The sequence below is a fragment of the Ciceribacter ferrooxidans genome, assembly GCF_004137355.1.
In the GTDB taxonomy this organism is placed as follows: Bacteria; Pseudomonadota; Alphaproteobacteria; order Rhizobiales; family Rhizobiaceae; genus Allorhizobium; species Allorhizobium ferrooxidans.
In genome coordinates this window covers 1-55467 of record NZ_SDVB01000311.1, presented here as the reverse complement: position 1 = coordinate 55467, position 55467 = coordinate 1, and the positions used below count along the sequence as shown (strand labels likewise).

Genomic DNA, 55467 nt, shown 5'->3' with positions numbered 1-55467 from the left:
TCAGAGATCAGGCGTTCGTGGAAACGGCTGTGACGCACAACCGGCTCTGGCTGGAGAAGGTGACGGACGCCCTTGCGGAGATCGGCCTCGACGTGACGCCTTCGGTCACCAATTTCGTGCTCATTCATTTCCCGGACGTCGACGGCAAGCGGGCGACAGAGGCAGATGCCTTCCTTACCAGCCGCGGCTACATCCTGCGCGCAGTCCGCGGATATGGTTTTGCCAATTCGCTCAGGATGACGATCGGTAGCGACGAAGCCAATCTCGGCGTGATCAACGCCCTGCGTGAGTTTATGGGGCGCTGCGGATGACGGACGTGCATTTCGAAAAGATCGCGCTTATCGGCATCGGCCTCATCGGTTCCTCTATCGCACGCGACGTGAAGGACCAGGGACTAGCCGGCGAGATCGTGATCTCGACACGTTCGGCGGATACGCTGAAGCGGGCCGAGGAACTGGAACTCGGCGACGGTTACACACTTTCCGCCGCCGAGGCGGTCGAGGGCGCTGACCTCGTGATCATCTCGGTTCCGGTCGGAGCGTCGGAGAGTGTCGCCAGGCAGATTGCGTCGCATCTGAAGCCCGGCGCGATTGTTACCGACGTCGGGTCGACGAAGGCGTCCGTCATCGCACAGATAGCACCCCATATGCCGCCGGGTATCCACTTCGTGCCCGGACACCCGATCGCCGGCACGGAGAAATCCGGCCCGGACGCCGGCTTCTGCGGCCTTTTCAAGGGGCGCTGGTGCATCCTGACACCACTGCCGGGGACCGATGCCGGAGCGCTCACGCGTCTCAGGGCTTTCTGGGAAGCGCTGGGGTCCAGGGTCGACGAGATGGACCCGCAGCACCACGACAAGGTTCTCGCGATCGTTTCCCATCTGCCGCACATTATCGCCTACAACATCGTCGGCACGGCGGATGACCTGGAGACCGTTACGGAATCGGAAGTGATCAAGTATTCCGCGTCGGGTTTCCGCGATTTTACCCGCCTTGCCGCATCCGATCCCACCATGTGGCGCGACGTCTGCCTGCATAACCGCGACGCCATCCTCGAAATGCTGGCGCGATTCTCGGAAGATCTCGCCTACCTGCAGCGCGCGATCCGCTGGGGAGAGGGCGACAAGCTCTTCGAGCTTTTCACCCGCACGCGGGCGATCCGTCGCTCGATCGTGGAGGCAGGTCAGGACGTCGATGCGCCTGACTTCGGCCGCCACGCCCTGGACGAAAAGAAAGGCTGATCGTCAGAGGGGCGGCAGGATACCGATCGGGATGATCCCGACGGAGACGACGCCTTCATGTAAGATGAGCTCGGCGGAGCCGGAATCCTTCCCTCCGAAAAGTGCGGCGAGCACCTTCGCGGCGTTGTCGAAATCCTCGGACGAATTTGGGAAAGCCGTCGTCAGCGCCTCTTTCCAGCCCTCGACCTTCTCGAGCTCGAGGTGAAGCTTGCCGGAGAGATTGCCATCGTCACCGACGGACAATGGGCCGCTGGCCGTCAGGACGCGCCCCTCCCCAAGATCGATCACAAGCCGGCGGATCTCACCCTTGCTCCCGTAGAGTTCGGCGGCGGCAGCGTCATGCGCCGGATCGAGGAGGGCGGCCTTGCCGAGCAGTGTTACGTCAAGGCTGGCGGAGACAGGCGGCAGAGTGAGTGGTGTCGCCTTCGGCATGAGGACGCTTGCGTTCGTCACCAGCGCAGCGGCGTCGAGGTCTTCTCCGTTGCGGCGGATATGGAACTCCCCATGCTCGCTTCGCACCGTGGCGGTGCTGCGGTCTGCCACCGCTGTGGCGTCGATCTTCAAACCCTCGGTTACGAGTGAGGAGCGGGACAGGCCATCGAACCAGGCGCTGGCGCTGGAGTGCAGTTTCTCCCATTGCGCCGAGAAGGAGAACCCGAGCGCCGATCGCACTTCCGCAGGGCTATCCATTTCCCATACGAAGTGACTGGGTGCGTAGACTCGGGCGGCAGAGCGGAACGCGCCGAGCGACGCGGAAATACCGTTGAAACGGTCATCGACAGTGATCGATGAACAGAAGAGGCCAATACGAAAGGGATAGCCGCGGATATCCATATCGTTGCAGCGAACCTCGGCGCCTCCGGCATCGCCGCCGTCGAAGAGTTCTGAAACGCGCTGTCGCATCAGGGTTGCGGCGAGCATCCAGCCTCCGCTATAGACGCCCATCGCCAGGGCGACGAGCGCGCCGAGCAGGACGACTTTCCGCGTCACAGCTGTCTGACCGGATCGGGTTGACGATGCCATCGGGCACTCCATGATGGGACAATTCGAACGCACTGAGATGATGCCGGATATGGACGAATTTTGGGTCTTTGGCTACGGATCGCTGATGTGGAATCCGGGCTTCCCCTTTGAGGAACGGGTGCAAGGCCGAACCTTCGGCTATCGGCGCTCGCTTTGTGTCCATTCATGGGTGCATCGGGGAACCGAAGAGCGTCCAGGTCTGGTGCTGGGCCTCGATCGTGGAGGTTCGTGCCGCGGCGTGGCCTTTCGTGTCGCTCCCTCGGAGTGGGACGCTACCCTCGACTATCTGCGCGAACGCGAACTCGTTACCCATGTTTACCGCGAACGCTCGATGCCGATAGCGCTCAATGATGGCCGCACGGTTTCGGCGGTCACTTACGTGGTGGATCGTAGTCATCGGCAATATGCCGGCGCCATGACGATTACCGAGGCCGCAGGCATTGTGAGCCAGGCGGTCGGGCAGTCCGGTCCCAATCAGGCATATGTCGCGAATACCGTCGCACATTTGCAGGAGATGGGCATCCGGGATCACTGGCTGGAACAGGTACTGGCGGCAATCGGTTGAGCAATCGGTTTATAGGCCGCCGGCTCGTCCGCGCGCAACCCGGACGACGGTCAGCGGTCCTCGTTTGACGCCGCTTCTTTTGCCAGTTCGTTGAGACGACGCTTTGCCGTCTGCGGAAGCGGCACGTGCGGGTTCTCTCTCGCGGTCTCGATCAGCAATTCGTCGCTTGCCGCTTCGAGGACATGCATGAGTCTCTCGAAGAATGCGTCCGGATCGAGGCCGGGTTCGATCGGGGGCAGGATACGCACTTTGAAGTGGCCCGGGAAACGAAGGAATTTGCGGCGCGGCCAGAAGAGACCCGGATGCATCGCCACCGGTACGACCGGCACCTGGAGATCGCGGTAAAGCCGGGCGATGCCGTATTTGTATTCCGGGTGAGCGCCGGGCGCGCGGCGCGTTCCTTCTGGATAAATGATGAGCTGGCGGCCGTTGCGCATCTCCTCGGCCGTTCGCGCCATGACTGCGGCCATGACCTTGCCGCGTGCGCCGCGGTTCACCGGGATCATCCGCTGCTTCTTCGCATACCAGCCGAAGAGAGGAATCCAGAGAAGCTCGCGCTTCAGGATGTAGACCGGGTCGTCGAGCCAGGGCAGCAAGGCGAAGGTGTCCCAGAACGACTGGTGTTTCGGCGCCAGGATGTATCCCCCGTTGGGGATATTCTCAAGCCCTTCGATCGTGAATGTCGTGCCGACGATCGTCTTCATCAGCCAGTGGCAGGAGAGCGCCCAGTTCTTCGGAATCGAGAATGCCTTCTTGCGCGGCATCACGAAATAGATCGGTGAAAGCACGATCATCCGCAGGATGAGATTCAGATAGAAGGCAGTGTTGAAGAGAATGGAACGCAAGGCGATCATGAAAGGCTTCCCGCGGCGTGGTTGCGACGTGCCTATACGAAATCAGGTCCGAGAGAAAGCGCCCGGCACCGTTATCACTGGACTGATTTGGCGAGTGTCGCGCTCGAGCGCAAGCCGTCTCCCATGCTCCAGCCCACCAGACCGCGTGCGAAGGCGACCAGGGTCTTCCCGTACTCTGCAAGCAGCGTGCGTAGAACGCTGGGGTTCGCAAACCAGTTGGTGGTCTTGAGGTCGGAATTCACGACCGGATAGGCGATGAATTCCGTCGCGCGGTCGACACGCCGGAGCTCCATGAGGCTGCGTGGCATATGGTAGTTGTTGGTCACAACCAAAACCCGGGAATAGCCGCGGTCATGGATCCAGCGAGATATTTCGTTGGCGTTGCCGATAGTGTCGAGCGCCTGGTAGCCAATGTCGACGCAGCAGTCGAAGAGATCGTTGGGACTTTGTGTCATCCGCCGGATCTGGGATGGCGTCGTCGTCGGATGAACACCGGAGATAAGCAAGCGTTTGCCCGAGCCGCGGCGGAGGAGGTCGACCGCTTGGTCGATCCGTTGATATCCGCCGGTCAGGACGACGATCGCATCGGCGCGGGGGTCCGCGGGCGGTTTCAGTGTCGTCACATGATCGGCAAAGCGCAGGAAGCCGGCAACGACGAGGGCGCAGGCGAATATGGCGACGATGCCGCCATAGCGCAGAACGCGACGCAACGGTCCACGCCGCGCGAAGAGGCCGTGCGCGGGACGCTGCCGCGGCATCTTCGGACTTGCTGTGATCCGTGACATCCGACCCATCGTCATATGTTGTGCATACCGCCCTTTTGACACGGCGAACAGGCGGCTTTGTGGCAAGTCAACAGGCTTTCCTCAGTCGCTGATCAGACCATCCGTGCGAGCGGGATCCGAACGGATCAGATCGATCTCGTAGATGGTCCTGATGACGGTGAATCGGGCGGTAAGTGTGGTCAGCAGCGCAATGACGATCATCGTCGCGAAGATGCCAAGGTAGCCCATGAAGCCAATACTGAAGGTACCGAAGAGCGCTGCTGTCTGATCGCTTTCGGGTGTCGCCAGCGACCGGCTCTGCCAATAGCTTGCCAGTGCGAAGAGCGTCGCCGCCGCGAGGCCCCCCGCGGCCGCGCCCTTGAGGCTGATCTTCAGGAAGTGTTTCTGGAACTCCTGCGCCACAAAAGAGCCTTCGGCACCCACGAAATGCAGGACCTCGATGATGTGGCGGTTACCGGAGAGCGCCCCGCGCGTTGCGAAGACGACGGTCAGCACCATGGCGACGAAGACCAGCAGCAGGATGCCGGAGCCGACGAGAACAGTGGTCCGCGCCATAGAGACGAGGCGATCCACCCAGGTACGGTGATCGTCCAGGAAGGCCTGCGGTACTTCCTCCTTCAGCAGCGCACGCATCGCTGTGAAGTCCGGCGGATGCGTCTCATCGATGGTGATGATGACGAGGCGCGGTACCGGAAGATCATTGATGTCCAGCCCGGTGCCGAGCCACGGTTCCAGGAGACGGGCGGTTGCATCGTCGTCCATGATTGTGCCGTCCCTGGTGCCGACGAAGGTCAAGGCAAGGTCGCGGGCGCGAACCAGTGCCTTGTTCATGTCGAGACCGTCCTCGGGCTTGATCTGGATGGTGATCTCGCGCGAGATTTGGCTCTGCCAGCCGGCGGCCGTCGCACGCACCATGCTGACGGCGCCGAGTGTCAGGCAGGCGAGAAAGGCCATGATGGCGATCACCACCATCAGGGCATTGCCCTGTATGTTGGAGGCCGGCAGGATCGGGGCCGTGGGGCGAACGTGCATTTCCGTCCGGCGCGGCGGCTGCTTGCTGCGGGGAAGCCGGCGTTGCAGATCAGTCATAGATTTCCAGCCGTCCGTCGGTGAGGATCATGCGGCGTGCGTCGATCTGATCCATCAAGGCAAAATCATGCGTGGCGATGACGACCGCAGTGCCGAGGCGATTGAGCTCGAGAAAGAGGCTCAGCAGACGCCGCGCCATCGGCGGATCGACATTCCCCGTGGGTTCGTCGGCAAGCAGGATTTCGGGGCGGTCGATCAGTGCCCGTGCGATCGCCACGCGCTGCTTCTCGCCGCCCGAAAGGACGGGCGGCAGTACATTGATGCGTTCACCGAGGCCGACCCATTTCAGGAGCTCGATGACATCGTTGCGATATGCAGCTTCGTCCTTGCCCCGAACTCTCAAGGGCAGAGCGACATTCTCGTAGGTCGTGAGATGGTCGAGAAGCTGGAAATCCTGAAAGACGATTCCGACGCGTCGCCGCAACATCGGCAACTCGCTGCGCGGAATCTGCGTTACATCGCGACCGAAGCTGCGGATGAGCCCGCGGGTTGGTTGCAGCGACATGAAGAGCAGACGCAATAGCGTCGTCTTGCCGGCGCCCGAGGGACCGGTCAGGAACTGGAAGGAGCGCTTCGGGATGTCGAAGGTGAGATCCCTCAGGATCTCCGGTCCCATTCCATAGCGCAGGCCGACGTTTTCGAAATGAATCAACGGACAGGTCCGGTCTGACAGTGCTCGAGTTCTGGCGACTTGTTAACGCACTCGGTTAACAGACGGTAAACTGGCGTCGAAAGACGGCCTTCCAGGCAGATCTTTGCGAAGCATTAACCATTCAAATTTACGACTGGAGAGGATTCGTTTCAATGGCCTGTTTTGCGGCGCCTTGATGGGCCGCGCAGCGAGGGCAAGATGAGCGCATTCCGCAATCACAGACGGACGGCCGAGGCAATCATCGACCTGCTGCCGCCGGAGCGTCCCGCCCGGGGCGGGCGCACCTCGCCGGGCCGCAGGTCCGTGGCAGACGTCGCCGATGCACAATTCGTCACAGTCGCGAAGAACATTCGCACGGCAGGCGCCAAAAGCTGGTGCAACGACAATCACGACAACCGGCCTGTAAGCCCCGCTTCTCGAAAGCGGTCCTTTCTTTCCATCTTGACCAGTAGCGTCATCGGCGGTTTCGAAGGAGGACTCGGACGTCTGTCCGACAGAAACTTTGCGTTTCTGGTCGCGCTTGTGTTCGGCGCGGTCTTTACAGCCGCAGGTCTGTTTGCTTCTCCGGGGCGGGACTCGCCGATTCGCGCCGCCGCGCTCGACATCACGCATGTCACGCTGACGCCGCAGGACGCAAACGGCATGCAGGTGCTGCTCGTCAATGCGATCATCGAAAATCATGGCCCAGGACAGCGGTCGATGCCGAGAGTTCGAGCGGATCTGCTTTCCGGCGGGCAGGTCGTGGCCAGTACGTTCATCGATACTCCCATCGGATCGATCGGTGCTGGAGAGAGCCGGGGTCTTGCTGCACGTCTCCGGCATCCCGGTGGAAAATTGCCGGAACTGCGGCTTTCTTTCGCGGACGAGGATGCCCGCAGCATCTGATTGTGTTATCGCGGGTCGGCAAGCATGTCGGCACGCCCATGTCGCCGACGGTCTTTCATCTCATGGAGTGAAGTATGCCCGTCGTCCGCGGAAAGAAAATCGAGCCCCTTTACACGGCCGAGCAGATTGCCGAGCGAAACCGTCAGCTCGCTGCGGAGATTGCCAGCGGACCTTGTGAGGACCTTCTGGTCATCTCCGTTCTCAAGGGCTCCTTCATCTTCGCGGCCGATCTCATTCGTTCACTGCATGATGCCGGACTTGCACCTGAGGTCGAGTTCATTACGCTGTCCAGCTATGGCACAGGCACCGTGTCCCAGGGGGTGCGTATCATCAAGGACATCGACAGCGACGTTCATGGTCGCAACGTCCTGCTGATCGACGACATTCTGGAATCGGGGCGCACGCTGCTGTTTGCCAAGACGCTGATGTACGAGCGCGGTGCTCGCAACGTCTCGATCGCGGTTCTCCTGGACAAGAAGGTGAAGCGCAAGGAGGTGTTCGAGGCTGACTACGTCGGGTTCGAGTGCCCGGATTACTTTGTTGTCGGCTACGGCATGGACGTGGCCTATGCGTTCCGCGAGTTACCCTTCGTCGGTGTCGTGACCGGCGATGCGGAAGGCGACGCCTAGCACGCCTCTGCAAAGTTCCTGTTAACCATCTCGCCGTCACCGGCCGTTTCCGTTTACCGATCGCAAAGGAAACTCTGGTGACTTGCAGCGATATGAATGGATGACGGGAGCATGCCCATGGCAAGGATTCTGATAACGGAAGACGAGGATTCGCTGCGCTCGTTCGTCGCCCGTGCACTGAGACTCGACGGGCATGACACGGCAGAGGCCGCCGACGGCGCCGAAGGATTGGAAAGACTCGGCGACGGCGCTTTCGATCTCCTGCTATCCGATATCCGCATGCCGGTCATGGACGGCATCGAACTTGCGCACCGTGCCTCGTCGGCATTTCCGGACCTGAAGATATTGCTGATGACCGGCTATGCCGAGCAGCGCGAGCGTGCTGACGACCTGATGACGAAGGTGGTCGACGTGGTCGACAAACCGTTCTCGCTTCTCGACATCCGGAAGGCAGTGGCCCAGGCCCTTGCAATCTGAGGCAAGGACGACTTCCGCCGCCTACTGGATGTCCAGCAATCGTTCCAGATAGCGCCGTTCCAACTCGGGACTGAGATTGTCGCCGAGTTTCTCTCGGATCGCCTCGAGGATCTCCCTGGCTCTCTGGACGTCGATCTCGTCGGGGACCTTCACATCATCGCCGAATTCCGGCCCGTCGGTCGGACGGGGACGCCCGAGCGGATCGCGGCCGGTCTGGTCACCCTGCTGTGTGCCCTGGCCCTGGTTGCGCATCGCCTGCATCATCTGTCCCATCATGTCGCGCGCACCCTGGCGTAGAGCTTCGAGCGCCTTGCCCTGTCCTTCCACCGCCCGTTCGCCTTGGCCCTGGCCCAGAGCTTCGCCGGCACCGCGCATTTCACGTTCCGCCTGGGCAAAGCCTTCGCCCGGCTTCACGCCCAGATCGCTCAGGCCTTTCTGCAGGTCTCCGAGCTTGCGCCCGAGCGCATCCTGTTGTGCCCGCAGATTCTTCAGGGCCTCGCGTAGCTGCTCCGCAGTCATGTTGTCGGTCGGCGAGGGTTGGCCGCCCGGCTGCTGCCCTGGCTCCTCGGTGAGTTCGCCGTCCTCACCGTCGTTGGGGTCGCCACGCTGCATGCGATCCTTCAGGGCCTGGTCGAGCTTGAAGGTCTGCTCCATGAGCTTCTGCTGTTCCCGCATCAGTTCGCCGAGCTTGTCGATCTGCTGCTGTACTTCGCTGTTCTGTTGCTGGTTGCCCTGTTGCGGCCGTGCGGTCTGGAGATTGTTCATCATCCGCTGCAATTGAGACAACATGTCCCGCGCAGCATCACGGTTGCCCGAGCGGGCAAGATTCTCGATCTGGTTCAGCATGTTCTCCAGGTCGCGCTGGCGCAGGACATTTTGCGCCGACTGCTCACGGTTCTCCGAGCCCGCATTGGGCTGGCGCTCGGCCATCGCTTTCATGAAGTCCTGCATCGCGGCGCGAAGCTCGTCCATGAGTTTCTTGATCTCGTCGTCGGGAGCGTTGCGCTCGAGCGCGTCCTGCAGTGCTTGCTGCGCCACCCGCAGTTTCCGTTCGGCCAGCGAAAGGTCGCCGTCGTCAATTCCGAGAGCGATCTCCCAGAGATAATCGGCGGTGCCCTTCAGGTCTTCCGATGTGCGTGCGAGCTTCATCCGCGCCTGAGCCGACTGGATCAACAGGAAATGCGTGAGGTTCGGGATCGTCTCGTCCGCCCTGATGGACAAGGCTTCGTTGAGCGCGATCGCCTTCGGAAGATCGCGGGTATCCAGTGCGAAGACTTGCCGCTCCTCGGCGACGGCTGCAGCAAGCGGCTGCGCGAACTCCCGCGATGGCAATGTCGTCTCGAAAGGAGCGCTGCGCCCCGTCTGACCGGCCCCGTCCCGGGCGACCAGCGTGATCTTTACCTTTCGTCCGGCCAACGGGTGCTCCGTCAGGTTCCTGCTCGACGTGCCCTTCGGGTCGCGCGGGCTCCGGCGCGGCAGATTGAGCTTGTATTCGGGCGCCGGGTAGAGCGGGGTCGCGTCGGGTTTGGCGGCGGTCGGCTCGATTTCGGCGTGTGCCTCGACGAGACCGTAGTCATCGTGCCCCTTGAAGGCGATCTCGAGAGCGCCGTTGACGCTGCGCCGCGGTGTGCCGTCGAAGGCTATCTGCGGCGGCTGGTCAGGCGTCACGTCGATGGTCCATCGGCCCGGACCGACGGCCAGCACACCGCTCTCGGTGAGTTCCGCCTCGTAGGTCTGTCCGGTGGCTTGGACAGCTTCGGATGCCGATTCTCCGGCAGGGTTATCGGTCTTTGCTGCTCCAAGTGGTACAGCCTCCACCGCCTTCACGGGCTGAAAGCTGACCTGTTCCTCGCCGCTGCCTCCGCTCACGCGGATCGTCATTCTGGAGTGTTGGGGGACGCTGACCGCAGAAGGTGCCCCGCCGTCCTCTCCAGAGTCTTGGCGCGTCAGGAAGACCGGTGCCCTGCCGGTGTAGGCAGGCGGCGTGATCCAGGCATCGACGCGCAGGTCCGGTGCCGCCGCGCCGGATGTCGACCAGCGGAAAGCGTCGGCAACCGTGCCGGCTCCGTTGGAGCCGGAGTAAGCGAAAGCCGTCACCAGGAGCAAGGCAGGGATGGTCCGCAGCGCAAACCTGTCGTGACGCGCGATGTCGGGACGTGGGGTGCCGGCGTCGAGAGAAGCGATTGTCTCGGCCATGCGTCTCTGGTGTTCGCTCCAGAGCGCGCGGGCGAATGGCGTTTCGAAGGCCGGGACGTCATCCTGGGCGGCGACCGGCTGGTGTGGGAGATGATTTCGCTCCTCCAGCAGTCGGTCAGCCTCATCGGCTCGGGGCCAGCGCAGTTTCGCGAAAGGCAACAAGGATGCCAGGAAACCGAATGTGAGAATGAAGACCGTCGCGAGACGCAGCCAATCGGGAAAGATGCGGTAGAGGCCGAGCCAGGCAAAAGAGACGAACAGTGCCGCGAAGCCGAGCACCGGGAGGAAAAGCGGTATGAGACGCTCGATGAAGAGGACGAGGCGCGCGACCGCGCGCTTCGCACGCACACGGCGCACAAGCCTGAGATCGGTTCCAGGAAGGGTCGTGCTCTCTCTTTCAGACGGAGCAGCGTTCATCCGTAAGGTTCTCACTCGGCGTCGATCGTCCTGCCGACAATTCTGCAGCCTCGGACTTGGCGAGGTCCAAGGATAGCATTCTTTGTGGCGAAGACGAGGGCAAAGCGCTGCCGCCCGTCATTTTCGCATTCTCGTGGCGTCAGTCGAGCCAGGCAGGAAGCGAATCGAGTTGGATCAGGTCTTCGAAGCTCGGGCGCGGGCGTATGACATGGAATTCATCGCCCCTGACAAGCACCTCGGGGATGAGACGCCGGCTGTTGTAGGTGCCCGCCTGCACAGCGCCATAGGCGCCGGCCGAGCCGACTGCCAGCAGATCGCCAGTGCGTGGCATCGCCATTTCACGATCGAGTGCGAGATAGTCCCCGGTTTCGCAGACAGGGCCGACCACGTCGGCGCGGATCCTCGGCGCGCTGGCGGCGGAGAGCACGACGGGGCGTATTTCGTGGTGTGCGTCATACAGCGTCGGGCGGATGAGATCGTTCATCGCAGCGTCGACGATAACGAAGGTCTTGTCGCCGCCATCTTTTACGTAGACGACTTCGGTCACGAGGATGCCTGCGTTGCCGACGATCAGGCGTCCGGGCTCGGTGACGATGCGGCAGCCGAGGCCGCTCAGCTGTTCCTTGACGATCCGCGCATAAGCGTCCGGCTCCGGCGGCGGATTGTTATCGTCGTGATAGGGAATGCCAAGGCCGCCACCGATGTCCACGTGGTCGATCGCGTGTCCGTCGGCACGCAGCGTCGCCACCAGTTCCTTCAGCAGGCGGAAGGCATCCTCGAACGGCTGCAGCTCGGTAATCTGGCTGCCGATATGCATGTCGATGCCGGTGACCTTGATGCCGGGCAGCGTGGCGGCATGGGCGTAGACCGCCTGCGCACGCTCGTAGGAAATGCCGAACTTGTTTTCCTTCTTGCCGGTCGAAATCTTGGCATGCGTGCGCGCGTCGACATCCGGATTGATGCGGAACGAGACGTGGGCCACCTTGCCGGCCTTCAGCGCACGCTGGTTCAGCACCTCGAGCTCGGGTTCGGATTCGACGTTGAAGCAGTAGATCCCCGCTTCCAGCGCGAGATCCATCTCGTGCACCGTCTTGCCGACGCCGGAGAACATGATGCGCTCGCCAGGAATGCCGGCCGCCAGCGCACGCCTCAACTCGCCTTCCGAGACCACGTCCACACCGGCGCCGAGACGTCCCAGCGTCTTGAGTACGGCCTGGTTCGAATTCGCCTTCATGGCGTAGCAGACCATCGCGTCGGTGCCCTCGAACGCCTTGGAGAAGACGCGGTAATGACGCTCCAAGGTCGCCGTCGAGTAGCAGTAGAAGGGCGTGCCGACTGCTGCGGCAATTGCCGGAACGGAGACGTTCTCGGCGTATAGAACGCCCTCACGATATTCGAAGTGATTCACGACGGGGACCTGTCAGAGAAGAGGATCGAGGACAAAGGGGTCGTCCGGAACAGTGGCTTCCTGTTTGGTCGACTGCTTGTTCTGTTCGGCTGCCGGCATGTTCGGCGGGTCGAGGTCCGCCTTGCGGCCGCAGCCGGAAAGCACCACGGATACCGCAGCCATAACACCCATCGTCACGAACAAGCTTCGAAGCGCCCTAGCCATTACTTTGCCCAACCGGAGGAACCAATATCTAGCCTCTATCGAAAAAGCGGGGTCTTGTGCACCCTCAATCTCGTGATGGCAACGCAAAGGAAGGTGATCAGTTGCGCTGGCGCCACCAGGCAATCTGCGTGCGCACCTCGCTCGGGGCCGTGCCACCATAGCTCTTACGGCTCGCGACCGAGGCCTCGACCGTCAGCACGTCGAAAACGCCCGCGGTGATCGCCGGGTTGATCGCCTGCAATTCACCGAGCGAAAGTTCGGCCAGATCGCAGCCCTTGCCTTCGGCAAGCGCCACGGCGCGGCCGGTCACGTGATGGGCCTCGCGGAACGGCAGCCCGGCTTCCCGCACCAGCCAGTCGGCGAGATCCGTCGCGGTCGAGTAACCGGCGCCGGCGGCCGCCTTCATCCGGTCCGTCCGAACGGTCATGTCGCGCACCATACCGGTCATCGCCGCAAGAGCGAGCTCCAGGCTCTCGGCCGCATCGAAGACCTGCTCCTTGTCTTCCTGCATGTCCTTCGAATAGGCGAGAGGCAGACCCTTCATCACGGTAAGGAGTGCGACGAGCGATCCGTTGATACGCCCTGTCTTGGCGCGCACGAGCTCGGCGGCATCCGGATTCTTCTTCTGCGGCATAATCGACGAGCCCGTCGAGAAGGCATCCGAAAGCCGGACGAAGCCGAATTGCGGCGTGGACCAGATGACGATTTCCTCGGCCAGACGCGAGAGATGGGTGGCCGCGATCGAAGCCATGGCGAGGAATTCGAGCGCGAAGTCACGATCGGATACGGTGTCGATCGAATTGCGGGTCGGTTCGCGGAACCCCAGCGCTTTGGCGGTCATGTGCCGGTCGATGTTGTAACCGGTGCCGGCGAGTGCTGCCGCGCCAATGGGGCTTTCGTCGAGGTGCTCGATCGCGTGCCGCACGCGTTGCCGGTCACGGCCGAACATTTCGACATAGGCCATGCAGTGGTGGCCGAAGGTGACGGGCTGGGCTGTCTGCAGGTGGGTGAAGCCGGGCATCACTGTCTCGGCGTGCTCTTCCGCCCGGTCGAGGAAGGCGTTGATGAGGGAGGTCAACGCGATCTCGGTCTTCTGCAGTTCTTCCTTCACCCAGAGGCGGAAATCGAGGGCAACCTGGTCGTTGCGCGAACGGGCCGTGTGAAGGCGTCCCGCTGCGGGACCGATCAGGTCGGCAAGCCGCGCCTCGACGTTCATGTGGATGTCTTCGAGGCGACGGGAGAATTCGAAACGGCCGCTTTCGATCTCTGACAGGATCGTGTTCAGACCGTGAACGATCTTGTCTTTGTCTTCTGCGGCGATGATGCCCTGATGGGCAAGCATGGTCGCATGCGCTATTGAGCCGCGGATGTCTTGGGCATAAAGCTTCTTGTCGAAGTCGATGGAGGCATTTATCTCCTCCATGATGGCTGCGGGGCCGGAGGCGAAACGTCCGCCCCACATCTGGTTGGAGGTCAGCGTGTCCTTGGTGTCCTCGGCCATTTGATGCCCATCCCGGAGATGTTGATGACAGAAAAAAGACCCCTCGGACTTCCTTCCGCCAAGCTGGTTGCGATTGCGGCAGTCGCCGGGATTTTGGCCGGCGCGGCAGCGGTATACGTGAAGCAGACCGTGTCTGGCAATGGCGAGGTTGCTGCGGAGGCGGGCCAGTGCGAAGGAGCAGTCAGCAAGGCAGCGGGCCTGGACTCCGTCACGAAGGGCGAGGTCGCCGCCATGACCGCGGTCACGGAACCGCGCTCGATTGCCGGCCTGACGTTCAAGGATGCCGCGGAGAAGGACGTGGCAATCGAGGCCTTTGCCGGAAAGACGGTTCTCCTCAACGTCTGGGCGACATGGTGTGTGCCTTGCCGCGAGGAGATGCCGGCGCTCAACGGTCTTCAGGGGAAGATGGGTGGCAAGGACTTCGAGGTTGTGGCGATCAACATCGATACGGGTGACGCAGAGAAGCCGAAGGCCTTTCTTGCCGAGACCGGCGTCGACAAGCTCGGGCTTTATCGTGACAACACGATGGGAGTCTTCAATGCCCTGAAGAAGCAGGGCCTTGCCTTCGGGCTTCCCGTGACGCTCCTGATCGATGAAAACGGCTGCCTTCTCGGCTCCATGAACGGCCCCGCGGCCTGGGACAGCGGCGACGCGCAGGCGCTGATCACGGCCGCCGTGAAGCTCTGAGAACTCTTCGGCCGGCTGGTGATCTCACCGCGTCGGGACCGGCGTCTCGCCGCGATAGTCATAGAAACCGCGCCCCGACTTGCGGCCGAGCCAACCGGCTTCGACGTATTTCACCAGCAGCGGGCAGGGGCGGTACTTGCTGTCGGCCAAGCCGTCGTGCAGCACCTGCATGATGGAAAGACAGGTATCCAGGCCGATGAAGTCCGCAAGCTGCAGCGGGCCCATCGGATGATTGGCGCCGAGCCGCATGGCGGTATCTATCGCTTCCACCGAACCGACACCTTCGTAAAGCGTATAGATCGCCTCGTTGATCATCGGCAGCAGGATGCGGTTGACGATGAATGCGGGAAAATCTTCGGCGACCGTGATCGTCTTGTCGAGCGACTGGGCGAAAGCCTTCGCCGTCGCGAACGTCGTTTCGTCGGTGGCAATGCCGCGCACGAGTTCCACCAGCTTCATCACCGGAACCGGGTTCATGAAGTGGATGCCCATGAAACGCTCGGGGCGATCGGTGGCTGCGGCGAGCCTGGTAATGGAGAGTGATGAGGTGTTGGTGGCGAGCAGGGCTTCGGGTTTGAGAACCGGGCAGATTTGAGCGAATATCTTGCGCTTGACCGTCTCGTCCTCGGTCGCAGCTTCGATGACCATGTCCGTCGGTGCGAGGTCGTTTATGTCGGTCGTACCGGAGATGCGCGTCATCGCGGCCTTGCGATCCTCTTCGGAAAGCTTGCCGTTGTTGACCTGGCGGGCGAGATTGCCGTTGACGGTCGCAAGACCCGCTTCGATCCTTTCCTTGGAAAGGTCGTAGACAGTGACCTTATAGCCGGCGAGTGCACTGACCTGAACGATCCCGCAGCCCATCTGGCCTGCACCTACGACGCCCAAGCTCTTGATTGCCGTTCCCATCGCGCTCTCCTCGCCGCACTCGGTCCCTCAAAAAAGATCTGCCGGGCCGACAGTATCGGCCCGGCAAAACTGATAGACTTGCTTGCTCGATTTTTCCAGCCCTTTCGCAAGTGCGAAGGGACTGGTTTCGGTTAAAGCGCCTTTTCGAGTTCGGGAAGAATTTCGAAGAGGTCTCCGACGAGGCCGTAATCGGCGACCTGGAAGATCGGCGCTTCCTCATCCTTGTTGATGGCGACGATGACCTTCGAGTCCTTCATGCCGGCGAGATGCTGGATGGCGCCGGAGATGCCGCAGGCAATGTAGAGTTCCGGGGCGACGACCTTGCCGGTCTGGCCGACCTGCCAGTCGTTCGGTGCGTAACCGGCGTCGACGGCCGCGCGCGAGGCACCGACGGCGGCACCGAGCTTGTCGGCCACCGGAAGGATCACTTCCTTGAACTTCTCCGAGGAGCCGAGCGCACGACCGCCGGAGATGATGATCTTCGCGGAGGTGAGTTCGGGACGGTCAGAAGAGGAAAGCGCGTCGCCAACGAAGGTCGAGATGCCGGGGTTCGCGGCAGCCGCGACCGTTTCCACGGAAGCCGATCCACCCTCGCCGGTAGCCGTGAAGGAGGCGGTACGCACGGTGATGACCTTCTTGGCGTCGGAAGACTGGACCGTCTGAATGGCGTTGCCCGCATAGATCGGACGCTTGAAGGTGTCAGACGACACGACCTCGACGATTTCCGAGACCTGCATTACGTCGAGCAGTGCGGCGACGCGCGGCATGACGTTCTTGCCGATCGAGGTCGCGGGCGCGACGACGGCATCGTAGCCGCCGGCCAGGGAAACAATGAGAGCCGCAAGCGGTTCCGCAAGATTGTTCGCAAGTGAGGCATCGTCGGCGAGCAGGACCTTGGCGACGCCGGAGAGCCTGGCTGCCGCATCGGCGGCGCCCTTCGCGCCGGAACCGGCGACGAGCACGTGGACGTCACCGCCGATCTTGGCGGCGGCGGTCAGAGCCTTGGCGGTCTGGTCGGACAGGGTTGCGTTGTCGTGTTCTGCCAGAAGAAGAATGGCCATGTTATAAATCTCCTCTCCGGATCCGTTAGAGCACGCCGGCTTCGTTTTTGAGCTTGTCGACCAGTTCGGCGACTGTCTTGACCTTTACGCCGGCCTTGCGTCCGCCGGGCTCTTCGGTCTTCAGGACCTTGAGGCGCGGGGTGGTGTCGACGCCGAAATCTGCCGGGGTCTTCTTGTCGAGCGGCTTCTTCTTCGCCTTCATGATGTTCGGCAGCGAGGCGTAGCGCGGCTCGTTCAGGCGCAGGTCCGTCGTGACGACAGCCGGCAGCTTGACCTCGATCGTCTGAAGGCCACCGTCGACCTCGCGGGTCACCTTGGCGGAGCCATCACCGATCTCGACCTTGGAGGCGAAGGTTGCCTGGGCCCAGCCGAGGAGGGCCGACAGCATCTGTCCGGTCTGGTTGGAATCATCGTCGATCGCCTGCTTGCCGGTAATGACGAGGCCGGGCTGTTCCGCTTCGATCACGCCCTTCAGGATCTTCGCTACGGCAAGCGGCTCGACGGCATCGTCGGTCTCAACCAGCACGGCGCGATCAGCGCCCATGGCGAGTCCGGTGCGGAGCGTTTCTTCCGCCTTGGCCGGACCGATGGAGACGACGACGATTTCCGAAGCCTTGCCGGCTTCCTTCAGGCGCAGGGCTTCTTCCACCGCGATTTCGTCGAAGGGATTCATCGACATCTTCACGTTGGCAAGCTCGACGCCCGATCCATCGGGCTTCACACGGATCTTGACGTTGTAGTCGACGACCCGCTTGACGGTCACGAGTATCTTCATGGGTTCCTTCCTTCGCTGCTTTCCGCCGAAAAATGCGCCTGAAAGCGGTCCTCCGATTGTCGGTTGGCGACATCGATACGCATTTTTTCTCCAAACACAACGTCCCACGGCCGGTTCGTCGCATCTGTGGGCATGAATATGTTACGTTTACGTCTACGTCAATGTTGATGACGCGAGCGCAGCTACGGCTTCCACCCGCCGGAGTCGTGCATCTCTCGCTCCGCAGGCCCTGTGCTGATGGGGTGCTGCTCCACTGCTTTCGGCGTGACGATCGCGCGATCGAACAGGGGCACTCCTGGGCGCCGCATGAAGATCACCAGCAGTGCGCCGGCGGCGATGCCTCCGACATGAGCGCCCCAGGACACGTTGTCTTCCTGGCTGAGGCCGAGCATCCAGAACTGCTGACCTATCCAAAAGAGGAGCGGTATGAAAGCAGGAAGGGGGAGGGGAAAACGGAAAAGGACGAGAACCCAGATTCGGACCCGTGGATGCAGCAGGACGTAGGCGGAAACCACGCCGGCGATCGCGCCGGAGGCGCCGATCAACGGGCTTTGCGATGTCGGTACGAGAGCGCCGTGGGCGAAAGCGCCGGCGACGGCGCAGAGAAGATAGAAGAGCAGGAAACGGACATGGCCGAGCGCATCCTCGACATTGTCGCCGAACACCCAGAGGAACAGCATGTTGCTGGCAAGATGCACGACGTTGCCATGCAGGAAGGCGTAGGTGATCGAGGTGAGCTGGCTTGGAACAAGTACGAGGGACGGATCGAGTATGGCATTGCCGAAGACCACCGCCGGAATAAAACCGAGGCCGAGGACGCTCGCCTGAACGACGTCTTGCGTGGCCAACGGACCCGTCAGGAGCCAGATCGCGACGTTGAGAACGATCAGCCCGTGAGTGACGTATTGCCGCTTTATGTGCTTCAGGCCGTTGCGATCATGCAGGGGAACGAACATCGACGGCCCCTATCGCGTCAGCGGTGCTTGCCCGGCACCCAAAGAATGTCGTTCCTGCCGCCTGCATTTGCGAACCGCGCGGCGACGAAGAGAAAATCCGAAAGGCGGTTGATGTATTTGAGCGCCGGAGCACCGACCGTCTCCCCTTCGCATCGCGAGAGCTCGACCATGATCCGTTCGGCGCGGCGTGCGACGGTGCGAGCGAGATGAAGATGAGCGGCTGCGGGTGTCCCGCCCGGCAGAATAAAGGATTTCAGCGGGTCGAGCCCGGCATTCAGCTGATCGATCTCATGCTCGAGACGGACAACCTGTTGCTCGATCACCCGCAGGGGCTCGTAGGGCAGCGCTTCGCCGGTTTCAGGTGCCGCAAGATCTGCACCGAGATCGAAAAGGTCGTTCTGGACCCGCAGGAGCATGGTGTCGAGATCGGGCGTTGCCATCGTATGAAGTCGTGCGACACCGATCGTCGAATTCGTTTCGTCGATCGTGCCGTAGGCCTCGACCCGCAGATCATGTTTGTGACGGCGCGGGCCACTGACCAGGGCGGTGGTACCGTCATCGCCGGTGCGGGTATAGATCTTGTTCAGCCTGACCATGTTTCAAGTTCCCGTCAGCGTCCGCCACCCGTCAGCCAGAGGGTGACCATGATGAGCACGATCGCCACCGCCTGCAACAGAATTCGCATGCGCATCAGTTGGTTCGAACGGTTACCGCTGCCGCCTTTCATCATGTTCACCAGACCTCGGATGAGCACGAGGACGACGAGGCCCATGACGATCAACGTCAGCGTTGTTGTGAAGGCGGACATCTTGCTTCTTTGGCCTTTTGCAGGTTTCAGCTGAGCGATCGCATCAGCTTGTAGAAAAGATCGGCGGGTAGCAGCCGTTTGAGCATAGCGCCCTGCCGGGCGGGTGTCGTGACGAGATAATGCGGGCGCGGTCGCCCGGCGGTCAAGGCGTGCTTGAGGACCGCGTAGACGGCATCCGGGCCAAGCTTGTGTCGATTGACCGGTCCTGTGCCTTCGAGGCGTGCAAGCTGCCGCTTGTAATCTTCGGCATGGACGGATCCATCGAGATCGATGTTCTCGCGAATATGGGTGAGTGCGTTGGCGGTGAATCGCGATTCGATCGGACCGGGTTCGATCAAGCTGACATGGATGCCGCTTCCTTCCACCTCCATCCGCAGCGTGAGGCTGAGGCCTTCGAGGGCGTATTTCGAGGCGGTATAAGCGCCACGGAAACGATAGGGCAGGAGCCCGAGGATGGAAGAGCACTGTACGATCCGGCCATGTCCTTGCCGGCGCATGAGCGGAACGATCCGGCGCGTGAGTTCATGCCAGCCGAAGACGTTCGTCTCGAACTGTCGTCGTAGGGCCTCGGTCGGCAGGTCCTCCACGGCGCCGGGCTGGCCGTATGCGCCATTGTTGAAGAGCGCGTCTACGCGTCCGTCGGTCCTTCTCTCGACCTCTTGCACCAAGGCTTCGATGCTCGGGCCGTCGGTGTAGTCCATCAACAGGGCTTCGATCCCCGCCTTTTCGAGAGGGAGCAGATCCGCCGGCTTTCGGACGGTCGCGAAGACCCGCCATCCGTCGTCGCGCAGTGCTCTGGCGCAGTAAGCACCTATGCCTGAAGAACAGCCGGTAACGATGATCGAGCGGCGGTCCGCCATGGATTGTTTCCTGTACAACGCCGCGGAGGTTTCCCATATTCGCTTCCGGGTGACAACCGGCACTGACGATCGGGAGGCGAGATGCCAGCATTCCTGCGCATGCTCTACAAGGTGAGCTTTGATGCGCTGAAGCATTTTTCCGAGGATGACGGCTGGGCGATGGCAAGTCATGTGGCGCTCTCGGCCTTGCTCGCAGTCTTTCCCTTCCTGATCTTCGGGACTGCGGTTGCCGGCTTTTTCGGCGCAGATACGTTCGCCGACACGGCGATCCACCTGATTTTCGACACCTGGCCCGAAGCGATTGCCAGACCGCTTGCCGAACAGGTTCTGCAGGTTCTCACCGTGCCGCGCGGCCTTCTCACGATTTCGGTGTTGGCGGCGGCCTACTTCGCATCCAACGGGGTCGAGGCGTTGAGGGTGTCGCTCAATCGCGCCTACCGGGTGACGGAGGACCGCTCGTGGTACATCACGCGCCTCGTCAGCTTCGCCTACGTGATCGGTGGGGTCGTTGTCCTGGCGATTGTCAGCGCACTTCTCGTCGCCGTCCCGATTGCGCTCGCCTTCGCGAGCAAGTGGTTCCCGCTGCTCGAAGATTTCCTCGTGACCGTGGCCAACTGGAGGGTTTATGGAACCCTGTTCCTGCTTGCCACCGGCCTCATGATCTTTCACCTCGGGTTGCCAGCCGGTCACCGACGGCTGAGGGATGTCGCACCCGGCGTCCTGCTCACTCTGGTCCTCTGGCTCGTCGGAGCACTGGCTTTTGCGTCCTATCTCGCCACCTTTGCCAATTACGCCGCAACCTATGCCGGGTTGGCGTCGGTCATGGTGGTGCTCGTCTTCCTCTACATGGTCGGCGCAATCTTCATCATCGGCGCGGAATTCAACGCTGCGCTCCTGAAGTACGACGTGCTCTCCGGCCGACGCATGGCGAATGCCCGCCGCCGCTCACGCAAGGCCGACCAGCCGTCGGACGTCGGCTGATGTCAAGCCCCGGGCCCTCAGGGCTGCGAGAGCGGTGTCGCCTGCACTCTTGGAGAGCTTGCGGCCGTCGGCGCCGAGGATCAGCCGGTGATGATGGTAGACAGGGGCGGGCAGTCCAAGCAGTTCCTGCAGAAGCCTGTGCACGGCGGTCGCATGGAAAAGATCGAATCCACGGACCACATGGGTGACACCCTGCAGCGCATCGTCGACGGTCACAGACAGGTGGTAGCTCGACGGCGCGTCCGATCGCCAAAGCACGATATCGCCCCAGTCCTCCGGACGCGCAGCGATGTGGCCCTTCGGCCCATGGCCCGTCTCCGTCCAGGTCAGCCTTCTTCCGAGTTCTGCCGTCGCTTTCGCTATGTCGAGACGCCAGGCATGCCGACGACCGTCGGAGAGAAGACGCTCGCTGTCGGTCGCGAGCCGTTCCCTGTCGGTTGGTGGGTAAAGTGGAGCGCCGTCAGGATCGCGCGGCCAGGGCCGGCCATGCTGTTCGACCTCAGAGACATAGGCCTTCACCTCGCCGCGCGTCATGAAGGCCGGATAGGCCAAGCCGAGATCGATCAATCTCTGCAGCGCCTGTCGATACTCGTCGAGATGCTCGGACTGGCGCCGCACCGGTTCTTCCCAAGAGATCCGCAGCCAGGTCAGGTCATCGAGGATTGCTGTCTCGAATTCCGGTGTGCAGCGGGAAAGGTCGATGTCCTCGATCCTCAGCAGGAGCCGCCCCCCGGAAGCCTTTGCCATATCCTGATTGAGCAGGGCCGAAAGTGCGTGGCCGAGATGGAGGCGCCCGTTGGGGCTCGGCGCAAAGCGAAAAACGGACCTTTGATTGTCGAAGGCGGTCATGCTCTCTTCTGGCACGAACGGAGCGCTGCCGCCAAGAGGAGGAAGATGGGCGAATGAGGATCATCCGGACTGCGGAAGACGTCGAATACGGCGTTGCGGAATTGTGCCGCATCGATCCTCGCCTCCGCGTGCTTCACAGTGCCGTCGGTCGCTTGCCGCTCCGCCTCATGGAGCCGGGGTTTGCAGGTCTCGCACAGATAATTGTTTCGCAGATGGTGTCGAGAGCGAGTGCCGACGCGATATGGGGACGACTCGTCGCGGCGACAGGCGATCCGACGGCACGGAGCTATCTGTCGCTCGATCCGGGCGTCGTCGATGGTCTCGGCCTGTCGCGGGCGAAGGCCGAGACGTTGCGTGGGGTTGCAGAGGCGATCACGGCCGGGGAACTCAATTTAGCCTCCTTCGACGGCCGGGAGGCGGAGGACCTGGTTGGCGTCCTGACGTCCTATCGCGGCATCGGCCCCTGGACGGCCGAGGTCTACCTCATGTTCTGCTGCGGACATCCCGATGTCTTTCCCGCGGGAGACGTCGCGCTCAGAACCGCCGTGGGCAAGGCGCTCGGACATGCTGAACGCCCGCCGCCTTCCACGGTGACCTCTATCGCAGAGGCCTGGCGGCCATGGCGCTCTGTCGCCGCCCGGCTTTTCTGGGCATATTATGCGGGAGACTCCGCGCCTCTTCCCGGCATCACGCCGTCTGTTTGACGGCGGCTGCAACCCGGTTTGCTTGCTGTTTGGGCGAAACGCCGCATTCTGTAGCGGGTGCGTTATTCCGCTTCACAATCCTGTAACAACGGACCTAATATACAAGGGTGGATGCCGAATCGCTCAGGAGACGCCCTTGACGATTGCAGTCTCGCCCCAGTCCTTGCCGGCGCTCGTGCTGAATGCCGACTACAGGCCGCTGAGTTACTATCCCTTGTCGCTATGGTCCTGGCAGGACGCGATCAAGGCAGTCTTCCTTGACCGCGTCAATATCATAGCGGAATACGAACACTCGGTTTCTTCCCCCAGCTTTTCGATGCGGGTGCCGAGCGTCGTCAGCCTCAAGACCTATGTCCAGCCGTCCCGCAACCCGGCATTTACCCGCTTCAACGTCTTCCTGCGTGATCGTTTCGAGTGTCAGTACTGTGGTTCGACCGACGACCTGACCTTCGATCATGTCATCCCGCGCGCCCACGGCGGCGAGACGACATGGGAGAACGTCGTCGCGGCCTGCTCGCCGTGCAATCTCCGGAAGGGCAGCAAGCTGCCGAAGCAGGCGCAGATGTTCCCGGCACAAAGGCCTTACCGTCCCACGGTGCAGGACCTGCACAACAACGGGCGGCTCTTCCCGCCGAACTATCTGCATGAAAGCTGGGTCGACTACCTCTACTGGGACTCCGAATTGCAGCCCTGAACCGCGTCAGGAGCGCTTGCCGAAGACGCCCCAGGCCGCGATCGCGGCGAGTATCACGCTCCCGATCACGTTCCACCCTGCAAAGGAGAGCCCGAGTACGCGGAGCGTAGCTTCGGTGCAGGACGGACCCTTCACGCTGTTGAGCTGGTCGAGGATGTCGCCGGACCCGGCGGCGGGGGTTGCGCCGCCGACCGAGCAGCTCGCCGGTCCTTCCCAGAAGCCCCACTCGACGCCGGAATGATAGACGCCGAGGCCCCCACCGACGGTCATCAGGATCATGACGACCGCGAGCAGGCCGCGCGTGATCCAGGACGGCAGGTTCAGGACGCCTGCCAGTATCGCCAGAATTCCGACGGGGATGCCGATGTAGTAGGGATTTCGCTGGAGAAGGCAGAGCGCACACGGAATGTAGCCGCCGATATGCTCGAACGCGAGCGCGGAGCCGACGACGAAAGCCATGCCGAGCGTGGAGAGCACTGCCGCGACGGTCGTCTTGTTTTTGACGAGGGATGTAGAAAGACTCATGGCCAGTTTCCGTTTCAGTGCGCGACGTAGCGATAGCCTACGTAAAGCGCGATCAAGACTGCCGCGCCGGCCGCCGCAATATGGCCGAGCCGCTTTTCGATGAAGTCGCGGATCGGTTCGCCATAGCGCCGCAGCAGCCAGGCGAGCAGGAGGAACCGTCCGCCGCGCGCGGCGATGGCCGAGACGATGAACAGCCCCAGATTGATGTGCGCGACGCCGGAAAGGATGGTGACGACCTTGATCGGCGGCAGGTGGGCAAGACCCGAGGTGACCAGCAGCAGGAGCACGGTCTGGTAGTCGACACCTGTCCGCAGCCGCTCAAAGGCGTCGAGTTTGCCGTAGAATTCCAGGATCGGTCTGGCGATGGCCTCGAAGGCGTAATAACCGAGAAACCAACCCGCAATCCCTCCGAGAACGGAAGCAACCGTTGCGATAATCGCGTACCGCCACGCTCTCTCCGGTCTTGCGAGCGCCATGGGCAGGTAGAGGACGTCCGCCGGAATGAGGAAGATCGAGCTCTCGATAAAGGCGATGACGGCGAGCCAGGCCTCCGCAGACTTGCGAGCCGCCAGCGACATGGTCCAATCATAGAGGCGACGCAGCATTCGCGGTTTCCTGATCCTCGGGTCGAGCGGTTTTATGCAAGTGCGCCCCACCTGTAAATGCCCTGCCTTGCGGCGCATCATCCTGCCCGCAAACATTCGCGTGAACGGCTTTGACGAAAAAGGCGTTGACCGCCTCGGCCCGCTTCGTATAGTCCGGCGCTGTTCTACTGACGTATGACGCTTCTGTGCCCCATTGGCGGAACTGGTAGACGCGCTCGACTCAAAATCGAGTTCCGAAAGGAGTGCTGGTTCGATTCCGGCATGGGGCACCATTCACTTTGGGCAGGACTGACCATTGAATTGGGTCATGCTTGTGTCGACTACGCGAAATTCGGCAACAATTCTGCCAGAAGGTCTGCAAGGTCGGTCGCCGGACCCACAGCGTCGTGCCGTAATCGAAGTGAAAATTCGGCCGTCGGGAGCTCAGGTAGTCCGGCACTTTCCAGAACCGGCAAACTCTCTCCGAGCATTCGCGACGTCCTTGCCGTCACGGCTATCCCACTGCGCACGGCCGTGGAGAGTCCCGAAAGACTCGCACTTGTGGCGGCGATGCGATAGCGCCGACCCGCGGCATCCAATGCGGAAATCATGGCGCTTCGAAACCCGCACGGGGGATCGAGGAGCGCGAGGGGAACCTCGCCACCTTCTCTCTGAAGACATGTCGGGAACCCCAACCAGAGCATAGGTTCGCGAAGAACCGTCCGCTCACCCTCCTGGGCACCATGCCGCATGGTGATTGCAATGTCGAGTTCGCCGCGCTCGAACGCATCCGCCAACTCGGCCGAGCGTCCGATCCGCAGGTCAAGGCGCAGCCGTGGGTGACTGCGCGCAAAGAGACGCAGTATGTCAGGCAGACCTTTTTCCGCAAAGTCCTGCGTGCTTCCCAGCGCCAGACGACCGTCGGCGTGTATTCCCTTCAGGCTCAGCAGGGCTTCTCGATGCGTCGCCAGAATTCGGCGTGCATGACCGACGAGGGCCTCGCCTGCGAGAGTCAAGGTCCGCCCCCGCCCGGCCTGCTCCAGGAGCGGCTCGCCGACGGATGTCTCCAGGCGTTGCATTTGCGCCGTGACGGCGGAGGGAGAACGGCCGACGATCTCCGAAGCGCGCGACAGAGAGCCGCTGTCCACGAAAGCGAGAAAGGTTCGGAGCAGTTCCGGGTCGAGAGTGTACATAATTCGATCTTATCGAAGTTTTTGCCTAATAAAATCCAATTTTATTGATGTTTGAAAACTGTCATCACTGCTGGCCGACAACGTGAATTCAACTGTGGGAGCCAGCCGATGCCGATCATCAACATTACCCTGTCCACTCGTCCCGACGCCGCACGCTCAAAGCGGATTGCGCACGAGGTTACCGAGCTTACGCAACGCCATCTTCGCAAGGACCCGACGGTTACCGCGGTCGCTATCGCGCATATCGAGCCTGAGCACTGGTTTGCAGGAGGTCCGTCGCTCGCAGACCAGCAGCGGGAGAGCTTCTGGCTCGATATCAAGGTGGTCGACGGCACCAACACCAAGGATGAACTCGCTGCCTATATTGCCGCCATCTACGAAGGCGTCGGGAATATTCTCGGCGAGCTGCATCCAGAGAGTTACGCGTTCGTCCACGAGGTTTCGGCGGCCGCCTACGGATTCGGTGGCAGGACCCAGGAGTATCGCTACATCAAAGGCCGCTTGGCGGCGGTATAGGTGATCGGCGGTCCGGCGCGACGGCTGCCTTTCTCGTTGTGCACCTGCGAAACGAATGCTAGCAGTTCCCGATATGAGACGGGATACCGGCATGTTTCTGCCAGCAAGCAGTTCTTACGAAAGCATCCTCCGCGACTTCTCGTGGAAGATACCCGAGGACTTCAATATCGGACGCGCCGTCAGCGATGAGTGGGCGGCGCGCGATCCTGAGCGGGTCTGCCTAGAACACTTTAGCCCCGACGGCAATCATCAGTCGATGACCTATCGAGGGCTTTCCGAGCGTTCTGCAGCGTTTGCGCATGCCCTGCATTCGCTGGGGGTCGTCGCCGGCGACCGTGTGGCCCTGCTGCTGCCGCAGTCCTTCGAGACGGTCATCGCGCATGTTTCGATTTACAAGATCGGGGGCATCGCACTGCCGCTTGCTCTTCTTTTCGGGGAAGAAGCGCTCGAATTTCGCCTTCGGGTGTCCGGCGCCAAGGTGGTGGTTACCAACGACTTCGGCCTTTTGCGTCTTGCGCCGATCCGCGGGCGCCTGCCCGAACTCAAGCACGTGATCTCGATCGACGAGGGCGGTGCCCCGGTCCTATCCTTTGCCCGATTGATCGACGATCATCCCTCCGTCTTCGAAGTGGTAGAGGGTGGCCCCGACAAGCCTGCGCTGATGATCTTCACCTCGGGGACGACCGGGCCGCCAAAGGGCGCCCTGCACGGGCACCGCGTTCTTCCCGGGCATATGCCGGGTTTCCAGATGGCACATGCCCTTCCGCCGATGCCGGGAGACAAGATGTGGACGCCGGCGGACTGGGCTTGGGCCGGAGGCCTGCTCAACGCGCTCCTTCCGGCGCTGCTGCTCGGAATTCCGGTCGTCTCGTCGCCCGCCCAGAAATTCGATCCGCTTATGGCGTTCCGTATCATGGCTGAAATGAAGGTCCGCAACGCCTTCATCCCGCCGACGGCCCTGCGGCTGATGAAGATCGTGGAGCATCCGCGAGACAGATACGATCTTGTTCTGCGCAGCATAGGCAGTGCCGGCGAAGCTCTCGGACGAGAGACCTACGAGTGGGTAAAGTCGGCGCTCGGGATCGTGCCCAACGAATTCTACGGCCAAACGGAGTGCAATTTCGTTCTCTCGTCGGCGGCTCATCTCGGCGTCACCAAGGCCGGCGCGATCGGACGGCCGGTGCCTGGCCATGATGTCGCGATCATCGATCCGGATGGAAATGTCCTTCCGGCAGGCGCTGCCGGACAGATCGCGATCCGTCGCCCGGATCCGGTGATGTTCCTTGAGTACTGGCAGAAGCCGGAAGCGACCGCCGCCAAGTTCATCGGCGATTGGATGACGACGGGTGACGTGGGCCGGAGGGACGAAGAGGGCTATTTCTTCTTTCTCGGTCGCGACGACGACGTCATCACCTCATCCGGTTACCGGATCGGACCGACCGAGATCGAGGATTGCCTCCTTGGCCATCCGGCGGTGCATCTCGCGGCGGTGATCGGAAAGCCGGATCCGCTCCGCACGGAAATCGTCAAGGCCTTCGTCGTTCTCAGGCCCGGCCATGTCCCGGGTCCCGAGTTGGCGGACGATCTTCGTTTGTGGGTCAAGCAGCGGTTGTCGATGCACGAATATCCTCGCGAGGTTACCTTCGTGGACGAGCTGCCGTTGACGACGTCGGGCAAAGTGATCCGTCGGCTTCTGCGCGAGCAGGAGACAGCGGGTTTCGCTGCGGAGTAAAACGCCCTCAGCGATCACCAAACCGGCGCGACAGGATCTTGTCGCGCAGCATCCGTGCGAGATTGCGGGTATTTCTGTAAAGATGAAGTTGCGTCGCAACCTGCCGGACATCACGGTCGGCGTTGCGGTTGAGACCAATGACCACCGTCGCCATCTCCTCGCGTTCCCGCCACATGCGGTGCAGCATGGTCTGTTCGGCCTCGGTGGACGAGTCCGTGCGCACGATGTTGGCGTCTTCGAGGTGCCAGACGGTCAGGTCCGCGGCAAGCAGCTTGCCGGGTGAGAAGCGGGCATAATCCTCGTCGAACGTGGTTTTCCAAGTGTAGGCCTCGCCGGCCATGATGAAGACGATCATCGAGGCGACCGCTTTACCGTCGAGGTCGAGCGTGTGAACGCGCACCGCGTCGACCTCGGCAAGGTTGCTGACGGCTTCACGGGCGAAAGCTGAACGGTAACGGTCGTTGAGGAGCGCGGTCCGCTTTTTCCCCTTCCAACCCCTTGCCTCGAGCGAGAGGAACTCCTCCATACGCAGCCGGATCTCCTCGGGCTGTCGGGCGACGCCGTAGACAAGTTCGCCCTCCTGGGCGAGCAACCGGCGCTGCCGGCGGATATCCTTCAGGTGCCCCCTGGAGATGGCGTTTTTGAGGTAGGTGTTGCCGTCCTCATAGCTCTCGAGCATCGGGCGCTGGGAAGGATTGGTGATCGTCACGGGCAGGTCCCGGCTGAGGGCCAGCGCTCTCGCGAGCTTGGCGAACGGGCCGTTGACACGAAGGCTGGGCAGGACGAGGACAGCGGGGAGTTTTGCCTCCGGTGCGGCGAGCGCCTCGAAGAGGTTGTCGATCGTCTCCGCCGCATCCTCAGCGTCGACGAGCGGCGTTCCGAGCGGACCGAAGTCGTTGGCCCAAACCCTGATGATCGAAGGGCCGACGGAGAAGCCCGGCTTCTCGATGGAGAACGGCATCAACAGGCGCATGCGGCTGCGCGTGCCGACCTCATCGCGAATGATGGCGATGCGGATCTGCCGGTCCTCGAGTCGTGGCATAGCCGGCGCGAGGAAACGGGCAGCGAAGAAGATGTTGGGCTCCATTGCCCGATAAGTCAGGAAGTCGAGTTCCTCCTGCAGATCGTACCCCATGCGTCCGGGATAGAGCGCAAGGTGACGCCCCGGACGCCCGACGGCGATGCGCACGTCGGCGACGACACCTGGACGTCCGTCGACCGAAAGTGCCCCGGGAGGGAGGCTGTCGGGACCATTCTTGCTGTCGTTGAAGATCGGCGGCTGCATCATGATCTGGATGGCCTTGTTCTGTCCAGGATTGCCAGCGGATTGGCGAATGCGAAAAGTACGATACCGAGCGAAGCGCGCACGGCGAGGTGGAGGAGAAGCGCTTCGACCATCATGGCTGCGGCGGTGGCTGAAGCCGCGCCCACCAAGCCGAAGTGCGGGATCAGAATAACATTCAAAGCAATGTTTGTCGCGAGCGCGACGACGTAAAGCCACACGCAAAGTCCTTGCCGGCCGGCCATGGTCAGCAGCACTTCGCCAGGCCCGACCACCGCCTTCGAGAGAATGCCTGCAAGCAGGATCGCCATGAGGATATAGCCTGACGTGAAGGCCTCGCCGAACAGCATCAGAAGAAACCTTCCGAAGAGCAATACGGCGAAACCCATCAGGAGCGACGGCCAGAAGCTCCAGCGAACGGTGTTGCCGGCGAAGACCGCGAGTTGCCGCACGTCCGACTGCGCCATCATGGCCGAGAACCGGGGCGCGACGACCGTCTTTATGGCGAAATAGACGAACTGCACGAGCGCCATGGTCTTGGACGCTGCGAAATAGACGGCAACCTGTTCGGGATCGAGGTAGAGGCCGACGATGACCACATCCGAGTTGGTGAGCAGAAAGGAAAATCCCTCGATCAGGAAGATCGGAATTGCGACCTTGAACCAAACGAGGAAATCGACCTTTCCCGTATTGAAGGAGAAGCGTTTCCGCAATCTCCACTCGATGACCGCGAACTGGCTGAGGGAGGTGACATAGGTGGCAAGCAACGCCGCCTGCATGGCCGTCGTCGCCGTATGCGGCGCGCCGAAAAGAACGGCAACGACCATGAAGAGCAGGATCAGCGTCGGACGGATGAGATAGGTCGGGCTGAGGGCCCCGATGGTCCAGTGGTTGGCGCGGGCGGTGCCCTCGAGGACATCCCCCAGAGCAATCATCGGCAGCGTGGCAAGGCCGAAGATCAGCGGCATGACATAATAGGCTTCGATCCGGTCGCCCGCAAACTGCAGGAGGAGGATGCCCGCGATGGCGAGCAGGCTTGCCATCAACATCGAGAAGCGTCGTGCGGTGTGGGTCAGGCCGCGGATGCTGTCATATTCTCCCAGGGCCTGGTATTGCGGCAGGAAACGGATGATCGTGGCATGAAAGCCGAGGCAGGAGAGGTTCCCGGCGAGCACGACCAGGACCCATACGAAGACGAATATGCCGTATTCGAACTCGCCCATGATCCGGGCCTGGATGATCTGGGAAACAAGGGCGATGGCGGCGCTGACGACACGGATTGCAAAGGCGATGAGCGCCTTGCGCCGGGACTGGGCATTGTCGTCGTCGCTCAGCAGCACGCTCTCCAGCCGCCTGAACGCCGGATGCAGGCTGCTCGGCAGTAACTTTTCCGCAAACTGGATCACTGCCGGGATCGACACGCTATACTCACCGATGACGCAATACTGATCGGTGTACTGTGCCCATTCAGGGTTAAAAAACGGTTCCTCTACCGCGCATGCGGTGTGTCACCAGAATGCAAAAAGGCGGCCCGTAAGCCGCCTTCCAGAGTTCCGTTCTTGCCTCTTACGCCTGTTCGAAGGCGCCGTGGCAATGCTTGTACTTCTTGCCGGAGCCGCAAGGGCAGGTCTCGTTGCGGCCGACCTTGCCCCACGTGGACGGATCCTCGGGGTTGCGGTTTTCCGGAGCGACGTAGTCGGGGGCCAGCAGGGCGCCTGCGGCCCCACCCTCATTGAAGTCGTCCTCGCCGGTCGTCGCATCGATATGATGGCCTTCCATCTCGGGAACCGACGGCGGCGGCGCTTCACGTACAAGTTCGACCCGCATCATCTGCGTCGTCACGGCTTCACGGAGATTTGCAAGCAGTGCCTGGAAAAGCTCGAAGGCTTCGGCCTTGTACTCCTGCAGCGGATCGCGCTGGGCGTAGCCGCGGAAACCGACCACCGAACGCAGGTGGTCGAGATTGACGATATGTTCCCGCCAGAGCTGGTCGATCGTCTGGAGCACGACGGAGCGTTCGACATAATGCATGATTTCCGGACCGAAACGTTCGGCCTTGTCGGCAACAGCCTTGTCCGTGGCTTCCGTGATGCGCGCGAGGATATCATCGTCGGCGATGCCTTCCTCTCTCCCCCATTCCTCGATCGGAAGGTCGAGATTGAGGATCCGTGCGACGGCCGCCCTGAGGCCCACCGTGTCCCATTGCTCGGCGTAGGCACGCTCAGGAATGTGGAGACCCACAAGCGACTCGATGACGTCATTGCGCATGTCGGCGATTGTTGCCGAAACATCTGGAGAATCCATGAGTTCGAGACGCTGCTCGAAGATGACCTTGCGCTGGTCGTTGAGAACGTCGTCGTATTTCAGAAGATTCTTGCGGATGTCGAAGTTTCGCGCCTCGACCTTCTTCTGAGCACGTTCGAGTGCCTTGTTGATCCAGGGGTGGACGATCGCCTCACCTTCCTTCAGGCCCAGCTTCTGCAGCATCCCGTCCATCCGGTCGGAACCGAAGATGCGCATCAGATCGTCCTGGAGCGACAGGTAGAACTTGGAACGGCCGGGGTCACCCTGACGGCCGGAACGACCGCGCAGCTGGTTGTCGATACGGCGGCTTTCGTGCCGCTCGCTGGCGATGACATAGAGGCCGCCCGCTTCGAGCGCCTTCTGCTTGAGCCGAGCAACCTCGTCCTTGATTGCCGCAATCCTGGCGTCGCGTTCCGCGCCGTCCTCCATCTCGGCCGTTTCCCGCTCGATCCGCATTTCGAGGTTGCCGCCGAGCTGGATGTCGGTACCGCGGCCGGCCATGTTGGTGGCGATGGTCACCGCACCCGGCACGCCAGCCTGGCCGACGATATAGGCCTCTTGCTCATGATAGCGTGCGTTGAGCACGGAGAAATCCTGGAAGCCGGATTGCTTAAGCAAAGCTGCAAGGAGTTCCGACTTCTCGATCGAGGTGGTTCCGACGAGTACCGGCTGGCCGCGTCCGTTGGCCGTCTTGATTTCTTCAATGATTGCCCGGAACTTCTCTTCGGCGGTCCGGTAAACCTCGTCGTCCTCGTCGATGCGCTGGATCGGGAGGTTCGTCGGAACCTCGACCACGTCGAGGCCATAGATGTTGGCGAATTCTTCCGCTTCGGTCGCCGCGGTGCCGGTCATGCCGGCAAGCTTGTCGTACATGCGGAAGTAGTTCTGGAAGGTGATAGAGGCCAGCGTCTGGTTTTCAGGCTGGATCTGCACCTTTTCCTTGGCTTCAAGCGCCTGGTGCTGCCCTTCCGAATAGCGTCGGCCCGGCATCATACGGCCGGTGAACTCGTCGATGATGACGACCTCGCCGTTGCGAACGATGTAGTCCTTGTCGCGGGTGAAGAGCTTATGCGCCTTCAGTGCATTGTTGATGTGGTGGACGATGGCGACGTTTTCGACGTCGTACAGCGAAGCACCCTTCAGAAGGTTGGCTTCCCGCAGCAGGTTCTCGAGCTTCTCTGTGCCGACCTCGGAGAAGTTTGCCGAGCGCTGCTTTTCGTCGATCTCGTAGTCTTCTTCCGACAGAAGCGGAATGAAGGCATCGATCGTCGTGTAGAGGTCGGAACGGTCGTCGAGCGGGCCGGAGATGATGAGCGGCGTGCGGGCCTCGTCGACCAGGATCGAGTCCACTTCGTCGACGATCGCATAGTTGTGGTCGCGCTGCACCATCTGCGAGCGCTCGTACTTCATGTTGTCGCGTAGGTAATCGAAACCGAGTTCGTTATTCGTCGCGTAGGTAATGTCGCAGGCATAGGCGGCCCGGCGCTCTTCGTCCGACAGGCCGTGGACGATCACGCCCGTAGTCATGCCGAGGAAGCCGTAGAGCTTGCCCATGGTCGTAGAGTCGCGCTTGGCAAGGTAATCGTTGACGGTCACGACGTGGACGCCCTTGCCGGCGAGCGCGTTCAGGTAGACGGCAAGCGTCGCGACGAGGGTCTTGCCTTCGCCCGTCTTCATTTCGGCGATCGAATTATCGTTCAGGATCATCGCGCCAACGAGCTGAACGTCGAAAGGCCGCAGCCCAAGTGTCCGGCGGGCCGCCTCGCGGGCAACGGCGAAGGCGGGGACGAGAAGGTCGTCGAGGGTCTTGCCGGCGGCAAGCTGTTCGCGGAACTCCACCGTCTTTGCGGCGAGTGCTCCGTCGTCCAGAGCCTTCATGCTGTCTTCGAGAGCATTGATTGCCGCGACCTTCGGCTGGTAGGAGCGGATACGGCGATCGTTTGCCGAGCCGAACAGTTTGCGGGCGAGCCCACCAAGACTGACCATCAGCATGGTCCTTTCTGACACTTCGTCACATATTGCGCGCGCTCGCCGGCAGCCGATCACGGACGAAATGGAGTGCCGCCACCGGAAACATCTCTGGACGCGAGGTTGCGTGACAGATAAGAGGGGGGTCGAATGATGTCAACGGGACAGGTTGATGCGGAGGCGTTGGTTTCCGGCGTATCCGACAACTTTTCGCCCGATTCAATCGGTTTGAAGCGGTTTCCTATTCGAAAGGTCTCTCATGTCTCGCTATCATAAACTTGCCCTTGCTGCATGCGTGGCGCTCGTGGGCCTTAAGGTACCTGCTTTTGCCGAAGACGCCCTGGTGGCGAAGGTCGGCAACCTCGAGATCCGTCAGTCCGAGCTCGATATCGCGCTCGCAAATCTCGATCCGCAGCTGTCGCAGCTTCCCGATGAGCAGAAGAAGGTTGCCGCTCTTTCGAGCGCCATCGATGTGAAGCTCCTGGCAGGCAACGCGACGGCTGAGGGACTGAAGGATGACCCGGCCTACCAGCAGCGCATGCAGTTCATCGCTGAACGGGAACTTCATAACCTGTATTTCAAGAAGCACGTGGTCGACGCCGTGACGGACGACGAGGTCAAGGCACGTTACGACAAGGAAATCGCCGGCCTGCCGAAGCAGGAGGAGGTTCGTGCGCGGCACATCCTCGTGAAGACCGAAGACGAGGCGAAGGCTGTCATTGCCGAACTCGACAAGGGCAAGGATTTCGTCGAGCTTGCGAAAGAGAAATCTACCGATCCGAACAAATCGGAAGGTGGGGATCTCGGCTACTTCACCAAGGGGCGGATGGTGCCGGAATTCGAACAGGCCGCTTTCGCAATGGAGAAGGGCACCTACTCGAAGACCCCGGTCAAGACCCAGTTCGGATTCCACGTCATCAAGGTCGAAGACAAGCGCGATGCGCCGCCGCCGGCCTACGACGACGTCTCGCAGCAGGTCCGCCAGCTCGTCATGCGTGACAAGTATCTCGAGCTGATTGCCAAGGCGAAGGCCGACCAGAAGGTCGAGATCGTCGATGAAGCCCTGCGTAAGGGTTATGAGGACGTGAACAAGCAGCCGCAATAACGGCGGCAGCCTTTCGGCCCGCGCTGCCGGCGCGGGCCTTCCCTCTCGTGCTTCGCATCATTTCAGGCTGCAAAGAAATGTCCTCGACCGTTTCCCCGCTTGCTCCCAAGTCCTATCCCACCATGCCGCCGGTCCGCGGCGTGCGCATGGCGACCGCAGCAGCCGGCATAAAGTACAAGAACCGCACTGACGTCCTGCTGATGGCCTTCGACAAGCCCGCGGCCGTTGCCGGTGTGTTCACCCGTTCCAAATGTCCGTCGGCGCCGGTTGATTTCTGCCGCGAGAATCTTCCCCACGGCGTTGCGCGCGGTGTGGTTGTCAATTCGGGCAACGCCAATGCGTTCACCGGCATGAAGGGCAAGGCGGCGACCGCACTGACGGCGAAATCGGCGGCCGCGGCACTTGGCTGTGTGGAGAAAGAGATCTATCTCGCCTCCACCGGCGTCATCGGCGAGCCGCTCGATGCGACCAAGTTCTCCGGCGTTCTAGGCGAGATGGCCAAGAGCGCGACCGGCGACTTCTGGCTGGAAGCAGCCAAGGCGATCATGACGACCGACACCTATCCAAAGGTGGCGACCCGAACGGCAAAGATCGACGGTGTCAACGTGACGATCAACGGCATTGCCAAGGGCGCGGGTATGATCGCGCCGGACATGGCGACGATGCTGTCTTTCGTGGTCACCGACGCGGACATTGCGGCTCCAGCGCTTCAGGCGCTTCTTTCTGCCGGCGTCGGCCCGAGCTTCAATTCCGTAACGGTCGACAGTGACACCTCCACTTCCGACACGCTGATGCTGTTTGCGACCGGCGCTGCCGCCGCGGACGGTCAGGTACGTGTCGAATCTGCAGACGATGTCCGCCTTGATGGCTTCAGGGCCGCGCTCGATGATCTTCTCAAGGACTTGGCATTGCAGGTGGTCCGTGACGGCGAAGGTGCGCGAAAGATGATCGCGATTACCGTCACTGGCGCCGAAAATGACGGAGCTGCGAAGCGCATTGGCCTGTCGATCGCCAACTCCCCGCTCGTCAAGACGGCGGTTGCCGGTGAAGATGCGAACTGGGGCCGTGTGGTCATGGCCGTCGGAAAGTCCGGCGAAGTGGCCGATCGTGACCGGCTTGCCATCTGGTTTGGCGATGTCCGCGTGGCGGTCAACGGTGAGCGGGATCCCGGTTACTCCGAAGCCGCTGCGAGTGCAGTGATGAAGGAGGATGATGTCGCAATCCGGGTTGATGTCGGCCTCGGCAACGGTCAGGCGACCGTCTGGACTTGCGATCTCACCAAGGAATATGTCGCGATCAACGGCGATTATCGGAGTTGATGGCGCGGATGCAGGCAGAGCGACAGCAGGCGAATCTCCCGCTCGTGCGGCGGCTCGAGGCGGTCAGTTTCCGAGCCTGGCCCGCCGCTTCCGTGCAGTATGACGGCAGTTGGCAGGTCCGGCTGACCGGCGGACATCCGTCGAAGCGGCTGAACTGCGTGGTCGCGCTCGATCCGTCCGACAGTCGCGACATCGCCCTTCGGCTCGAGCGAGCCGCGCGGAAGTTCGATGCCTATGGCCGCCCGCTGGTGGTGCGGGAAACGCCACTGACGCCGAAGCCGCTGGTGGGATACCTGGTCGCCGAGGGCTGGACCTGTTTCGAAGAGGTCGTCACTCAGACGGCCGACCTCACCGCTCTGGAGATTCCCGATACGCTCGATCACCTGCCGACCCAGGACGTCGGACGCTTCGTGGATGCAAGTCTTGCCCTTCAGGGGCAGGACACGACCCTGAAACCGGTGCTGGCCGAGATCATCAATTCCATCAAGCCGGCCGTCGGCATGTTCCTGATTGAAGACCCGAATGCCGGTCCGGTCGCATCGCTCCTCTGCGTGCAGGACAACGACCTTGCCGGCATCCTGCTCTTTGCCGTGTCGGAAAAGCATCGCCGGCGCGGCGTCGGCATGGAGGTCCTTTCGTCCGCACTGCGCTGGGCGCGAATGCGCGGCGCACGCACCGCCTGGCTTCAGGTTTCCACGGACAACGAGGCGGCCCTGTCGCTCTACGCCAACCTCGGCTTCGTCGACGCTTACCGCTACCGCTACTGGTCGAAGGACGGTTCGCAATGAATGGCGGACCCAAACCGATCCTTCTGGTCGCCGCCTGTGCGCTCGTCGATACGGACGGGCGAATCTTGCTGGCCCAGCGGCCCGAGGGAAAAACGCTCGCGGGTCTCTGGGAATTTCCCGGTGGCAAGGTCGAAGCAGGGGAAACGCCCGAGGAGACGCTCGTGCGCGAACTCGATGAGGAACTCGGGATCACCACGCGCATTCCGTGCCTGGCGCCACTCACGTTCGCAAGCCACAGCTATGACAGTTTTCACCTGCTGATGCCGCTTTTCATCTGCCGCCGCTACGACGGTATTGCCCATGGCAGGGAGGGTCAGGCGGTCAAATGGGTCCGTCCGCAGGCGTTGCGCGACTATCCGATGCCGCCGGCCGACGAGCCGCTTATCCCCTTTCTACAGGACTTGCTGTAGTCCTTCGAAGTTCTTTCAGTTGTTCTTAACGAAAAGTTTATAACCCTCAGGCATGGATAGAGCTGTTCATGCGGTAAAGTGTGCGTGGGGCATATCATGGCAAACGAGGATTTCTGGAAGACCGTCGGGTCTGGAGAACGGTCTTCGCAAAAAGCCAAGAAAACGGGTGTTTTGAACATCGCGCTGCTGTTTGGAACAGCGGCGATCGCGCTGTCGCTCATCCTCACACCTATGCTTGCGGGGAACTCGGAAAGAAGGAGTCTGGCGTTCACGCCGGATGAATACGACAACATAACGACGGGCTCGATCGGCAAGACAGGGCCGGGCAGGCGATACACGATACGCAGGAGCGTCCTGCAAGAGACGCCGGGCTCCGTCTGCATCATCGACCGTTATGGTGCGGGGGACGGCTGCTGAGCGAACTCCGATCCGGGGTCGTTTGGCAAGAAGGGGGAAGCATGCGCCTGCTGAGAAGCCTGATCGACGACGACGCCGGCGCGACGGCGATTGAATACGGACTGATCGCAGCAATAATCTCCGTGGCGTTGCTCACCGGCTACGGTGCGTTCACGGGCGCCTTGATGAACGTTTTCGAAACCATCACCACGGCCATCACTACGGCCGGGGCCTGACGGTGGTCAGTCCCGCCTGGGGACTGCGAGCGCGTCGGCGAGCCTCATCTTAGCCGAACCGGGCTTCAGCGGCTTTTGCTGGCTTTCATGTGGAGCCCAGCCAGAGACATAGATGAAGACGAAGGTTGCACGGATACGCCCGTCTGGATCGGCATAGCGTTCCGCGTATTTCTCCGCGGCGCGCAGGAAGAAAGCCCTGCCAAGCGGTCTACGGCTACGGTCGACGAGCGGATTTGCCATCCCCATGGCCTTGAGGTCCCGCATAAGCCCGAAGATCGAATCGTATCGAACCGTGTATGTCTGGGTATCGATCACCGGAAGCGCGAAACCCGCCCGTTGCATCAGCGCGCCGATGTCGCGGATATCGGCAAAGGGTATGACTCGCGGACTGGCCCCACCCGAAAGCTCAATCTCCGTCGCCAGCAGGACATCCCGCAGTTCGGCCAGCGTGCCGGCACCGGGAATGGCCGCCAGAAACAGCCCGTCGGGTTTCAACGCCTTGCGGATCTGAATGAGAACGCCGGGCGTATCGTTGGTGATGTGAAGTGCAAGCGGGGACAATACGAGATTGACCGACTGCTCTTCGAGCGGCACCTGTTCCAGGGGCGCTTTGGTCAAGACTTCGTCCGCCTCAGCGAAACTCGAATGTGTTTCAACGCGCCTGAGGTCGCCGATCTTGCCCGTTGCCATGCACTTCCTGGCGGTCGTACCGCTTGCGCCGTGCAGTTCGACCGCTTGCGCGAAATGTCGTTCGACCAGAGAAAGTCTCTCGGCGAGTTCGCCCGCTGCGACCTGCAGCAGGAAATCCGCCCCGTCGGCACGCCGCAAATGAGCGCGGCGGCGATTTTCGGTCACCAGGTCGAGATCGAAGAGTTTGTCCATGGCGTCGTCCGGCTTAAACTGTGCGTGGTAAAGGCGCCCGCAAGAGCCTAATGTCAACCTATGGACGGTCGTATAGCGCAATCGCCGGGTCGATTAAGAGCCTCGCCTCTGGTGACGCTGGCGACCATCGTTCGCGATCTCGTCTATCCGCCATCCTGTGCCCATTGTGGCATTCGTGTCCTCGGCCACGGTGCACTTTGTCCGGAATGCTGGACCTCGATACGGTTCATTGAACGACCCTTCTGCGAAATCTTGGGTACGCCGTTTCCCTTCGATCATGGAACGGGAGCGCTCTCGCCGGAAGCGATCGCCGACCCTCCCGTCTTCGACCGGTTGCGTTCCGTTGCGATCCATGACGGCATCGTCCGTGAGCTCGTGCACAGCCTCAAGTACCGGGACCGCCTCGATCTCGCGCCTGTTATAGCTCGCTGGATGGTGCGCGCCGGCGCAGCGGAGCTTGCCGCGTGCGACGCCGTTCTTGCTGTCCCGTTGCATCGGACGCGGCTCTTCGGGCGAAAGTTCAACCAGTCCGCAGAATTGGCTCGGCACATAGCCCGGTCGATCGATAGACCGTTTCTCGCATCCGCCGTCTTGCGCGTGAAGCGTACCGCTCGGCAGGTCGGGCTCAGTGCGAACGCGCGTGCCGACAACGTCCGCGGTGCCTTTGCAATCGGATCCGGCCGCGAGACGGACGTCTTCGGGCGCCGGCTGGTCCTGGTCGACGACGTTTTCACGACCGGGGCGACCGTGTCGGCCGTTGCCAGAGTTCTGAAACGAGCCGGCGCGGCCGACGTCACAGTTTTAACCTTTGCAAGGGCATTGTCCGATCCTATATGACGCTACCACGACACCCCGTTCGGCCCCGGCGGCATCGGAGAGACGCATGACATCTGTGACAATCTACACACGCCAGTTCTGTGGCTACTGCGCCCGCGCGAAGGCGCTGCTGGAGGCGAAAGGCGTCGCCTATGTCGAGCATGACGCGACGGGCAGGCCCGAGGTGCGGGAGGAGATGATCGAGCGGTCGAACGGCGGCATGACCTTCCCGCAGATCTTTATCGGCGACAGGCATGTGGGTGGCTGTGACGATCTTCACGCGCTTGATCGGGCCGGCAGGCTCGATGAAATGCTGGCAAACTAGGAGCGTGAGGCAATGACATTCAAGGCGGCTGCAGTCCAGATGTGCTCCGGGGTGAACCCGGACAAGAATGCCGATGCCATGGCTCGTCTCGTACGCGAAGCTGCCGGGCACGGCGCGACTTATGTGCAGACGCCTGAAATGACCGGCGCGGTGCAACGCGATCGCCAGGGACTTATGTCCGTGCTCCGGGACGAGGATACCGACGTCATCGTCAGGACGGCGGCCGGCCTCGCGAAAGAGCTCGAGATTCATCTCCACGTCGGCTCGACCGCCATTGCGCTTCCTGACGGAAAGATTGCCAATCGCGCCTTCCTGTTCGGGCCGGACGGCCGCAAGATCTGCTCCTACGACAAGATACACATGTTCGACGTCGATCTCGACAACGGCGAGAGCTGGCGTGAGAGCTCGGTCTATCGTCCTGGATCGGAAGCCCGATTGGCCGAGTTGCCGTTTGCCAGGCTCGGCTTTGCAATTTGCTACGACCTGCGTTTTCCGGCACTCTTCCGCACCGAGGCGGTGGCCGGAGCCGAGGTGCTGACCGTTCCGGCGGCCTTTACGCGCCAGACGGGCGAGGCTCACTGGGAAGTCCTGCTGCGCGCTCGTGCCATCGAGAACGGTGCCTTCGTGATCGCCGCCGCGCAAGCAGGACTCCACGAGGACGGGCGCGAGACGTTCGGTCATTCCATGATCGTCGATCCGTGGGGCAAGGTGCTGGCATCTGCCGCAGGAACGGGCGAGGCGATCGTGTTCGCCGACGTCGATGTGGCGGCGGTCAAGGCCGCGCGCGCGAAGATTCCAAACCTCAAGAACGCTCGGGAGTTCACGCTCGAAACGTTACCTTTGTCCGCCGGGGAGGACGTGACTGCTTGATCCGCTACTCGCTTCAATGTGATAACGCCCACGAGTTTGAAGGGTGGTTCTCGGAGAGCGCCGACTATGAAAGACAGCAGGCGCTCGGTCTCGTGACTTGCCCTGCCTGCGGCTCAGCGACCGTTTCCAAGCTGTTGATGGCGCCTTCGGTGTCGACCGCACGCAAGAAGGAAGCAGCTCACGCGCTCGCGGCGACCGTCGAACAGCAAGAGGCCCTTCAGAAATTGAAGGAGGCGGTCGCGGCCATTCGCGCCAACAGCGAGGATGTCGGTGAGCGGTTCCCTGAGGAAGCGCGCAAGATTCACTATGGAGAAGCCGACGCCCGCGGCATCATGGGCCAGGCATCGCCCGCGGATGTCAGGGCACTGGTCGAAGAGGGGATCGAGGTCGCTCCGATCCCTGTCCTTCCCGACGATGTGAACTGACCGCGACGCACCCGCAATTCTTCCGCGGCATGCTGATTTGCTTCGAGCATTCTCGTTGACGACTTACGTCAACCTTTGAAGCCGCCACCGTCCAGATAGTCCTGCTCTTTGGGCGTTGTCTCGCGGCCGAGCGCGGCGTTACGATGAGGAAACCGCCCGAAACGCGCGATGATATCGCGGTGTTCAATGGCATACGGGAGCGTGCGCTCGTCACCGCTTCGGTCTCGATGTTCCGTGAAGAGCCGGACGCTGAGTTCCTGGTCCGTCGGGTCTTCCGAATGCTCGAACGGAAGGTAGAAGAAGATCGCCAGCGTCGCTTCCACCTGCCGGTCAAAGCCGGCAGCAAGGGCTCGGCGCGCGACGGCACGCGCGAGACCGTCTGTCGCGAAGGCATGTCCCGTGCCACGGTAGAGATTGCGCGGGAACTGGTCGAGAAGCAGAAGCAGCGCGAGGGAACCTTCTGCGCTTTCCTCCCAGGCGGACAACTCACCTCGCGCGGCCTGCATGTGCAACTCGGCATAGTGAAGCATGATCGCAGCGTCCAGAGCGGCGTCGCGGGCAAACCACTTGTTGTAACCCTGACCGTTCCAGAACGCCACGACGTCGGCCGGCGACATCATGGTCGGGACTCCTGTACCGCAGGCCGAGCCGCGAGCAGCATGTAGTTGACGTCGGTGTCCGGCGAAAGACGCCACTGGTTCTGCAAGGGATTGAAGAAGACTCCCGTGCGCTCGAGAAGGTTCATCCCGCTCTGCAGAAGGGGAGCTTCCAGTTCTTCCGGGCGTACCAGCTTCTCATATTGATGCGTCCCGCGCGGCAGCCAGCCGAGCACGTATTCCGCGCCGACGATGGCGAGTGCGGCGGCTTTGAGCGTACGATTGATCGTCGAAATCAACATCAGGCCGCCGGGTTTCACCATGGATGCGCAGGTGGTGATGAAGAAATCGACGTCGGCGACGTGTTCGACGACTTCCATGTTCAGAACCACATCGAAACGCTCGCCGGCCGCAGCCAGCGCTTCTGCCGTCACGGCGCGATAGTCGACGATGGTACCCGTCTGCTCGGCATGGGTGCGGGCGATACCGATGTTCCTTTCCGAGGCGTCGGCGCCCAGCACCGTCGCGCCCATCCGCGCGACCGGCTCCGAGAGCAGGCCGCCGCCGCAACCGATGTCGAGAATTCTCAGACCTTGTAGCGGATGGTGGCTTTTCGGATCACGTCCGAAATGCTCTGCGACCTTGTCGCGAATGTAGGTGAGCCGGACTGGATTGATTTTGTGCAGCGGCTTGAACTTGCCGGTGGGGTCCCACCATTCCGCAGCCATTGCTGAAAAACGGTCGACCTCGACCTGATCAATGGTGGTGCGTGCCTGTTCGGTCATTTGCCGATCTCCATGAATTCCCGACGAAACCAAGTCGGACGATCGACTGCGGATGTCAAGTCCACGGATACCTGCCGGCCATGGCGCGGTCGGAGCTTGCCTCAATACAGCCGGAAAGTCGGAACATCCAGAATGCCGAAACGTTACCGTTTCGATACGCATAGGCCCCATTTCGGGGCTCAGGAGACGATCATGAAGAAACTATCGCTATTTGTGGCGGCCGCCTTGGGGGCATTCGGCATCCCTGCGCTTGCGCAAGCTGCGCCGGCCTACTCGACGGCGGACGTCAATATGCGCTCGGGTCCGAGCACCCAATACCCGCCCGTGCTTGTGATCCCGTACGGCAGTCGCGTGGACATCCGCGGGTGTCTGAGCTCACAGGCCTGGTGCGACGTCGACTATCGCGGCATCCGTGGCTGGGTCTCGGGGAGCTACCTGCAGGCGAGCTATGAGCAGCGCCGCGTCTATGTCGGTCCGAGCTACTACGAACCGCTCGGCATTCCGACTGTGATGTTCAGCATCGACAGTTATTGGGATCGTCACTACCGGGATCGGGACTTCTATCGTCAGCGGGACGAATGGCGAGACGGCTACTATCGCCCGACGGTTCGCCGTGATGATTATCGCCGTCCTCCGCCGCCGCGGTGGAACGACGACGAGGATGAGGATTATGGTTGGCGCGAGCCGCCCCGGCGCGTTCGCGAACAACGGCGCGACCCGCCGCCTCCGCCATTCGTGCGTGACGAGGAGCGTGCGCGGGCGGTGTACGAACGCCATAAGAAGAACAAGCGGTCCGATGGCGAGCAGCGCGTCATCCGCTGCAACTGGGGAATGCTTGCCTGCCAGTCGCACGACTGACGACAGCACCTGCGCGATCGCCATGAAGATCGCGCAGGTCTCTCTTTCAAGCGAATGCCGCGACGAAGCCGTCTGTGGACCCAAGTTGCCCCGTGCCTCGATTTTCCAGCGAGGTCGCGCTGTCTCTTGCGCCGGGCTATCTCGGCTTGCGGCTTGCCCGTTCTTTCCACCTTCACGAACGCCTGTCTCCTTGTCTCGATCCCGAACGATGCGCCGCTCTCTCCACGTAGCCGTGCATGGTCGGTACGAAACCCCTTGACCCGCGGGCATTTCCGGCCCCGGGGCCATTGAACTTCCGAGGGGATTTGGCTATGAGACCGCAACTCGCCCGTGCCTTGCGTCCGGGCGCATCTTCCGCGGTGCCGGTCGGTACCCAACATTCGTGACGGTAGTTTAGGCAATGGCTCGCATCGTGATGAAATTCGGCGGAACATCCGTCGCCAATCTCGAACGTATTCACAATGTCGCACGGCATGTGAAACGTGAGGTCGATGCCGGTCACGAAGTCGCGGTTGTCGTCTCGGCCATGTCGGGCAAGACGAACGAACTGGTCGACTGGGTGCACAACGTGCCAAAAGTCGCCGGCGCCGACTCGCCCTTCTATGACGCGCGCGAATACGACGCGGTCGTCGCCTCGGGCGAGCAGGTGACTTCCGGTCTGCTGGCGATCGCTCTGCAGTCGATGGATATCAACGCGCGCTCCTGGCAGGGCTGGCAGATTCCGATCAAGACGGACAATGCCCACGGCGCCGCCCGCATTCAGGAGATTGATGGTTCGGACATCATTCGCCGGATGGGCGAGGGGCAGGTGGCCGTCGTGGCAGGTTTCCAGGGCATCGGCCCCGACAACCGCATCTCGACGCTTGGCCGCGGCGGTTCCGATACGTCGGCGGTGGCGATCGCCGCCGCGGTGAAAGCCGATCGTTGCGACATCTACACGGATGTCGACGGCGTCTATACGACGGACCCTCGTGTCGAGCCGAAAGCACGCCGACTGAAGAAGATCGCCTTCGAAGAAATGCTCGAGATGGCGTCGCTGGGTGCGAAGGTGCTGCAGGTGCGTTCAGTCGAACTCGCCATGGTGCACAAGGTTCGGACCTTCGTGCGTTCGAGTTTCGAGGACCCGGATGCTCCGGGGATGGGCGACCTTCTCAATCCGCCCGGTACGTTGATTTGCGATGAGGAAGAGATCGTGGAACAGGAAGTTGTCACCGGCATTGCATATGCCAAGGATGAAGCGCAAATCTCGCTGCGCCGCGTCGCAGACCGGCCGGGCGTTTCCGCCGCGATCTTCGGCCCACTTGCCGAGGCGCACATCAACGTCGACATGATCGTCCAGAATATTTCCGAGGACGGCACCCGGACGGATATGACCTTTACGGTTCCCTCGGGCGACGTCGACAAGGCGCTCGCCGTCCTCGGCGACAACAAGGAGCAGATCGGCTACGACGTCGTCCAGAGCGAGTCGGGACTGGTCAAGGTCTCGGTCATCGGTATCGGCATGCGCAGCCATGCCGGCGTGGCGGCTACCGCTTTCAAGGCGCTCGCTGAAAAGGGTATCAACATCAAGGCGATCACCACGTCGGAGATCAAGATTTCCATCCTGATCGACGGTCCCTATGCCGAACTCGCGGTCCGGACTTTGCATTCCTGCTACGGCCTCGATAAGAATTGATTCCGCTGAGGCGGTTTGCCACTCTCGACGATTGACGCGGGTGGTGGACCGCCCCGTCCATAGACCGTTTTCGGGAGCATGCGCGCGATGAGAGACCTGTCTGCCGGTCCACGCGTTCTTCTCAAACGGCTCCGCGAACTGATGGCGGAGCCGCTTGAGCCACAGGAGCGCCTTGACCGGATTGTTCGTCAGATCGCGAGCAATATGGTGGCGGAAGTGTGCTCCGTCTACGTCCTGCGCTCAGACGGTGTTCTCGAACTCTACGCGACCGAAGGTCTGAACAAGGACGCGGTGCACCTTGCCCAGCTGAAAATGGGGCAAGGGCTTGTCGGGACCATCGCGGCGAGCGCCCAATCGCTCAATCTTTCCGATGCACAGGCCCACCCGGCGTTCCGCTACCTGCCTGAAACGGGCGAAGAGATCTATCACTCCTTTCTCGGTGTGCCGATTCTGAGGGCCGGCCGCAGTCTTGGCGTCCTCGTGGTTCAGAACAAGGCGCAACGGAACTACCGGGAGGATGAACTTGAAGCGCTCGAGACGACAGCTATGGTGCTGGCCGAAATGATCGCGACGGGCGAGTTGAAGAAGATCACTAGGCCGGGTCTCGAACTCGACCTGACGCGGGCAGTCACCATCGAGGGCGACAGCTACGGCGAGGGGATCGGACTCGGTTATGTCGTGCTGCATGAGCCGCGCATCGTGGTGACCAATCTCCTCAACGAAGACAGCGAGAAGGAAATGCGACGGCTCGCGGATGCGCTCGGCTCGCTGCGCATCTCCATCGACGACATGCTGTCACGGCGCGAAGTCGCGATGGAAGGAGAGCACCGCGAAGTGCTTGAGACCTACCGCATGTTTGCCCACGATCAGGGCTGGGTCCGCCGCATGGAAGAGGCGATCCACAACGGCCTGACTGCGGAGGCGGCGGTCGAGAAGGTGCAGAGCGACACTAAGGCGCGCATGATCCGCCTGACGGATCCCTATCTTCGGGAGCGGATGCACGACTTCGATGATCTGGCCAACCGCCTGCTGCGGCAGCTGACCGGTTTTTCCTCGCGAAGCGCATCGGAAGGTTTTCCGGCTGACGCGGTTATTCTCGCGCGCGCGATGGGCGCTGCGGAGCTGCTCGACTATCCGCGCAGCCATATTCGCGGGCTGGTCCTCGAGGAGGGGGCCGTGACGAGCCACGTGGTGATCGTCGCCCGCGCGATGGGCATTCCGGTCGTCGGTCAGGCGGCGGGTGCGGTGGCGCTCGCGGAGAACGGCGATCCGGTCATCATCGATGGCGACGACGGCAAGATCCATGTCCGGCCGATGGCCGATCTGCAGAAGGCGTATGAGGAGAAGGTGAGGCTGCGCGCCCGTCGGCAGGAGCAGTTCCGGGCGCTTCGCGACGTCGAGCCCCTGACGAAGGACGGCAAGCGTATCCTCCTCCAGATGAATGCCGGTCTTCTCGTCGACCTGCCGCAACTGACGGCTTCGGGTGCCGAAGGCATCGGGCTGTTCCGCACCGAGCTCCAGTTCATGATCTCTTCCACGATGCCGAAAGCGGAAGAACAGGAGAATTTTTACCGCAGCGTCCTGCGTCAGGCGGACGGGAGGCCCGTGACTTTCCGCACGCTGGACATCGGCGGCGACAAGGTGGTTCCCTATTTCCGGTCGCAGGAGGAAGAAAATCCGGCACTCGGCTGGCGCGCGATACGCCTCTCGCTCGACCGGCCCGGGCTGTTGCGCACCCAGCTCAGGGCGCTCCTGAAGGCTTCTTCCGGTGCGGAGCTCAAGATGATGCTGCCGATGGTGACCGAGGTCTCCGAAATCCGCGCGGTTCGTGAACTGATGCAGAAGGAGGTCCAGCACCTCTCCAAGTTCGGCCATCAGCTGCCGAAGCGCCTGCAGTTCGGTGTCATGCTCGAAGTTCCGGCGCTGCTGTGGCAACTGGAGGAATTGATGGAGGAGGTGGATTTCGTTTCCGTCGGCTCCAACGACCTCTTCCAGTTTTCGATGGCGGTCGATCGTGGCAACGCCCGGGTGGCGGATCGTTTCGACGTGCTCGGCCGGCCCTTCCTGCGCATTCTTCGCGACATTGTACGCGCTGCCGACAAGGCGGGAACGCCGCTGACGCTGTGCGGCGAGATGGCGGGCAAGCCACTGAGCGCGATGGCCCTGCTCGGACTCGGCTTCCGGTCGATCTCGATGTCGGCGACATCGATCGGCCCGATCAAGGCGATGCTTTTGGCGCTCGACGTCGACCGTCTGAGCAAGCTGCTCGATGCGGCGCTCGACGATCATCGCACGCACCTGCCTGTACGCGACATCCTCACCGGATTCGCGGAAGACAACAACATTCCCCTTTGAATGACCTGCCTGGAGTAGAGAGTGGCAAAGCTACCTGTCGATAAGATGCGTGAGCTCGAACGCCGATTCGGCGAGATCGAGGCTCGCATGTCGGCCGGGCCGGCGGCGGACGTCTACGTCAAGCTTGCCTCGGAATATGCCGAGTTGCAGCCCGTCGTCAGCAAAATCCGCGAATATGAAGCGGCGCTCGCCGAACTCGCGGGGCTCAGATCGATGCTGGCCGACAAATCGACTGATCGCGAGATGCGCTCCTTGGCGGAGATCGAACTGCCCGAGGTCGAGGAGCGCATCACAGGGCTCGAGACGGATATCCAGATTCTCCTGCTGCCGAAGGATGCCGCGGACGAAAAGAGCGCCATTCTCGAGATTCGAGCCGGTACCGGCGGTTCGGAGGCGGCGCTTTTTGCGGGCGACCTTTTCCGGATGTATGAGCGGTTTGCCAGTTCGAAGGGCTGGAAGGTCGAGGTCCTGTCGGCCAGCGAAGGCGAGGCGGGCGGTTACAAGGAAATCGTCGCGTCGATCACTGGTCGCGGCGCGTTCTCCAAACTCAAGTTCGAATCCGGTGTCCACCGCGTACAGCGCGTTCCGGAAACAGAGGCGAGCGGACGCATTCATACTTCCGCAGCAACGGTTGCGGTGCTGCCGGAGGCCGAGGAGATCGACGTCGAGATTCGGCCGGAGGACATCCGGATTGACACGATGCGCTCGTCCGGAGCCGGGGGGCAGCACGTCAACACCACCGACTCGGCGGTTCGTATAACCCACCTGCCGACCGGGCTGGTGGTCACGAGTTCGGAGAAATCGCAGCACCAGAACCGCGCGAAGGCGATGCAGGTCCTGCGTTCCAGGCTTTATGATATGGAACGTCAGCGGAGCGAGAGCGAACGTTCGGCGGACCGCAGGAGCCAGGTAGGGTCAGGTGACCGGTCCGAGCGCATTCGCACCTACAACTTTCCTCAGGGCCGGGTCACCGATCACCGCATCAACCTCACCCTCTACAAGCTGGACCGGATGATGGAGGGAGACATCGACGAGATCGTCGACGCCTTGATCTCCGACTATCAGGCCGGCCAGCTTGCGCAGCTCGGCGAGCAGTCGTGATCGGGGACCGCGACACGGCGACTGCGTTGATCGCCGAAGCAAGGCGACGTTTTGCCGAGGCGAGCCTCGCCGATCCGGCGACTGACGCGCGTGTTCTCGTTGCAGGCGTTCTCGGCCTGTCGCTCTCTGACGTTCTGATGCGCGGCGATGTCGCCGTCTCCCGCAAGGAGGCAGAGCAGGTGCGTGAAGCGATCTCCCGCCGCTGCAAACGTGAGCCCGTTCACCGTATCCTGGGGCGCCGTGCGTTTTACGGACTGGACCTGCAGCTCTCTCCGGCAACGCTCGAGCCGCGACCGGATACCGAAATTCTGGTCGACAGCGTGTTGCCTCACCTGAAGCGGACGATTGCCGAAAAAGGCAGCGCGCGGCTACTCGATCTCGGCGTTGGAACAGGCGCTATCGCGCTCGCCCTTCTCAAGGAATGTCCGCAGGCTCGCGCCGTCGGGAGTGATATTTCCGAAGAGGCTCTTTCAACGGCGGAACGCAATGCCCACATCAATGGTGTAGCCGAGCGGTTTGAGACCGTGCGTAGCGCATGGTTCGCTTGCATCGAGGGAAGGTTCGACATTATCGTGTCAAATCCACCCTATATTCCGACGGGCGTGGTCGCGGAGCTGGATCCGGAGGTCCGGGACTACGATCCGTTGGCGGCGTTGGACGGCGGTCAAGACGGCCTTGATGCCTACAGGGCGCTCTCCGCGGGAGCGGGCAACTTCCTTGAGCCGGGTGGTTTGGTGGCGGTCGAGATCGGCTATGACCAGAAGAACAGCGTCACCGCGCTCTTCGAAGCAGCGGGTTTTTGCCTCATTGAGGCGCGTCGCGACTATGGTGGTAACGACCGGGTTCTTCTGTTCACGACGCGAAATTGCTGCGCGTGCTAAGTTGTTTCCTGTCTGCGAAGAAAACGCTTGGTTTTCCGGAGGAAGCGGGCTAGGTTGCGGGCACGCAGCGGGCAGCGGGGAATGAACAGAGATTCGTTCGGGTCTGGGGCGGCTTCGATTTCGGCTCCTTTGGAGTTTCGCGAAGCGAGCATTCCCGTTGCGTGATCAGTTAATTTGGCTTTCACCAGCGGCAGATGAAGCAATGGCGCACCATGCCCGCGGCACGCGGAGCTTTGATCCGGTCTAACCAGATGCGGCAGCGTAGCCAATCTATCAGCAATCTAGAGAATTCAGGTGAATAATCGATGAGGCCAGGACAGCAGAACAAGCGTGGTCGCGGGCGTGGCGGCAACGGCGGTGGCGGCAACTTCAATCGCAAGGGCGCCAATCCGCTGACGCGGACCTATGACAGCTCCGGTCCTGATGTGAAGATTCGTGGTACCGCCCAGCACATCGCCGAAAAGTATGCCGCGCTTGCTCGTGACGCTCAGAGCTCCGGCGACCGTGTCATGGCAGAAAATTACCTGCAGCACGCCGAGCACTACAATCGCATCATCGCTGCCGCTCAGGCGCAGATGCAGGAGCGTTTCCAGCGCGACGACCGTGGGGATTACGGCGACCGTGATGTCGATGATATGGACATCCTCGACGAACCGGCCGTTCATCATGCGGCTCCGGCTCAGGCTGCTCCGCGTCCGGTCGAGATTGCCGGAAGTGGTCCGCAACCCGTGATCGAAGGAACCCCGGTTGAGGTGAGTGCTGCCGAAGAGGCGGCGGAGGAAGGCGGCGAGCAACGGCAGTCTCGTCGTCGCAACTCAGGCTCGCGTCCGCGCCGGCAGCGTCGCGGGGGTGGTGCCGGAACGCAAGGCGAGGATGCCGGCGACGCAGGATCGGCCGGCGCCGAGTCGAGCTCGGAAAAGCCGGAACTGGCCGCGGCCGCCTCCGAATAGACGGCCTCCGTCGCTGAGCATGAGGTATCGTGGAACTCCGGCCCAGGGCCGGAGTTTTTCGTTTAAGTTCCTCTTTAAAGGCCGAAATTCTCTCCCCATATCTCGATCACAAGGGTGGAGACGCCCGGGGTTCGCCTGTTCAGGGGACCCGATCCTTAACCGCTGCATTGTGCCGTTGCGGGCAGTGCAGCTCTTGGAGATAGGCGATGAATATCGAGAAATATTCCGAGCGCGTTCGCGGCTTCCTGCAGTCGGCGCAGACCAACGCATTGTCGGAAGGCCATCAGCAATTTGCAGCCGAACACGTCCTCAAGGTCCTTCTGGACGACGATCAGGGCATGGCGGCGTCTCTCATCACGCGCGCGGGCGGAGATCCGAAGGAGGCGCGTCTGGCCAACGACATGGCCCTTTCCAAGCTTCCGAAGGTTTCCGGCGGCGGTGGCCAAGTCTATCTTTCGCAACCCCTGGCCAAGGTGTTTTCGACTGCCGAAGAAGCGGCAAAGAAGGCCGGTGACAGTTTCGTCACCGTCGAGCGCTTGTTGCTGGCGCTCGCAATCGAACCGTCTGCATCGAGCTCTGCGAGCCTGAAGAAGGCTGGCGTCACCGCTACGACGCTCAACCAGGTTATAAACGATATCCGTAAGGGTCGTACCGCCGACACGGCGAGCGCCGAACAGGGATTCGATGCTCTCAAGAAGTATGCTCGTGACCTCACGGCCGAAGCCCGGGACGGCAAGCTCGATCCCGTCATCGGACGCGATGACGAGATCCGCCGCACCATTCAGGTGCTCTCTCGCCGGACGAAGAACAATCCGGTCCTGATCGGCGAACCCGGCGTCGGCAAGACGGCGATCGCCGAAGGTCTGGCCCTGCGCATTATCGACGGCGATGTTCCGGAGAGTCTCAAGGACAAGCGGCTGATGGCGCTCGACATGGGCGCGCTCATCGCCGGCGCAAAATACCGCGGTGAGTTCGAGGAACGTCTGAAGGCCGTATTGAACGAAGTGCAGGCGGAGAGCGGCGAAATCATCCTCTTCATCGACGAGATGCATACGCTGGTCGGTGCCGGCAAGGCCGACGGGGCGATGGACGCCTCGAACCTTCTGAAGCCGGCTCTTGCCCGCGGCGAACTGCACTGCGTCGGCGCGACAACGCTCGACGAGTACCGCAAGCATGTCGAAAAAGATGCGGCGCTTGCCCGTCGATTCCAGCCGGTCATGGTCGACGAGCCGACCGTCGAGGATACGATCTCGATCCTGCGCGGGCTGAAGGAGAAGTACGAACAACATCACAAGGTCCGCATTTCCGACTCGGCGATCGTCGCGGCGGCGACCTTGTCGAACCGCTATATCACCGACCGGTTCCTGCCGGACAAGGCGATCGACCTCATGGACGAGGCCGCTTCGCGGCTCCGGATGCAGGTCGACTCCAAGCCCGAGGAGCTGGACGAACTCGATCGTCGGATCATCCAGCTGAAGATCGAACGCGAGGCTTTGAAGAAGGAAACCGATACCTCTTCGGCGGATCGCCTGAAGAGACTGGAGAGCGAACTGGCTTCCATCGAGGAGCAGTCGGATGCGCTGACCGCCCGCTGGCAGGCCGAAAAGAGCAAGCTTGGTCTTGCTGCCGACCTCAAACGGCAGCTCGATGAGGCGCGCAACGAACTTGCGACCGCCCAGCGCAAGGGCGAGTTCCAGCGGGCGGGCGAGCTGGCCTATGGGGTGATCCCGAAGCTGGAGAAGGATCTCACAGAGGCCGAGACGCAGGACGGCGGCGGCCGCGAGAGCATGGTTCAGGAGGTCGTGACGGCCGATAACATCGCCCACGTCGTTTCGCGCTGGACCGGTATTCCGGTCGACAAGATGCTGGAGGGCGAACGGGACAAACTGCTTCGCATGGAGGACGAGCTCGCCAGATGGGTCGTCGGGCAGGGCGACGCGGTGCAGGCGGTCTCTCGGGCCGTCCGCAGGTCGCGTGCCGGCCTGCAGGATCCGAACCGCCCGATCGGCTCCTTCATCTTTCTCGGTCCGACCGGCGTCGGCAAGACGGAGCTCACCAAATCGCTTGCCCGGTTCCTCTTCGACGACGATACCGCGCTCGTGCGAATCGACATGTCGGAATACATGGAGAAGCATTCGGTTGCCCGCCTCATCGGCGCGCCTCCCGGCTACGTCGGGTATGAGGAGGGCGGCGCGCTGACCGAGTCCGTGCGACGCAGACCGTACCAGGTCGTCCTCTTCGACGAGATCGAGAAGGCGCATCCCGATGTGTTCAACGTGCTCCTCCAGGTTCTCGACGACGGTCGGCTGACCGACGGCCAGGGCCGGACCGTGGACTTCAAGAACACGATCATCATCATGACGTCGAACCTCGGGGCGGAATACCTGACAAGCCTGCCGGAAGGCTCCGACACGGACCAGGTCCGTGATCAGGTGATGGATGTGGTGAAGGCATCGTTCCGGCCGGAATTCCTCAATCGTGTCGACGAGATCATCCTTTTCCACCGCCTGCAGCGTACGGAAATGGGCGCAATCGTCGATATCCAGATGCAGCGGCTCCTCACACTTCTCGCCGAGCGCAAGATCACGGTCGACCTCGGCGACGATGCCCGCAACTGGCTCGCGGACAAGGGTTACGACCCGGTCTATGGAGCCCGCCCCCTGAAGCGGGTCATCCAGAAATACGTCCAGGATCCGCTGGCGGAGCAGATCCTCTCGGGCCGGGTTCCGGACAATTCGCACGTTGCGATTGCCGCAGGATCGGATCGCCTGCTGTTCAACGTCCGGCAGGTTGCCGATGAGGCCGCGTAAGCGGTGAATGAATTCAAGACAAAGAAATGGCGGCTCATGAGCCGCCATTTTTCTTCGTTCTTCGAGTAGCTGCGTCTTTCGCTGTTCTCAGCGGGCAGCCAGCTGTTTCTGCCGCTCGACGTTGCCGAGCAGCGCATCGATGCGTTCGCGCTCGACTTCGAATTTTGCGAGCGCCTCTCCCGTGAGGGATTTTCCGCCGGGAAGGCGTACCTTCAACGGGTCGACCTTGGTGCCGTTGACGATCAGTTCGTAGTGCAGGTGGGCACCCGTCGAAAGCCCGGTGTTGCCGACCCAGCCGATCACCTGTCCCTGACGGACCTTTGCGCCCGGCTTGACGTCCTTCGCAATCGCGCTCTGGTGATTGTAGGAGGTGACGTAACCGTTGGCGTGACGAATGAGCGTCTGGTTTCCGTAGCCACCCGAGTCCCAGCCCGCCTTTTCGACGACGCCTTTGCCCGATGCGATGATGGGCGTGCCCCTGGGGGCGGCCCAATCGGCGCCGGTATGCATCTTCGAATAGCCGAGGATCGGATGGCGGCGCATGCCGAAGCCGGAGGTGAAGCGGCCGTTCGGCACGGGATTGCGGAGCAGGAATTGGCGGATGCTCTTGCCCTCGGCATCGAAATAGTCGATCGAATTGTCCGCCGGATCCTGGAAGCGGTAGAAGGTCGTCAGCGTGTCCCCGAAGCGTGCGCTGACATAGAGAAGCTCCGATTCGTCGGTCGCCTGGCCATCTTCGTCCGGAACCGAGAAGAAGGCCTCCAGCATATCCGTCGGCTTCAACTGCGCCTGAAAATCGACATTGCTGGCAAGCAGCCGGATGATCTGCGCCGTCATCTGCTGGTTCATGCCGTACGAAATCGCTGCTCGATAGATGCCGTCGTATACCCGCGGCAAATCGCGGCCTGCCGGGATCGGCAAGGGGCGGTCGTCGAACGCCGTTGCGATGGCATCGAGAAGGGGGGGCTCGCTGCCGACCACCAGACGACCGGCGTCGTTCAGCGCAAGGGTGACGACGTGCGTTGCATGTCGGTAGAGGCTGACACGGACGATCCTTGCCTCTTCCCCGCGCTGTATCAGGCCAACCCTGAGAACGTCGCCTTCGGTCAATCCGTCGGCGCCGATCTGCGGAGCGAGGTAGCGGGCGACATCCTCGGCTTCCGCCCGGGGATAGCCCGAGCCGATCATGGCGGCGTCGACCGGCTGCGCACGGCGAACCGGGATGATGTCGTCGGCATATTCCGGTGTTTGCGGCGTGAGCGGCTCGGGTGCCGATACCGACATGTTCTGCTCGATGACGCGGGCGGCCAGGCCCGTGGTCAGATCGACCTCGCTGTCGTCTGCGAAGCGCTGCGGATCGATGTAAGAGAGCGCGGCAATCTGCGTGCTGCCGTCGGTCAGAACCGAGCCGTTGGTGCGAACCGCCTCTTCCACTTCGTCGAACGACATCCCGCCGGCATAGGGATGAGCGTCGCCGGTGACCGGAAAGGCGACGGTTCTCAGGCTCACTTGGGATTCGACGTCGGAACCGTAGAGGCTGCCGGTTCTCGGCACCGTGTTCCTGTCGTCGTCTGCGAAGATCGCCAGCGGGTCGAATTTCGGGTATTCGTCCTGAACCGTATAATTGGCGGCGAGACTCATCTTCACGTGCATGAAAGGCTGGCGGCGGACGACTTCGGTCTCGCCCTCGTGAATGACCGTCGGCACTTCCAGGATGGCCTTGTCGGAAGGCCTTGCGGCGATGTTCGGACCGACGAGCCGTTCTCCACGCTTCGCGGTCTCCTGTGAGCTGTCCTGGTCAGGCCCGGCAACTGCATAGGCCTCCGCCGGGATGGCGAGTTGCTGGCGACCGTCGAGCGCGGCAAACAATGCGACACCCATCAGCACACACGAGGTAATTCCGGTCAGAAAGGTGCCGGTCAGCCAGCGCAGGGAAATCTCCCGCCGGTCCGGCGCACGGCGGCCGTCGGCAAGGATCGGCGGCTCGGTGCCGAGAGACCGCAGCATGTTGCGGTCCGTCATCATGCCGCCCGCCTCCGTCTGTTCAAGAGCCCACTCCGTTCCTGGGTATCTGGCCGCGAAATCTGCACAATTGGCAGGCCCTCGTCAAATGACGGGTCGTCGCGCTTCCGGCCGAATCTATTTTCCAGCTCGCTTCAGAGCATTTGATTGTGAACTTCTCGGGGCAGATACGCCTGCCGTCGTCCAGCGAAGGGCGTCCGGCGATGCTCCCGGTGCTGCCCCGTGCGGGCGTTTCTCCCCGAGAACGGACCACCAAACCCTCTCTCATTCGCTCGGAAGGAGGATGTTTGGAAATGGTGGTAATGGGTGCGGGGTGGCTGGGCGTGGTTGTTTGGGTTGGTTTGGTTGGTTGTGTTGTCTGTCTGGGTATGGTTTTGCGTGTTTGGCTTGGTGAAATCGAAAATTCTGTTGTTTTTCAAGCGCTTGGAAAATTCTTCAAAAAAATGGGAAGGGGGTTGTTGACTTGTTTGAGGGGGTAGGATTATACATCCGCTCACTGACGAGGGCGGCGGCGCTGCTGGCGACGATGTCCTTCGTTCTGTAGAAATCACT

General features: G+C 61.8%; 56 protein-coding genes and 1 tRNA gene (1 of these 57 only partly in view). 30 read left to right on the top strand and 27 right to left on the bottom strand.

The window, feature by feature from the left end; genetic code table 11:
* Together hisC and EUU22_RS20430 are read left to right on the top strand one after the other, a co-directional pair.
* A protein-coding gene (gene hisC / locus EUU22_RS20435; protein WP_245485194.1) for a histidinol-phosphate transaminase crosses the window boundary here: on the top strand, positions 1–311 show its 3' portion. 787 nt of this gene lie to the left of the window's left edge; the window shows 311 of its 1098 coding nt (coding positions 788–1098); the start codon falls outside the window, past its left edge; it ends in the stop codon at positions 309–311.
* Complete coding sequence (locus EUU22_RS20430) at positions 308–1240, top strand: prephenate/arogenate dehydrogenase family protein (RefSeq protein ID WP_129333830.1); 933 nt, start codon at positions 308–310, stop codon at positions 1238–1240. The genes hisC and EUU22_RS20430 overlap by 4 nt, the downstream gene beginning before the upstream one ends.
* A 3-nt stretch (positions 1241–1243) precedes the next feature.
* On the opposite strand, the gene EUU22_RS20425 is transcribed toward EUU22_RS20430, so the two are convergent.
* Positions 1244–2263: a DUF2125 domain-containing protein gene (locus tag EUU22_RS20425; RefSeq protein WP_165351247.1), complete on the bottom strand. Its 1020-nt coding sequence runs from the start codon at positions 2261–2263 to the stop codon at positions 1244–1246.
* 37 nt (positions 2264–2300) lie between these two features.
* Between EUU22_RS20425 and EUU22_RS20420 the strand changes: the two genes are divergently transcribed.
* Entirely contained in the window at positions 2301–2828 is a 528-nt protein-coding gene (locus EUU22_RS20420; RefSeq protein WP_165351257.1) for a gamma-glutamylcyclotransferase, read from the top strand.
* Between the two features lie 50 nt (positions 2829–2878).
* Here EUU22_RS20420 and EUU22_RS20415 read toward each other — a convergent pair whose 3' ends face one another.
* The 4 genes from EUU22_RS20415 to ftsE all read right to left on the bottom strand — a co-directional run bounded on the left by EUU22_RS20415 (position 2879) and on the right by ftsE (position 6208).
* Positions 2879–3682 (bottom strand): lysophospholipid acyltransferase family protein, encoded by an 804-nt coding sequence (locus EUU22_RS20415; RefSeq protein WP_129333828.1) that lies wholly within the window; start codon positions 3680–3682, stop codon positions 2879–2881.
* A 74-nt stretch (positions 3683–3756) separates the two neighbouring features.
* Entirely contained in the window at positions 3757–4482 is a 726-nt protein-coding gene (locus tag EUU22_RS20410) for a YdcF family protein (RefSeq protein ID WP_129333827.1), read from the bottom strand.
* A 66-nt stretch (positions 4483–4548) separates the two neighbouring features.
* Positions 4549–5556 (bottom strand): cell division protein FtsX, encoded by a 1008-nt coding sequence (locus EUU22_RS20405; RefSeq protein WP_129333826.1) that lies wholly within the window; start codon positions 5554–5556, stop codon positions 4549–4551.
* Entirely contained in the window at positions 5549–6208 is a 660-nt protein-coding gene (ftsE, locus tag EUU22_RS20400) for a cell division ATP-binding protein FtsE (protein WP_129333825.1), read from the bottom strand. The genes EUU22_RS20405 and ftsE overlap by 8 nt, the downstream gene beginning before the upstream one ends.
* A gap of 303 nt (positions 6209–6511) precedes the next feature.
* Here ftsE and EUU22_RS20395 point away from each other — a divergent pair, with 303 nt between their 5' ends.
* From EUU22_RS20395 to EUU22_RS20385, 3 genes are all read left to right on the top strand, one after another.
* Positions 6512–7093, top strand: coding sequence for a hypothetical protein (locus EUU22_RS20395; RefSeq protein WP_129333824.1), 582 nt, complete (start codon positions 6512–6514; stop codon positions 7091–7093).
* A gap of 74 nt (positions 7094–7167) precedes the next feature.
* Complete coding sequence (gene hpt, locus EUU22_RS20390) at positions 7168–7722, top strand: hypoxanthine phosphoribosyltransferase (RefSeq protein ID WP_129333823.1); 555 nt, start codon at positions 7168–7170, stop codon at positions 7720–7722.
* 117 nt (positions 7723–7839) lie between these two features.
* A complete protein-coding gene (locus EUU22_RS20385; RefSeq protein WP_129333822.1) occupies positions 7840–8199 on the top strand; it encodes a response regulator in 360 nt (119 codons plus the stop codon).
* A gap of 21 nt (positions 8200–8220) precedes the next feature.
* Here EUU22_RS20385 and EUU22_RS20380 read toward each other — a convergent pair whose 3' ends face one another.
* The 4 genes from EUU22_RS20380 to argH all read right to left on the bottom strand — a co-directional run bounded on the left by EUU22_RS20380 (position 8221) and on the right by argH (position 13925).
* Positions 8221–10812 carry a TIGR02302 family protein gene (locus tag EUU22_RS20380; protein ID WP_129333821.1) on the bottom strand — a complete coding sequence of 864 codons (2592 nt, stop codon included), beginning with the start codon at positions 10810–10812 and terminating at the stop codon, positions 8221–8223.
* A 139-nt stretch (positions 10813–10951) separates the two neighbouring features.
* Complete coding sequence (gene lysA, locus EUU22_RS20375) at positions 10952–12220, bottom strand: diaminopimelate decarboxylase (RefSeq protein ID WP_129333820.1); 1269 nt, start codon at positions 12218–12220, stop codon at positions 10952–10954.
* A gap of 12 nt (positions 12221–12232) precedes the next feature.
* Complete coding sequence (locus EUU22_RS20370; RefSeq protein WP_245485190.1) at positions 12233–12382, bottom strand: lipoprotein; 150 nt, start codon at positions 12380–12382, stop codon at positions 12233–12235.
* 139 nt (positions 12383–12521) lie between these two features.
* Complete coding sequence (gene argH, locus EUU22_RS20365) at positions 12522–13925, bottom strand: argininosuccinate lyase (protein WP_129333818.1); 1404 nt, start codon at positions 13923–13925, stop codon at positions 12522–12524.
* A gap of 24 nt (positions 13926–13949) precedes the next feature.
* Here argH and tlpA point away from each other — a divergent pair, with 24 nt between their 5' ends.
* Positions 13950–14612: a thiol:disulfide interchange protein TlpA gene (tlpA, locus tag EUU22_RS20360; protein WP_129333817.1), complete on the top strand. Its 663-nt coding sequence runs from the start codon at positions 13950–13952 to the stop codon at positions 14610–14612.
* A 24-nt stretch (positions 14613–14636) separates the two neighbouring features.
* On the opposite strand, the gene EUU22_RS20355 is transcribed toward tlpA, so the two are convergent.
* The 7 genes from EUU22_RS20355 to EUU22_RS20325 all read right to left on the bottom strand — a co-directional run bounded on the left by EUU22_RS20355 (position 14637) and on the right by EUU22_RS20325 (position 19978).
* Complete coding sequence (locus EUU22_RS20355) at positions 14637–15518, bottom strand: 3-hydroxybutyryl-CoA dehydrogenase (protein ID WP_129333816.1); 882 nt, start codon at positions 15516–15518, stop codon at positions 14637–14639.
* A 131-nt stretch (positions 15519–15649) separates the two neighbouring features.
* A complete protein-coding gene (locus EUU22_RS20350) occupies positions 15650–16579 on the bottom strand; it encodes an electron transfer flavoprotein subunit alpha/FixB family protein (RefSeq protein WP_129333815.1) in 930 nt (309 codons plus the stop codon).
* A gap of 25 nt (positions 16580–16604) precedes the next feature.
* Positions 16605–17354, bottom strand: a complete 750-nt coding sequence (locus EUU22_RS20345; RefSeq protein ID WP_129333814.1) for an electron transfer flavoprotein subunit beta/FixA family protein — start codon at positions 17352–17354, stop codon at positions 16605–16607.
* A gap of 182 nt (positions 17355–17536) precedes the next feature.
* Entirely contained in the window at positions 17537–18310 is a 774-nt protein-coding gene (locus EUU22_RS20340; protein ID WP_129333813.1) for a rhomboid family intramembrane serine protease, read from the bottom strand.
* 17 nt (positions 18311–18327) lie between these two features.
* Positions 18328–18906 carry a cob(I)yrinic acid a,c-diamide adenosyltransferase gene (locus EUU22_RS20335; protein WP_129333812.1) on the bottom strand — a complete coding sequence of 193 codons (579 nt, stop codon included), beginning with the start codon at positions 18904–18906 and terminating at the stop codon, positions 18328–18330.
* Positions 18907–18920: 14 nt separating this feature from the next.
* Positions 18921–19118 (bottom strand): twin transmembrane helix small protein, encoded by a 198-nt coding sequence (locus EUU22_RS20330; RefSeq protein WP_129333811.1) that lies wholly within the window; start codon positions 19116–19118, stop codon positions 18921–18923.
* 26 nt (positions 19119–19144) lie between these two features.
* Positions 19145–19978: an SDR family oxidoreductase gene (locus EUU22_RS20325; RefSeq protein WP_129333810.1), complete on the bottom strand. Its 834-nt coding sequence runs from the start codon at positions 19976–19978 to the stop codon at positions 19145–19147.
* An 81-nt stretch (positions 19979–20059) separates the two neighbouring features.
* On the opposite strand from EUU22_RS20325, the gene EUU22_RS20320 reads away from it, so the two are divergent.
* Entirely contained in the window at positions 20060–20959 is a 900-nt protein-coding gene (locus EUU22_RS20320) for a YihY/virulence factor BrkB family protein (protein WP_129333809.1), read from the top strand.
* Here EUU22_RS20320 and gluQRS read toward each other — a convergent pair.
* Entirely contained in the window at positions 20924–21808 is an 885-nt protein-coding gene (gluQRS, locus tag EUU22_RS20315) for a tRNA glutamyl-Q(34) synthetase GluQRS (protein ID WP_129333808.1), read from the bottom strand. The genes EUU22_RS20320 and gluQRS overlap by 36 nt on opposite strands.
* A gap of 53 nt (positions 21809–21861) precedes the next feature.
* On the opposite strand from gluQRS, the gene EUU22_RS20310 reads away from it, so the two are divergent.
* Both EUU22_RS20310 and EUU22_RS20305 read left to right on the top strand, forming a co-directional pair.
* On the top strand, positions 21862–22512 hold the full coding sequence (locus tag EUU22_RS20310) for a DNA-3-methyladenine glycosylase family protein (RefSeq protein WP_129333807.1): 651 nt from the start codon (positions 21862–21864) through the stop codon (positions 22510–22512).
* Between the two features lie 136 nt (positions 22513–22648).
* Positions 22649–23206, top strand: coding sequence for an HNH endonuclease (locus EUU22_RS20305; protein WP_129333806.1), 558 nt, complete (start codon positions 22649–22651; stop codon positions 23204–23206).
* A gap of 6 nt (positions 23207–23212) precedes the next feature.
* Here the strand turns inward: EUU22_RS20305 and EUU22_RS20300 are convergent, their stop codons facing one another.
* Both EUU22_RS20300 and EUU22_RS20295 read right to left on the bottom strand, forming a co-directional pair.
* On the bottom strand, positions 23213–23731 hold the full coding sequence (locus EUU22_RS20300; protein WP_129333805.1) for a disulfide bond formation protein B: 519 nt from the start codon (positions 23729–23731) through the stop codon (positions 23213–23215).
* A 14-nt stretch (positions 23732–23745) separates the two neighbouring features.
* Complete coding sequence (locus tag EUU22_RS20295; RefSeq protein ID WP_129333804.1) at positions 23746–24336, bottom strand: YqaA family protein; 591 nt, start codon at positions 24334–24336, stop codon at positions 23746–23748.
* A gap of 187 nt (positions 24337–24523) precedes the next feature.
* On the opposite strand from EUU22_RS20295, the gene EUU22_RS20290 reads away from it, so the two are divergent.
* A tRNA-Leu gene (locus tag EUU22_RS20290) sits at positions 24524–24608 on the top strand.
* Positions 24609–24656: 48 nt separating this feature from the next.
* On the opposite strand, the gene EUU22_RS20285 is transcribed toward EUU22_RS20290, so the two are convergent.
* Entirely contained in the window at positions 24657–25508 is an 852-nt protein-coding gene (locus EUU22_RS20285) for a LysR substrate-binding domain-containing protein (protein WP_129333803.1), read from the bottom strand.
* Between the two features lie 108 nt (positions 25509–25616).
* Between EUU22_RS20285 and EUU22_RS20280 the strand changes: the two genes are divergently transcribed.
* Complete coding sequence (locus EUU22_RS20280) at positions 25617–26024, top strand: tautomerase family protein (protein WP_129333802.1); 408 nt, start codon at positions 25617–25619, stop codon at positions 26022–26024.
* A 91-nt stretch (positions 26025–26115) separates the two neighbouring features.
* Entirely contained in the window at positions 26116–27756 is a 1641-nt protein-coding gene (locus EUU22_RS20275; RefSeq protein WP_129333801.1) for an AMP-binding protein, read from the top strand.
* Between the two features lie 7 nt (positions 27757–27763).
* On the opposite strand, the gene EUU22_RS20270 is transcribed toward EUU22_RS20275, so the two are convergent.
* The 3 genes from EUU22_RS20270 to secA form a co-directional block, all read right to left on the bottom strand.
* Positions 27764–29044 (bottom strand): GNAT family N-acetyltransferase, encoded by a 1281-nt coding sequence (locus EUU22_RS20270; protein WP_129333800.1) that lies wholly within the window; start codon positions 29042–29044, stop codon positions 27764–27766.
* Positions 29041–30459, bottom strand: coding sequence for a lipopolysaccharide biosynthesis protein (locus EUU22_RS20265; RefSeq protein WP_129333799.1), 1419 nt, complete (start codon positions 30457–30459; stop codon positions 29041–29043). Before EUU22_RS20265 ends, EUU22_RS20270 begins: the two co-directional genes overlap by 4 nt.
* Positions 30460–30604: 145 nt before the next feature.
* The gene (gene secA, locus EUU22_RS20260; RefSeq protein WP_129334126.1) at positions 30605–33328 is read right to left on the bottom strand and encodes a preprotein translocase subunit SecA; all 2724 of its coding nucleotides are present in this window, start codon (positions 33326–33328) and stop codon (positions 30605–30607) included.
* Positions 33329–33569: 241 nt separating this feature from the next.
* On the opposite strand from secA, the gene EUU22_RS20255 reads away from it, so the two are divergent.
* The 6 genes from EUU22_RS20255 (at position 33570) to EUU22_RS20230 (ending at position 37564) form a co-directional block, all read left to right on the top strand.
* Positions 33570–34415 carry a peptidylprolyl isomerase gene (locus EUU22_RS20255; protein WP_129333798.1) on the top strand — a complete coding sequence of 282 codons (846 nt, stop codon included), beginning with the start codon at positions 33570–33572 and terminating at the stop codon, positions 34413–34415.
* A gap of 77 nt (positions 34416–34492) precedes the next feature.
* Positions 34493–35734 (top strand): bifunctional glutamate N-acetyltransferase/amino-acid acetyltransferase ArgJ, encoded by a 1242-nt coding sequence (gene argJ / locus EUU22_RS20250; protein ID WP_129333797.1) that lies wholly within the window; start codon positions 34493–34495, stop codon positions 35732–35734.
* Between the two features lie 8 nt (positions 35735–35742).
* Positions 35743–36522, top strand: coding sequence for a GNAT family N-acetyltransferase (locus EUU22_RS20245; protein ID WP_439329172.1), 780 nt, complete (start codon positions 35743–35745; stop codon positions 36520–36522).
* The gene (locus EUU22_RS20240) at positions 36519–36932 is read left to right on the top strand and encodes a (deoxy)nucleoside triphosphate pyrophosphohydrolase (protein WP_129333795.1); all 414 of its coding nucleotides are present in this window, start codon (positions 36519–36521) and stop codon (positions 36930–36932) included. The genes EUU22_RS20245 and EUU22_RS20240 overlap by 4 nt, the downstream gene beginning before the upstream one ends.
* A gap of 96 nt (positions 36933–37028) precedes the next feature.
* Positions 37029–37349, top strand: a complete 321-nt coding sequence (locus EUU22_RS20235) for a hypothetical protein (protein WP_129333794.1) — start codon at positions 37029–37031, stop codon at positions 37347–37349.
* Between the two features lie 41 nt (positions 37350–37390).
* Complete coding sequence (locus EUU22_RS20230; protein WP_129333793.1) at positions 37391–37564, top strand: Flp family type IVb pilin; 174 nt, start codon at positions 37391–37393, stop codon at positions 37562–37564.
* A 6-nt stretch (positions 37565–37570) separates the two neighbouring features.
* On the opposite strand, the gene EUU22_RS20225 is transcribed toward EUU22_RS20230, so the two are convergent.
* On the bottom strand, positions 37571–38446 hold the full coding sequence (locus EUU22_RS20225) for a methyltransferase domain-containing protein (RefSeq protein ID WP_129333792.1): 876 nt from the start codon (positions 38444–38446) through the stop codon (positions 37571–37573).
* A gap of 60 nt (positions 38447–38506) precedes the next feature.
* Between EUU22_RS20225 and EUU22_RS20220 the strand changes: the two genes are divergently transcribed.
* Genes EUU22_RS20220 through EUU22_RS20205 form a run of 4 tightly spaced genes read left to right on the top strand, consistent with a single transcriptional unit; the run spans position 38507 to position 40882 of the window.
* Complete coding sequence (locus EUU22_RS20220) at positions 38507–39283, top strand: ComF family protein (RefSeq protein WP_129333791.1); 777 nt, start codon at positions 38507–38509, stop codon at positions 39281–39283.
* A gap of 46 nt (positions 39284–39329) precedes the next feature.
* Positions 39330–39587 (top strand): glutaredoxin 3, encoded by a 258-nt coding sequence (grxC, locus tag EUU22_RS20215; protein ID WP_129333790.1) that lies wholly within the window; start codon positions 39330–39332, stop codon positions 39585–39587.
* A 12-nt stretch (positions 39588–39599) separates the two neighbouring features.
* On the top strand, positions 39600–40457 hold the full coding sequence (locus EUU22_RS20210) for a carbon-nitrogen hydrolase family protein (RefSeq protein WP_129333789.1): 858 nt from the start codon (positions 39600–39602) through the stop codon (positions 40455–40457).
* Positions 40454–40882, top strand: coding sequence for a DUF1178 family protein (locus EUU22_RS20205; RefSeq protein ID WP_129333788.1), 429 nt, complete (start codon positions 40454–40456; stop codon positions 40880–40882). Before EUU22_RS20210 ends, EUU22_RS20205 begins: the two co-directional genes overlap by 4 nt.
* A gap of 68 nt (positions 40883–40950) precedes the next feature.
* Here EUU22_RS20205 and EUU22_RS20200 read toward each other — a convergent pair whose 3' ends face one another.
* On the bottom strand, positions 40951–41502 hold the full coding sequence (locus tag EUU22_RS20200) for a DUF924 family protein (RefSeq protein ID WP_129333787.1): 552 nt from the start codon (positions 41500–41502) through the stop codon (positions 40951–40953).
* The gene (gene ubiG, locus EUU22_RS20195) at positions 41499–42263 is read right to left on the bottom strand and encodes a bifunctional 2-polyprenyl-6-hydroxyphenol methylase/3-demethylubiquinol 3-O-methyltransferase UbiG (RefSeq protein ID WP_129334125.1); all 765 of its coding nucleotides are present in this window, start codon (positions 42261–42263) and stop codon (positions 41499–41501) included. The genes EUU22_RS20200 and ubiG overlap by 4 nt, the downstream gene beginning before the upstream one ends.
* A gap of 132 nt (positions 42264–42395) precedes the next feature.
* Between ubiG and EUU22_RS20190 the strand changes: the two genes are divergently transcribed.
* The 7 genes from EUU22_RS20190 (at position 42396) to clpB (ending at position 52893) form a co-directional block, all read left to right on the top strand.
* Complete coding sequence (locus tag EUU22_RS20190; RefSeq protein WP_439329171.1) at positions 42396–43121, top strand: SH3 domain-containing protein; 726 nt, start codon at positions 42396–42398, stop codon at positions 43119–43121.
* 400 nt (positions 43122–43521) lie between these two features.
* Positions 43522–44796: an aspartate kinase gene (locus EUU22_RS20185; RefSeq protein ID WP_129333785.1), complete on the top strand. Its 1275-nt coding sequence runs from the start codon at positions 43522–43524 to the stop codon at positions 44794–44796.
* An 87-nt stretch (positions 44797–44883) separates the two neighbouring features.
* Positions 44884–47151 (top strand): phosphoenolpyruvate--protein phosphotransferase, encoded by a 2268-nt coding sequence (ptsP, locus tag EUU22_RS20180; protein WP_129333784.1) that lies wholly within the window; start codon positions 44884–44886, stop codon positions 47149–47151.
* 21 nt (positions 47152–47172) lie between these two features.
* Positions 47173–48252, top strand: a complete 1080-nt coding sequence (prfA, locus tag EUU22_RS20175) for a peptide chain release factor 1 (RefSeq protein WP_129333783.1) — start codon at positions 47173–47175, stop codon at positions 48250–48252.
* Positions 48249–49133: a peptide chain release factor N(5)-glutamine methyltransferase gene (gene prmC / locus EUU22_RS20170; RefSeq protein WP_129333782.1), complete on the top strand. Its 885-nt coding sequence runs from the start codon at positions 48249–48251 to the stop codon at positions 49131–49133. The genes prfA and prmC overlap by 4 nt, the downstream gene beginning before the upstream one ends.
* Positions 49134–49438: 305 nt before the next feature.
* On the top strand, positions 49439–50083 hold the full coding sequence (locus EUU22_RS20165) for a DUF4167 domain-containing protein (protein ID WP_129333781.1): 645 nt from the start codon (positions 49439–49441) through the stop codon (positions 50081–50083).
* A 206-nt stretch (positions 50084–50289) separates the two neighbouring features.
* Positions 50290–52893, top strand: coding sequence for an ATP-dependent chaperone ClpB (clpB, locus tag EUU22_RS20160; RefSeq protein WP_129333780.1), 2604 nt, complete (start codon positions 50290–50292; stop codon positions 52891–52893).
* Between the two features lie 87 nt (positions 52894–52980).
* Here the strand turns inward: clpB and EUU22_RS20155 are convergent, their stop codons facing one another.
* Entirely contained in the window at positions 52981–54918 is a 1938-nt protein-coding gene (locus EUU22_RS20155) for a M23 family metallopeptidase (protein ID WP_129333779.1), read from the bottom strand.
* Positions 54919–55467: the final 549 nt, after the last annotated feature.

Coding starts and splice junctions, on each gene's coding strand:
- EUU22_RS20270 (WP_129333800.1), bottom strand. CDS start 29,044: ATGATGCAGCCGCCGATCTTCAACGACAGCAAGAATGGTCCCGACAGC.
- EUU22_RS20310 (WP_129333807.1), top strand. CDS start 21,862: ATGAGGATCATCCGGACTGCGGAAGACGTCGAATACGGCGTTGCGGAA.
- hpt (WP_129333823.1), top strand. CDS start 7,168: ATGCCCGTCGTCCGCGGAAAGAAAATCGAGCCCCTTTACACGGCCGAG.
- EUU22_RS20410 (WP_129333827.1), bottom strand. CDS start 4,482: ATGACGATGGGTCGGATGTCACGGATCACAGCAAGTCCGAAGATGCCG.
- argJ (WP_129333797.1), top strand. CDS start 34,493: ATGTCCTCGACCGTTTCCCCGCTTGCTCCCAAGTCCTATCCCACCATG.
- EUU22_RS20330 (WP_129333811.1), bottom strand. CDS start 19,118: ATGTCCGCCTTCACAACAACGCTGACGTTGATCGTCATGGGCCTCGTC.
- EUU22_RS20340 (WP_129333813.1), bottom strand. CDS start 18,310: ATGTTCGTTCCCCTGCATGATCGCAACGGCCTGAAGCACATAAAGCGG.
- EUU22_RS20415 (WP_129333828.1), bottom strand. CDS start 3,682: ATGATCGCCTTGCGTTCCATTCTCTTCAACACTGCCTTCTATCTGAAT.
- EUU22_RS20255 (WP_129333798.1), top strand. CDS start 33,570: ATGTCTCGCTATCATAAACTTGCCCTTGCTGCATGCGTGGCGCTCGTG.
- EUU22_RS20350 (WP_129333815.1), bottom strand. CDS start 16,579: ATGGCCATTCTTCTTCTGGCAGAACACGACAACGCAACCCTGTCCGAC.
- EUU22_RS20355 (WP_129333816.1), bottom strand. CDS start 15,518: ATGGGAACGGCAATCAAGAGCTTGGGCGTCGTAGGTGCAGGCCAGATG.
- EUU22_RS20430 (WP_129333830.1), top strand. CDS start 308: ATGACGGACGTGCATTTCGAAAAGATCGCGCTTATCGGCATCGGCCTC.
- EUU22_RS20405 (WP_129333826.1), bottom strand. CDS start 5,556: ATGACTGATCTGCAACGCCGGCTTCCCCGCAGCAAGCAGCCGCCGCGC.
- EUU22_RS20155 (WP_129333779.1), bottom strand. CDS start 54,918: ATGATGACGGACCGCAACATGCTGCGGTCTCTCGGCACCGAGCCGCCG.
- EUU22_RS20325 (WP_129333810.1), bottom strand. CDS start 19,978: ATGGCGGACCGCCGCTCGATCATCGTTACCGGCTGTTCTTCAGGCATA.
- EUU22_RS20235 (WP_129333794.1), top strand. CDS start 37,029: ATGGCAAACGAGGATTTCTGGAAGACCGTCGGGTCTGGAGAACGGTCT.
- tlpA (WP_129333817.1), top strand. CDS start 13,950: ATGACAGAAAAAAGACCCCTCGGACTTCCTTCCGCCAAGCTGGTTGCG.
- EUU22_RS20245 (WP_439329172.1), top strand. CDS start 35,743: ATGCAGGCAGAGCGACAGCAGGCGAATCTCCCGCTCGTGCGGCGGCTC.
- EUU22_RS20320 (WP_129333809.1), top strand. CDS start 20,060: ATGCCAGCATTCCTGCGCATGCTCTACAAGGTGAGCTTTGATGCGCTG.
- EUU22_RS20345 (WP_129333814.1), bottom strand. CDS start 17,354: ATGAAGATACTCGTGACCGTCAAGCGGGTCGTCGACTACAACGTCAAG.
- EUU22_RS20335 (WP_129333812.1), bottom strand. CDS start 18,906: ATGGTCAGGCTGAACAAGATCTATACCCGCACCGGCGATGACGGTACC.
- EUU22_RS20420 (WP_165351257.1), top strand. CDS start 2,301: ATGATGCCGGATATGGACGAATTTTGGGTCTTTGGCTACGGATCGCTG.
- EUU22_RS20385 (WP_129333822.1), top strand. CDS start 7,840: ATGGCAAGGATTCTGATAACGGAAGACGAGGATTCGCTGCGCTCGTTC.
- ptsP (WP_129333784.1), top strand. CDS start 44,884: ATGAGAGACCTGTCTGCCGGTCCACGCGTTCTTCTCAAACGGCTCCGC.
- clpB (WP_129333780.1), top strand. CDS start 50,290: ATGAATATCGAGAAATATTCCGAGCGCGTTCGCGGCTTCCTGCAGTCG.
- EUU22_RS20240 (WP_129333795.1), top strand. CDS start 36,519: ATGAATGGCGGACCCAAACCGATCCTTCTGGTCGCCGCCTGTGCGCTC.
- EUU22_RS20165 (WP_129333781.1), top strand. CDS start 49,439: ATGAGGCCAGGACAGCAGAACAAGCGTGGTCGCGGGCGTGGCGGCAAC.
- EUU22_RS20225 (WP_129333792.1), bottom strand. CDS start 38,446: ATGGACAAACTCTTCGATCTCGACCTGGTGACCGAAAATCGCCGCCGC.
- EUU22_RS20425 (WP_165351247.1), bottom strand. CDS start 2,263: ATGGCATCGTCAACCCGATCCGGTCAGACAGCTGTGACGCGGAAAGTC.
- EUU22_RS20190 (WP_439329171.1), top strand. CDS start 42,396: ATGCCGAAACGTTACCGTTTCGATACGCATAGGCCCCATTTCGGGGCT.
- EUU22_RS20210 (WP_129333789.1), top strand. CDS start 39,600: ATGACATTCAAGGCGGCTGCAGTCCAGATGTGCTCCGGGGTGAACCCG.
- EUU22_RS20185 (WP_129333785.1), top strand. CDS start 43,522: ATGGCTCGCATCGTGATGAAATTCGGCGGAACATCCGTCGCCAATCTC.
- EUU22_RS20200 (WP_129333787.1), bottom strand. CDS start 41,502: ATGATGTCGCCGGCCGACGTCGTGGCGTTCTGGAACGGTCAGGGTTAC.
- EUU22_RS20285 (WP_129333803.1), bottom strand. CDS start 25,508: ATGTACACTCTCGACCCGGAACTGCTCCGAACCTTTCTCGCTTTCGTG.
- grxC (WP_129333790.1), top strand. CDS start 39,330: ATGACATCTGTGACAATCTACACACGCCAGTTCTGTGGCTACTGCGCC.
- EUU22_RS20280 (WP_129333802.1), top strand. CDS start 25,617: ATGCCGATCATCAACATTACCCTGTCCACTCGTCCCGACGCCGCACGC.
- EUU22_RS20300 (WP_129333805.1), bottom strand. CDS start 23,731: ATGAGTCTTTCTACATCCCTCGTCAAAAACAAGACGACCGTCGCGGCA.
- argH (WP_129333818.1), bottom strand. CDS start 13,925: ATGGCCGAGGACACCAAGGACACGCTGACCTCCAACCAGATGTGGGGC.
- EUU22_RS20380 (WP_129333821.1), bottom strand. CDS start 10,812: ATGAACGCTGCTCCGTCTGAAAGAGAGAGCACGACCCTTCCTGGAACC.
- EUU22_RS20230 (WP_129333793.1), top strand. CDS start 37,391: ATGCGCCTGCTGAGAAGCCTGATCGACGACGACGCCGGCGCGACGGCG.
- ubiG (WP_129334125.1), bottom strand. CDS start 42,263: ATGACCGAACAGGCACGCACCACCATTGATCAGGTCGAGGTCGACCGT.
- EUU22_RS20275 (WP_129333801.1), top strand. CDS start 26,116: ATGTTTCTGCCAGCAAGCAGTTCTTACGAAAGCATCCTCCGCGACTTC.
- EUU22_RS20295 (WP_129333804.1), bottom strand. CDS start 24,336: ATGCTGCGTCGCCTCTATGATTGGACCATGTCGCTGGCGGCTCGCAAG.
- EUU22_RS20370 (WP_245485190.1), bottom strand. CDS start 12,382: ATGGCTGCGGTATCCGTGGTGCTTTCCGGCTGCGGCCGCAAGGCGGAC.
- EUU22_RS20220 (WP_129333791.1), top strand. CDS start 38,507: ATGGACGGTCGTATAGCGCAATCGCCGGGTCGATTAAGAGCCTCGCCT.
- gluQRS (WP_129333808.1), bottom strand. CDS start 21,808: ATGACCGCCTTCGACAATCAAAGGTCCGTTTTTCGCTTTGCGCCGAGC.
- secA (WP_129334126.1), bottom strand. CDS start 33,328: ATGGTCAGTCTTGGTGGGCTCGCCCGCAAACTGTTCGGCTCGGCAAAC.